This window comes from Thermostichus vulcanus str. 'Rupite', assembly GCF_022848905.1.
In the GTDB taxonomy this organism is placed as follows: Bacteria; Cyanobacteriota; Cyanobacteriia; order Thermostichales; family Thermostichaceae; genus Thermostichus; species Thermostichus vulcanus_A.
The window spans coordinates 1-48,862 of the sequence record NZ_JAFIRA010000028.1 but is presented as its reverse complement, the minus strand read 5'-3'; the positions used below and the strand labels follow the sequence as shown (position 1 = coordinate 48,862).

Annotated in this window: 41 protein-coding genes; 24 read left to right on the top strand and 17 right to left on the bottom strand. The window is 56.1% G+C overall.

The window, feature by feature from the left end:
- Positions 1-464: 464 nt before the first annotated feature.
- The 3 genes from JX360_RS11150 to JX360_RS11140 form a co-directional block, all read right to left on the bottom strand.
- On the bottom strand, positions 465-1,667 hold the full coding sequence (locus JX360_RS11150; protein WP_244350832.1) for a C45 family autoproteolytic acyltransferase/hydrolase: 1,203 nt from the start codon (positions 1,665-1,667) through the stop codon (positions 465-467).
- Between the two features lie 188 nt (positions 1,668-1,855).
- Positions 1,856-3,826, bottom strand: coding sequence for an ArsA family ATPase (locus JX360_RS11145; RefSeq protein WP_425244391.1), 1,971 nt, complete (start codon positions 3,824-3,826; stop codon positions 1,856-1,858).
- A gap of 99 nt (positions 3,827-3,925) precedes the next feature.
- Positions 3,926-5,725, bottom strand: coding sequence for a DUF1565 domain-containing protein (locus tag JX360_RS11140; RefSeq protein ID WP_244350829.1), 1,800 nt, complete (start codon positions 5,723-5,725; stop codon positions 3,926-3,928).
- Positions 5,726-5,907: 182 nt separating this feature from the next.
- On the opposite strand from JX360_RS11140, the gene JX360_RS11135 reads away from it, so the two are divergent.
- On the top strand, positions 5,908-7,101 hold the full coding sequence (locus JX360_RS11135; RefSeq protein WP_244350828.1) for a pentapeptide repeat-containing protein: 1,194 nt from the start codon (positions 5,908-5,910) through the stop codon (positions 7,099-7,101).
- A gap of 34 nt (positions 7,102-7,135) precedes the next feature.
- Positions 7,136-8,239, top strand: a complete 1,104-nt coding sequence (locus JX360_RS11130) for an LptF/LptG family permease (RefSeq protein WP_244350827.1) — start codon at positions 7,136-7,138, stop codon at positions 8,237-8,239.
- A 98-nt stretch (positions 8,240-8,337) separates the two neighbouring features.
- Here JX360_RS11130 and JX360_RS11125 read toward each other — a convergent pair whose 3' ends face one another.
- Genes JX360_RS11125 through petP form a run of 3 tightly spaced genes read right to left on the bottom strand, consistent with a single transcriptional unit; the run spans position 8,338 to position 10,399 of the window.
- A complete protein-coding gene (locus JX360_RS11125) occupies positions 8,338-9,813 on the bottom strand; it encodes a DASH family cryptochrome (protein ID WP_244350826.1) in 1,476 nt (491 codons plus the stop codon).
- A 9-nt stretch (positions 9,814-9,822) separates the two neighbouring features.
- Positions 9,823-10,167, bottom strand: coding sequence for an HU family DNA-binding protein (locus JX360_RS11120; RefSeq protein ID WP_244350825.1), 345 nt, complete (start codon positions 10,165-10,167; stop codon positions 9,823-9,825).
- A gap of 34 nt (positions 10,168-10,201) precedes the next feature.
- Positions 10,202-10,399: a cytochrome b6f subunit PetP gene (gene petP / locus JX360_RS11115; protein ID WP_244350824.1), complete on the bottom strand. Its 198-nt coding sequence runs from the start codon at positions 10,397-10,399 to the stop codon at positions 10,202-10,204.
- 154 nt (positions 10,400-10,553) lie between these two features.
- Here petP and JX360_RS11110 point away from each other — a divergent pair, with 154 nt between their 5' ends.
- Positions 10,554-10,997, top strand: coding sequence for an ATP-binding protein (locus tag JX360_RS11110; RefSeq protein WP_244350823.1), 444 nt, complete (start codon positions 10,554-10,556; stop codon positions 10,995-10,997).
- A gap of 111 nt (positions 10,998-11,108) precedes the next feature.
- On the opposite strand, the gene JX360_RS11105 is transcribed toward JX360_RS11110, so the two are convergent.
- The 4 genes from JX360_RS11105 to JX360_RS11095 form a co-directional block, all read right to left on the bottom strand.
- Positions 11,109-11,456, bottom strand: a complete 348-nt coding sequence (locus JX360_RS11105) for a DUF1815 family protein (RefSeq protein ID WP_244350822.1) — start codon at positions 11,454-11,456, stop codon at positions 11,109-11,111.
- A 625-nt stretch (positions 11,457-12,081) separates the two neighbouring features.
- Positions 12,082-12,303 carry a zinc ribbon domain-containing protein gene (locus tag JX360_RS17965; RefSeq protein ID WP_425244392.1) on the bottom strand — a complete coding sequence of 74 codons (222 nt, stop codon included), beginning with the start codon at positions 12,301-12,303 and terminating at the stop codon, positions 12,082-12,084.
- Positions 12,304-12,401: 98 nt separating this feature from the next.
- A complete protein-coding gene (locus tag JX360_RS11100) occupies positions 12,402-12,620 on the bottom strand; it encodes a transposase (protein ID WP_244350821.1) in 219 nt (72 codons plus the stop codon).
- Positions 12,621-12,814: 194 nt separating this feature from the next.
- Positions 12,815-13,099 carry a hypothetical protein gene (locus JX360_RS11095; protein ID WP_244350819.1) on the bottom strand — a complete coding sequence of 95 codons (285 nt, stop codon included), beginning with the start codon at positions 13,097-13,099 and terminating at the stop codon, positions 12,815-12,817.
- A 122-nt stretch (positions 13,100-13,221) separates the two neighbouring features.
- Between JX360_RS11095 and argC the strand changes: the two genes are divergently transcribed.
- From argC to JX360_RS11075, 4 genes are all read left to right on the top strand, one after another.
- The gene (gene argC / locus JX360_RS11090; RefSeq protein WP_244350817.1) at positions 13,222-14,334 is read left to right on the top strand and encodes an N-acetyl-gamma-glutamyl-phosphate reductase; all 1,113 of its coding nucleotides are present in this window, start codon (positions 13,222-13,224) and stop codon (positions 14,332-14,334) included.
- Between the two features lie 38 nt (positions 14,335-14,372).
- Positions 14,373-15,818: a hypothetical protein gene (locus JX360_RS11085; protein WP_244350815.1), complete on the top strand. Its 1,446-nt coding sequence runs from the start codon at positions 14,373-14,375 to the stop codon at positions 15,816-15,818.
- A gap of 53 nt (positions 15,819-15,871) precedes the next feature.
- On the top strand, positions 15,872-16,630 hold the full coding sequence (locus tag JX360_RS11080; protein ID WP_244350813.1) for a pentapeptide repeat-containing protein: 759 nt from the start codon (positions 15,872-15,874) through the stop codon (positions 16,628-16,630).
- 94 nt (positions 16,631-16,724) lie between these two features.
- Positions 16,725-17,597: a beta/gamma crystallin-related protein gene (locus JX360_RS11075; RefSeq protein ID WP_244350811.1), complete on the top strand. Its 873-nt coding sequence runs from the start codon at positions 16,725-16,727 to the stop codon at positions 17,595-17,597.
- Positions 17,598-17,605: 8 nt separating this feature from the next.
- Here JX360_RS11075 and JX360_RS11070 read toward each other — a convergent pair whose 3' ends face one another.
- Entirely contained in the window at positions 17,606-18,847 is a 1,242-nt protein-coding gene (locus tag JX360_RS11070; RefSeq protein ID WP_244350808.1) for an Era-like GTP-binding protein, read from the bottom strand.
- Positions 18,848-19,046: 199 nt separating this feature from the next.
- On the opposite strand from JX360_RS11070, the gene JX360_RS11065 reads away from it, so the two are divergent.
- The 6 genes from JX360_RS11065 to JX360_RS11040 all read left to right on the top strand — a co-directional run bounded on the left by JX360_RS11065 (position 19,047) and on the right by JX360_RS11040 (position 25,099).
- Positions 19,047-19,196, top strand: a complete 150-nt coding sequence (locus JX360_RS11065; RefSeq protein ID WP_244350807.1) for a hypothetical protein — start codon at positions 19,047-19,049, stop codon at positions 19,194-19,196.
- Positions 19,197-19,361: 165 nt separating this feature from the next.
- The gene (locus tag JX360_RS11060) at positions 19,362-21,281 is read left to right on the top strand and encodes an acetate--CoA ligase family protein (RefSeq protein WP_244350805.1); all 1,920 of its coding nucleotides are present in this window, start codon (positions 19,362-19,364) and stop codon (positions 21,279-21,281) included.
- 194 nt (positions 21,282-21,475) lie between these two features.
- Complete coding sequence (locus tag JX360_RS11055; RefSeq protein ID WP_244350803.1) at positions 21,476-21,613, top strand: hypothetical protein; 138 nt, start codon at positions 21,476-21,478, stop codon at positions 21,611-21,613.
- Positions 21,591-22,088, top strand: coding sequence for a type II 3-dehydroquinate dehydratase (aroQ, locus tag JX360_RS11050; RefSeq protein WP_244350801.1), 498 nt, complete (start codon positions 21,591-21,593; stop codon positions 22,086-22,088). Before JX360_RS11055 ends, aroQ begins: the two co-directional genes overlap by 23 nt.
- Before the next feature lie 64 nt (positions 22,089-22,152).
- Positions 22,153-22,602, top strand: coding sequence for a hypothetical protein (locus JX360_RS11045; protein ID WP_244350799.1), 450 nt, complete (start codon positions 22,153-22,155; stop codon positions 22,600-22,602).
- A 451-nt stretch (positions 22,603-23,053) separates the two neighbouring features.
- Positions 23,054-25,099, top strand: a complete 2,046-nt coding sequence (locus JX360_RS11040; RefSeq protein WP_244350797.1) for a PhoX family protein — start codon at positions 23,054-23,056, stop codon at positions 25,097-25,099.
- 145 nt (positions 25,100-25,244) lie between these two features.
- On the opposite strand, the gene ilvD is transcribed toward JX360_RS11040, so the two are convergent.
- Positions 25,245-26,945 (bottom strand): dihydroxy-acid dehydratase, encoded by a 1,701-nt coding sequence (gene ilvD / locus JX360_RS11035; protein ID WP_244350790.1) that lies wholly within the window; start codon positions 26,943-26,945, stop codon positions 25,245-25,247.
- 351 nt (positions 26,946-27,296) lie between these two features.
- On the opposite strand from ilvD, the gene fbp reads away from it, so the two are divergent.
- From fbp to JX360_RS11020, 3 genes are all read left to right on the top strand, one after another.
- A complete protein-coding gene (fbp, locus tag JX360_RS11030) occupies positions 27,297-28,301 on the top strand; it encodes a class 1 fructose-bisphosphatase (RefSeq protein WP_244350831.1) in 1,005 nt (334 codons plus the stop codon).
- A gap of 47 nt (positions 28,302-28,348) precedes the next feature.
- On the top strand, positions 28,349-29,902 hold the full coding sequence (gene zwf, locus JX360_RS11025; RefSeq protein WP_244350788.1) for a glucose-6-phosphate dehydrogenase: 1,554 nt from the start codon (positions 28,349-28,351) through the stop codon (positions 29,900-29,902).
- 121 nt (positions 29,903-30,023) lie between these two features.
- Complete coding sequence (locus tag JX360_RS11020) at positions 30,024-30,314, top strand: transposase (protein ID WP_279611433.1); 291 nt, start codon at positions 30,024-30,026, stop codon at positions 30,312-30,314.
- 212 nt (positions 30,315-30,526) lie between these two features.
- On the opposite strand, the gene JX360_RS11015 is transcribed toward JX360_RS11020, so the two are convergent.
- Positions 30,527-32,053: a family 10 glycosylhydrolase gene (locus JX360_RS11015; protein WP_244350783.1), complete on the bottom strand. Its 1,527-nt coding sequence runs from the start codon at positions 32,051-32,053 to the stop codon at positions 30,527-30,529.
- Positions 32,054-32,294: 241 nt separating this feature from the next.
- Between JX360_RS11015 and JX360_RS11010 the strand changes: the two genes are divergently transcribed.
- Positions 32,295-32,681: a hypothetical protein gene (locus JX360_RS11010; RefSeq protein ID WP_244350781.1), complete on the top strand. Its 387-nt coding sequence runs from the start codon at positions 32,295-32,297 to the stop codon at positions 32,679-32,681.
- An 18-nt stretch (positions 32,682-32,699) separates the two neighbouring features.
- Here the strand turns inward: JX360_RS11010 and glpK are convergent, their stop codons facing one another.
- Complete coding sequence (glpK, locus tag JX360_RS11005; protein ID WP_244350779.1) at positions 32,700-34,217, bottom strand: glycerol kinase GlpK; 1,518 nt, start codon at positions 34,215-34,217, stop codon at positions 32,700-32,702.
- A 97-nt stretch (positions 34,218-34,314) separates the two neighbouring features.
- Between glpK and glpD the strand changes: the two genes are divergently transcribed.
- From glpD to JX360_RS10990, 3 genes are all read left to right on the top strand, one after another.
- Positions 34,315-35,922 carry a glycerol-3-phosphate dehydrogenase gene (gene glpD / locus JX360_RS11000; RefSeq protein ID WP_244350777.1) on the top strand — a complete coding sequence of 536 codons (1,608 nt, stop codon included), beginning with the start codon at positions 34,315-34,317 and terminating at the stop codon, positions 35,920-35,922.
- A 30-nt stretch (positions 35,923-35,952) separates the two neighbouring features.
- Positions 35,953-36,222 (top strand): gas vesicle protein GvpG, encoded by a 270-nt coding sequence (locus JX360_RS10995; RefSeq protein ID WP_244350775.1) that lies wholly within the window; start codon positions 35,953-35,955, stop codon positions 36,220-36,222.
- 80 nt (positions 36,223-36,302) lie between these two features.
- The gene (locus JX360_RS10990) at positions 36,303-36,893 is read left to right on the top strand and encodes a DUF3727 domain-containing protein (RefSeq protein WP_244350773.1); all 591 of its coding nucleotides are present in this window, start codon (positions 36,303-36,305) and stop codon (positions 36,891-36,893) included.
- On the opposite strand, the gene JX360_RS10985 is transcribed toward JX360_RS10990, so the two are convergent.
- The 3 genes from JX360_RS10985 to JX360_RS10975 form a co-directional block, all read right to left on the bottom strand.
- On the bottom strand, positions 36,890-37,645 hold the full coding sequence (locus JX360_RS10985; RefSeq protein WP_244350771.1) for a WecB/TagA/CpsF family glycosyltransferase: 756 nt from the start codon (positions 37,643-37,645) through the stop codon (positions 36,890-36,892). The genes JX360_RS10990 and JX360_RS10985 overlap by 4 nt on opposite strands.
- 20 nt (positions 37,646-37,665) lie before the next feature.
- Positions 37,666-38,694, bottom strand: a complete 1,029-nt coding sequence (locus tag JX360_RS10980) for an NAD-dependent epimerase/dehydratase family protein (RefSeq protein WP_244350769.1) — start codon at positions 38,692-38,694, stop codon at positions 37,666-37,668.
- Between the two features lie 246 nt (positions 38,695-38,940).
- A complete protein-coding gene (locus JX360_RS10975) occupies positions 38,941-40,578 on the bottom strand; it encodes an isochorismate synthase (protein WP_244350767.1) in 1,638 nt (545 codons plus the stop codon).
- Between the two features lie 297 nt (positions 40,579-40,875).
- Here JX360_RS10975 and menA point away from each other — a divergent pair, with 297 nt between their 5' ends.
- The 4 genes from menA (at position 40,876) to JX360_RS10955 (ending at position 48,665) form a co-directional block, all read left to right on the top strand.
- Positions 40,876-41,817, top strand: coding sequence for a 2-carboxy-1,4-naphthoquinone phytyltransferase (menA, locus tag JX360_RS10970; protein WP_244350765.1), 942 nt, complete (start codon positions 40,876-40,878; stop codon positions 41,815-41,817).
- Positions 41,818-41,967: 150 nt separating this feature from the next.
- Positions 41,968-43,866, top strand: coding sequence for an LptA/OstA family protein (locus tag JX360_RS10965; RefSeq protein WP_244350763.1), 1,899 nt, complete (start codon positions 41,968-41,970; stop codon positions 43,864-43,866).
- A 39-nt stretch (positions 43,867-43,905) separates the two neighbouring features.
- Entirely contained in the window at positions 43,906-45,087 is a 1,182-nt protein-coding gene (locus JX360_RS10960) for an LptF/LptG family permease (RefSeq protein WP_244350761.1), read from the top strand.
- Positions 45,084-48,665: a hypothetical protein gene (locus JX360_RS10955; RefSeq protein WP_244350759.1), complete on the top strand. Its 3,582-nt coding sequence runs from the start codon at positions 45,084-45,086 to the stop codon at positions 48,663-48,665. The genes JX360_RS10960 and JX360_RS10955 overlap by 4 nt, the downstream gene beginning before the upstream one ends.
- The last annotated feature ends 197 nt before the right edge of the window (positions 48,666-48,862 follow it).

The following is a 48,862-nucleotide window of genomic DNA, read 5'->3' as shown; positions in this document are numbered from 1 at the left end:
AATAGGTAGGGTCGGCTCAGGGGATGGGGTATTTGGCAATCCCCTGAACTCCATGAATCCCTCACAGCTTCAAGCTGTGGGGAGCTAGAAGGGAGAATCCCCCGGTTTCTAACCGGGGGAGTGTCAATATTCATATAAGTTATACAAGTTACTCATATAAAGCCAATTCTGGATCTTTGATAAAAATGTTCGAGAAAGCAGCAAACCTGCTTTGACTAAGTGTGGTGAGGTGACAGCCATGAGTATTGTAGTCACATCAAGATCGCGTAGCCCTGTGATATGAGATCTCCCGCTAGCTGAGTTAGATTCATGGTTTTGAGCCGCTGCAAGACTCGCGAAAGAGTTAACGCTTAAGTGCATATATTCAAGTGCATCATATATTCAAGTGCATATATGTGTAGTATATATAATATAAGTGTATATATCTGTGTATTGTCTTGTCTTTAGCCATGTAGCTTGCAACTTCAGGGTTGGATGGGGATTGGCACAAACTCCACTTGATCGGGAAGGCCGGGAGCTAGGTGCAAAATCTGCTGATTCAGATCCATCACCACAGCCGCCACAGTTTCGGTGCGATCTACAGCAGGTAGATGGGGATCCGGATGGCGACAAATGCAGCGGGGAGCATTCGTCCGATCCCGCAAAATCTCTTGTAAGGCAACTGCGTTGAGGGATCCCCTTTGGGCGCTCTGATGCAGGAGATAACTGGCCCGTTCCAGCCGTTGTCTTGTGGAGGATCCCACGTAGGGGGGTAGCTCATGCACTTGCAGGGTGGGATCGAGAAAGTGGTTGGTATGCACCAGGAGGCCCCTTTGAGGGTGATGCAAACCGATTCCCTGGGGGCTGAGTTCAAAGCTGATCAACTGTCCGCTGGCACTGGCCAAACTGACACAAGAAGAAGCGGTATAGGGGTAGGATTTCACCCTTTCCAGTGCCTGCTGCCAAGTCTCACACTGTAACAGCAGCCGCAACAACAAGTGGACGGGCATTCCCCCAGACTGGGTTTGGCCATCCTGCTGGGAGCGCAACAGGTTGAGGGTTACCGCCAGCCCCGCTTGGTTGAGGCCGATTTTGGCGAGGATCCCGGCTTCGGTCAAGGTCAAACAGGGTGGATGATCTGGGGCATGAATCCGCAAAACCAAGCAAGCTGACCGTTGAGCCCCGACCCAATCCCAGGTTTGGGCCAGGTAGGTGTGCTGGGTAGCGGTGACCTGGGGCAGGGCGGCCAGGGTGGTACATTCTCCCCAATCTGGGTGGGCTTGAGAGGAATTGCTCTCATCAATCTCATCGATCTCCTTGAATTCCGGGACGGGATCCGGGGGGTGCTGAGGCACTCCGGCCTGACGATTGTGTTCCACTGCAGCAGCGTAATGGGGATGGGATCCCCCAGATACGGCTCGGGCTAAGATCTCAGTACGTAGGTTAAGGGCCAGAATCTCGGAGAAGGTGAAACCACTGCCAGTGGCAATGCCTTGGATCTCCTCCAGCAGCTGGGGAGTGTGGCGTTCTAGCCAAGGCAGGGATCCCTCGGCTAAAGTTTGGGACTGGTGCCAGGTGAGTCCACAACGGTAAGCGAACTGGCGGGCATAACTGGCGATGCTGTGGCGGATTTGCAGGGCCGCCTGGGCTCCGTATTGGTAACCCCGTTGCTGGGGATCTCCGTACACATTCAAAATGGGGAACATTGGGTTCTGGAACTGGCGCTCTTGAGGATCTCCTTGACGCCAAAATCTTTGCGAACGGAATTGAGGGTGAGTAGGGCCATGGGCAAAAGGGATGTGGGAAACAGCAGAAAGGGGTTGACAACGCGGATGGGGTTGGACTCACGCCTTGTGGGAGAAGGGCTACGGAACGCTCATCCGAGATCCTTACCGCAGGGGTAAGGGGTGTTTGTCCCTGCTGCCTCTAGAAGATAGGCGCCTATCGATTCCAGGCTGGGGGGATGCAGAAACGGGATCCGTACCAGCAGTTGCTGAGCTAGGTGTTCAGGGAGCTGGGCCAAAAGCGCTTGGTGCCTTTCGGCCACGGCTTGTCCGAAGGCATCGGAACGATCCACCCAAATCCGGTTTAACACGGCATAGGGATGTGGGATCCCCAGTCCATCCAGTTCGGTGAGCAATCGCTGCGTTTCCGCCAGTACCGCCTGTTCTGGGTTAAAAACCGGAATAAAAGTAACAAATTGGGGATCCTGAAGTTGTTGCCGCAGTTGCCGCACCTGAGCCAGTAACCCCCGCAAGCGCTGAGCCAATTCCGCTCTGCCCACCACATCCCGATACTTCAACCACAGTTTCAGGGCTAGGCTCACCCATCCTTCCAAAGCTTGGGGCATCTGCAGAAACCGCAGCAGATGACCGGTAGGGGCCGTATCCAGCACCACCAAATCAAATTGACCGGCTGAGCCTTGTTTCAAGACCGTCAACAGGGCCATCACCTCATCCAAGCCGGGTGGAGGCATTTGCAGCAGTTGCCGCCAGGCTTGGGGGTCGTATTGCACCTCCACGCCGGGGGTGGATTCTCCGGCCAAAATGGCGACAATGTCCTCCAAATAGTCCTGCCGGAATTGCTCCAGCACCACTGCGGCATCGATCTCCTGCCCCATCAGGTTTGGCAGCAGAGGGACAGGATCCTGCCCCAACTTCACCTCGAACAAATCTCCCAGCGAATGGGCCGGATCAATGGACACCAGCAACAGCTGCTTATCCGGATGTCGCTTCGCTAGGTTCCAGGCCAATGCCCCAGCCACCGTTGTTTTGCCCACCCCCCCCTTACCCCCTGTGAGGGCCAGTCGGATCCCATGGTTGAGGAGATCCGGGATGCGCACCTCGGTGCCTAGTTCGACAGGGATCCCTGGAGAACCAGCTGGAACTAAGTTGACTTCAGGCAAATCCTGCAGGGGCAATAACTGGGTGACCAAACGATCCAGGGCAGTTGCTCCAATCGGCTCCTGCAGTTGATAAGGCGCAATCCAAATCCGATAGCCAGGCAAGCCTTCTGTTAGGGCCTTGAGCAGACGATATTGTTCCTGCTGGCGAGCCAAGTAAAGGGGGGAGGGCTGCAGGGATCCCAGTAAAACCTGATTGACAAGGATGCCGCCGATGGGCAAGCGGCGATGCTGCAATTGCTGACAAAAACGCCGGGTTTCCTCCAGACTTAAATGCTCCGGTAGCATCACCAACCAGACCGAAGAACTGTCGGGATCCGTCAGTCGCGCTTTTCCCGCTTGCAGTTCCCCTTGCAGTTGGGCCAAAAAGGCATCCGCTTCATCCGCTCGGTAGGTGCCCGTCAGAGCTTGGGAGAGCTCTCGATGCTTGGCCTGAAAGGTAGCAAAAACCGCCAGCACATTATCCAAAAAGTCCGGTAACTCCAGCAGGCGCAAGGTATGCCCGGTGGGAGCAGTATCCAGAATAACCGTATCGATGGCTCCGCCCGCCAGCAACCGATTTACCTCCAAAATTGCCATCAATTCATCCACCCCCGGCCAGGCCAAATCCCAAACTGGCAGCAGATCCTCCCGACCAAACCAACTGCCGCGCTCGGCAATTAGTTCCAGCGCTGCCCCGTAGGTTTGCTTAAAGGCCGCCAGCAACACCTCAGCCTGTAGAGCGCGCACCTGCAAATTGGGGCAGTCGGGCAAAGGCTGAGCCCGATCCGTAACCGGCAGATCCAACACATCCCCCAGTGAGTGGGCCGGATCGGTAGAAATCAAAAGCAAGCGACGCTGGGGATCCGCTTGGGCCAGTTGGCGGGCCAAGGCACAGGTGAGGGTCGTTTTACCCACCCCTCCCTTGCCACTGAACAAGACAAGCTGGTGAGTGGTGGGTATCAAACGGCAATGAGGTTCCAAAGGGATCCCTTCCGTGGCGAATTACCCCTATTTTGGCTTGGATCCCGTTTGGGTCGCAGTGCAGGAAAAGATGAGCGGAGATTAGCGGAAGATCATCTCGGCAACGGCCTCAAAGCCCGCATCCAACAGCTGATCCAACACCGACTGGGCTTGGCTGCGGCTGTCATAAAGACCAGCCTGGAGCACATTTCTGCCGTTAAAAACCGTTTCCACAGCCCCAGGGATAAGTTGCTGCAAGCGGCTCAGATCCTCGCTGCTTCTGGGGGTGACCAGGACGCGGAACCGAGTGGCGGAATCGGCAGCAGCCACCGCAGGTGCTGGAGGAGCTGCAGGTGCTGGAGCTACTGGAGCAGCTTGAGATTGGCGCTGTGCGGGAGGAGGCAACAGGGTGGTGATATCTGTCAGAGGGGGCGAGCTAGGATTACTGCTGGCCGCAGGAGACTGGGCTACCGGTAGAGCAGGGGTGGTGGATCCATCCGGAGTAAAGGGAACAGCCGTAAACTCTTGGGCTTGGGGCTGTGGAGCAGTTTCACTGGCCGTTACGGGGGCTGCGGTTGCGGCTTCTGCCTCACCGGCAGGGGGTAAAATGCGCCCTCCGGATCCCTGGGCTAGGGTACCTTGCGCTCCATCCGTGGGGGGAATAGCAGTGGGGGAGGTGGTCTCTGGCACGGTCAGGGTCGGCAAGGTGGGCGTTGCTTCCGTAGGGGTAGTCGCCGCAGGCGCAGACGCCGCCGGTAAAGTGGGGGTGCTGGGCAAGGAAAGCGCGCCAGGGGAAATCGGGTTGGGAGCGGCGGTGGGGGCAGCCGCAACGGTGGTTTGGCCCGCCAGATCCAGATCCCCTTTGGTTTGGCCTCGCAACTGGTTGCCGTTGGCATTGATGCGCAGGCCGCGAGTGGAGTTGTTGATGTCGTATTGGCCGTTGCCTTCAAAGATGTTGTTGCCGGGATCCACAGCCGTACCCAAATCCGGTAGAGCTGTGGTGATGGCGGTGAGGCCGGTTTCCAGGTTCTGGGCGATCAAGTTGTTGCGCAGAATGGGCCGGGCGCTGCCCCCGACGATCACACCGGTGCGATTTTGCAGAATGCGGTTGTTGCGCACAATCGGGGTAGAGCGCTGATCGAGGGTAAGGCCGAAGCCGGTTTCTTGAAATAGGTTATTGACGATGGTGGGCTGAGAGGTACCCAAGACGGAAATGCCATTGGCCCCATTTTGGTAGAAGCGATTCCCTTCCACCCAAGGATTGGAAGCGCCGGTGATGAAAATACCATCGTGGATGCTGCCGACAAAGCTGTTGTTGAGCACACGCGGCGAAGCCGATTCAATCCAAAGGGCATAGCCCCGCCGCCCTTCATTGCGCATCGTGACGCCCCGTACTTCTGCCCCCGTTTCCGCCAGCATGGTGACGTTTTGTCGGGCCACGGTCGGGCTGATGTAGGTGCCGCCTCCCGTGATCAGGTAGCCTTCCCCCAAGGTGGATTCGTCGCCCCGCAGGGTGAGGCCAGCCTTGAGACGAATCGGGAAAATCTCACCGCTCTGCTCGCTATAAATCCCTGGGAAAAGCTGAATGACACTACCGGCAGGGGCTCGCTGAGTCGCATGGGTAATGGTTTGGAAGGGGTTGTTACGGGATCCATCACCACGGGTATCGCTGCCATTGGCCGCGTCCACAAAAATGGCGGGGCGGTTGTCGGGTAACGGCGGAGCACTGGGTAGGGTTTGATCGCCAGAAATGCCTGTATCCAAAGAGGTTTGTGCCCAGCCAGGATCAAAGCCTGCTGCCAGCAGTAAGGTGGTGCTGAGGAGCAATGAAGAGGTGAGACGCTGAACACGTAAGCTGGACTTGCCAGCCATCAACCGGACAGACAATAAAGAGATCATCATAGTTGTCACCCTCACACCGGGTTGGGCTAGAGAAGGAAGGTCGAAGTTATCCTAACAAACCTGGGGGACGGGATCCTGCCCTGGCACTCAGCCCCAGATACGGAGAAACGCAGGCTTTTTCCCCAACCTCAACACTAGCCCTAGAGTTTCCTGCCGCCAATCCAAACAACAGTAAAGATCCCATGACCGCCAAACCCTTTGCCCCCGAGTTTCTTGCTTTCGACTCTGTCTCTCCAGTGGCCGGTTCTGGGTTGGGGACGCTCTTGAACCTATTGTTGTTGGGGATCCCGACTGGGCTATTGGTGCTGGCCTTGCTGTGGGATCAGCAGGGAATGGGTTGGGTCGCGGTGCTGCTGCTACTGGGTCTGGCCGGGTGGTGGGGACGACCGTTTTGGATCAGGGTTGGGCGCGGCCTTTGGCATCAGGTGCGTACCTGGCCGGGTTCTCTGTGGATGGTTTTGGCCCTGAGCTTAGCCTTGATCGGGGGGATGAGCCTGAGTGGAGTCTTCTCCGGAGTGGGATCCCTGAGTTGGGAGGCGATTGGAGCGTTGGGGGAGGTGTTTGGGGCGGCAGGGCAAATCTTGATCGCCATTTTGGCCGCCTACATTGCCTGGAGGCAGTACATCATCTCGCGGGATCTGACGATTCAGCAGAATGTGATCACCCAACAGCAAACCATCGATGCTTACTTTGAGGGGATCTCCGGTTTGGTCTTGGCCCCGGATGGACAACTGGACGATTGGCCCTTAGAACGCGCCATTGCCGCTGGACGCACCGCCGCGCTGTTGAATGGGGTGGATCGCTTTGGCAAAGCCAAGATCCTGCGCTTTCTGTCTACAGCCAATTTGCTCAGCCCCCTACGGCGCGATGATCACTTGGGTCGCCCGATTTTGGATGGCAAGGGGGGCTACCAACGGGATCGCCTGCACGGGATCCGCGTCGTGAATCTGGAAACGATGTTGGAGGGGGCCGATTTGCACGGAACCCAACTGCGGGCCATTGACCTGAGTGAAGCCAGCCTAGAGGGGGCCGACCTGCGGGACTGTGACCTCAGCCATGCCAACTTGTGTGGGGCTAACCTACGCCATGCGGATTTGCGGGGAGCGGATTTGTATCGGGCTTTGTTGTTTGTCGGATCTTTGGAAACCGCTTCTCCTGCTCAACCGGGACAAAAGCCAGACTTCAAAAGCGGAGCCTATGCCGGAGCGGTCGTGGCAGGGGCCGATTTTCGTCAGGTGCGTCGTCTTTCCCCAGAACAACGGGCCTACCTAGCCACTTGGGGAGCCCAACTTAGTCCAGAACTGCCTCTGCAGGTGCTGCACAAGAATCCGGATCCTAACCCCAGTGCCTCAGAACCGCCAGGCCCCATAGGCTAGAGTGGGTGGCCGGTGCAGTTGGAGGATTGCCCCTTTGCTAACCAAGTTCTGGCTGTTGGAGCGCTATCTGTTTGGGCAGATGCTCACCCCAGTGCTGGCTGGTGTGGCGGGGGGCACCCTGCTGCTGCTGGTGGGCCGACTGTTTACCTTGGCCGAACGATTGGTAGAGGGATCCGTCCCGCCGTTGATGGTGTTGCGCCTTCTGGTTCTGGATATGCCGGAGATGGTGGTGCTGGGCATGCCAATCGCCGCTTTTTTTGCCACCATGCTCACGTTGGGCAAACTGAGCGGCAATAGCGAGATCACCGCTTTGCGGGCAGCCGGGATCCCGTTTACGCGGATTTTCAGGCCCCTGTTATTGGTGGGCTTGACCATGAGCCTGAGCGCCTTTGGTATCAGTAACGTGTTACTTCCGGCCAGCAAACAACAGATCCGCGAGATTGATCAGCAGGCTTTGCTCACCCAGGCCACTACACCTGTTCAATACGATGTTTTTTTTAAAACAGAAGACAACCTGTGGTTTTTCATCCGCCAAGTGGATCCGCGGCTGAATACGATGCAGGATGTGAGCGTGTTGCGAGTGAATCCATTGCCGGGGGGAAAATACCAGTTGGTGGAAGTGACGCTGGCGGCCCAAGCAGTGTGGAATGGGCTGGAGTGGAGCTTGATTGAAGGAGTTCACCACATTTATGGCCCTGCTGGCACCAGCATTGCGGAGCAACCCTTCGATCGCAAGCCATTGCAAGTGTCGGAGGATTTGGCCACCCTCATGCAACCACCGGTTCCCCCGAGCGAGTTGCGCTTACCGGAATTGGCAGAACGGATTGCTCGCCTAGCCCGCTCTAATCTGAATACCCAGGCTCTGCGCACGGAGTTTCATCTGCGCTTTTCCTTGCCCTTGGCCAGCTTTTTTGCGGTGTTGATTTCTCTGCCCCTGGGATCCAGTACAGCCCGCCGGGTAGGCCGCTATGGTGGCGTAGTTTTTGGCATTTTGTTGGTGTTTGGCTACTACGTGATTTTGAGTGTGTCCCGCAGTTTGGGGGAAGCCGGGGCATTGCCTCCTTGGGCGGCGGCCTGGAGCTTTAATATTCTGTTTGGAGGCATCGGTATGCTGCTGTTGGCCCGCTTTTTGCGGTGAATGAAGAATGAACAAATGAAGAATGAACAGTAGAGGATTGCCACAGCAATAGGACTAACCCTGGAGCAGGTACAGCATATACAGCAGCTTCAGCAAAATTAAACCTGAGAGCGGCAGCGCTCCAAAGCAGCTTCGTAGGCCCGCTGATTGACCTGTAGGGATTTCTGGAGATCCACCACAGGGCGCGGATAGGTTACTCCCAGGTGTACCCCAAACTGCCGCTGCTCAAAGGCATTAAGACGATAGGGCTCATGGATTTTATCCCCCGGAAGCCCGGCCAGTTCCGGTAGCCAGTGGCGTAGGTACTCCCCCTTGGGGTCATAATCACGGGATTGCTTGGGAATGTTGAAGTAGCGAAAACCCCGGGCATCGTTGCCCACGCCGGCGCTGTAGTTCCAATTGCCGTAGTTGCTGGCCACGTCGGAGTCGATCAACAGCGACTCAAACCATTCCGCCCCCATGCGCCAGTCAATCCCCAGGTTCTTGGTGAGAAAGCTGGCCACATTCTGCCGTCCCCGATTGGACATAAACCCTGTCGCCGCCAGCTCCCTCATGTTGGCATCCACCAGCGGGTAGCCGGTTTCTCCCCGACACCACAGCTGAAAGCGGGGCCAATCCTGTTGCCAAGGCATCGGGATCCCTTGCAAACCGGAAGGACGAAACAGCTTGCGCCCGTGTTTGGCCAAGATAAAGCGAAAATAATCCCGCCACAGCAGCTCGAAGACCAGCCAGTAGGTGGATTCGTTGCGCACCCGTTCCTGTTCGTACCGCTTTACCTCTGCGTACACCGTGCGGGGGGAGAGGCATCCTAAAGCCAACCAAGCGGAAAGCCGTGACCCAGCGTTGGGATCCAACATGCCGTTGCGAGTCTCTTTGTAGCAGCGCAGCCGATCCTGTTCCCAGAAGTAGCTGTGAAGGCGGGCCTGACCAGCTGTACTTCCCCCTCTATAGGTGAATTGCGCCCGTGGATCGGGGGGCGGCAACGACAAGCCCAAATCCTTCAGCGTTGGCAGCAAACCGGGATCCAAACCCCTAGGCAAAGGGGGTATCTTAGGGATGGGTAAGGGATCCCGGATGAGGGTAGGGGTCTCTTCCACCTGTTTGCGAAACCGGGTGAACAGCTCCGGCAATTGGGATAGGGGAAAGGGGAGATCCTCAGGGTGATAGAGGGTATGGCCCCAGTCAGTGTGTAGAGATACACCCAACGGTTGCAAAGCCTGTCTCACAGCTTGAGTCACCGCTGCTTCTTCCGTACCCACCTCCTCATGGGCATAGACCGCCTTGACCTGCCATGTCTTAACCAGGGCTGGGATCACCGCTTCTGGATAGCCCTGCCGGATCACCAGGTCGGATCCCTCCTTTTGCAGCGCCTGCCGCAGATCCGCCAAACATTCGAGCAAAAACTGGCTGCGAAATGGCCCGGTTTTGGGAAAGCCAAAGGAGGTCTGCCCCCATTGGCGCGGATCCAGGCAATACAACGGGATCAATGGGGATCCCTGTCCACAGGCCCGCCGCAAAGGCTCGTGATCCAGCAGACGCAAATCGGTGCGGAACCAAAGCAACGTGGCAATCATGTGGCCATCTTAGACGGGCTTGTTCGGCTCGGATTCCAGAACGGCAGCTACAGCCGGACGACCCAACTCCGGACTGGGGACAAAATGCGGCACATCCGCAGCCGGGATCCGGATCGGGGCCTTGGTGCGCGGGTGATAGGTTTGCCGAGCGGAGCGATGTCGCAAAGAAAACGTGCCAAAGCGAGCCAGCCGCACGGATCCCCCTTGAGCCAGACACCGGCTAATGCTTTCCAGCATCGCCTCTAGGGCCGCCGCCGCCATCTCTACCGTCAGGCCATCCACCTGTGCGGCCATCTGGCGGGCTAACAAACGGCGATTCAAATGGGGAGGAGGAGTAGCCAACAGATTATCCAAAGACTATCCAGGCAACGGCAACACAAGCAGGGGCTTAAATCCCTTCCAGTTCACTCTCAAAAAACCAATGCCGAGATCGGTCAGGAAACTCCAAAATGTAGCCGACGCCGCTGCCATCCACCACCCGCCGCGCTAGCACCACAGCCTCTTTGCCCACCAGCGCCTTCATGTCTTCCTGCCCGCGATCCTGAACCGAGCGAACCCTAACCTTATCCCCAATTTTGATCAACATAGCCGCGAAGAACTTCACCACTCAAGATGGTACGGCAAAAGGATGCCACCGCGCCCCGGTCGCGGCGTTGTCCTGGTCAACCCATCTAGGCTGACGCAACCTGGGATTTCGCTAGAATAGAAGAGAGCGTTGTGCCCCCGGGAAGACCGCCTCTGTGATTGCCCTCTCCCTCAGACCTGTCAACTGCTCCTGGAGCGTCATCAGCTTCCCCTCCACCCTCTACACGCAGCCTGTGCTTGACCTGCTGCTCTCAAAAGTGCCACCTGCCTGGAGAGCTGAGGTGCGCCTGGGCCTACAGGAGGCGATTATCAATGCCGTTCAGCACGGAAATGGTCTTGATCCCAGTAAGCACGTCATCATCGAGTACGCTAGCTCGGAGCCGTTCTACCAATGGTTGGTGCGAGATCAAGGGTCTGGGTTTCGTCCCCAACACGAGCTCCATCGCTGCCAGTGCGGTATCCCGGAAACGGAAGAAGCGGGGCGAGGCACCTTTCTGCTCACCCAAATTTTTGACTTTGTACAGTGGAATGAGACAGGTAATCAGGTGTACCTTGGCAAGTACATCCACACCGCCTGCCGGGAGCCCTGGATAGTCTGAAGCGGAGGCCAGATTCCCGTCCCACCCATTCCCATTCAAGTAAATCCCTTGGATCCCTGCCTCTGCCAAAACAGGTTCAGTGAGATCTGATGAAATCTACTCAGATTGGGCCTAAACACCGGCCACTAGGGCCTCTGGAGCTGTAGCAGCAACCACAAGCTCCTCTTTGATCAGCTCCGCCAGTTCCTGGAGTTGGCGGATTGCTTCGGCACCTTCCAATTTCATCAGCTCTCGGTCATCCCGCATTTCCGTCCAGCTAATCGAGCACTCGGAAACCAAGAAGCGGATCAGGTGTCCTTCTCGCAAACTGACCATGAACGAGGCACTCTCGAATGAAGTGCCACAGGTATAGCAGGAAGCCGGGTAGCCCCGCTTCTCTAAAACAATGGCCAGCGCCTGCAAACTCATCACCAAGTCTTGAACATAGCTGCGGTACTGTTCCGCCAACCGTGTGAACATCACACTCCTCCTAAGAAATCGCCCAGTAGGGGCCTAATCCAGCTGCAAACGAGCTACAACCCTTTCGCTGGCCCCTTCGCAGGTCTGTCAAGAGAGCATCCCTATGGCCCGACAAGAGTACAAGCATTGTTGTAGAAAATCCACGAAAGAGCTGCAATTAGTAATTTATGCTTAAGCACCAGAACCATATCTAGCATAGTGACCGACAAACACTCAAGAAAGTGATTAGGCTCACATAATAGGCAAAGCCTATCTCAACGGAGTGTAGTATTCAACACTCTTCCCAGGACAGACACCAAAATTTACCCCGATTCAAAACTTTTATTCATTATGGGATCCCCGCTGATCCCCAGTCGTAACTTTCTTCACAGTTGGCAGAAGGTGAACAACAGAATCTTCGGCTCAGCGCCTTGTCGGGTATGGCATTGAAGGATTGGCCATGCAAGCTAAGGGTAGGAGTTCTTCTGGCTTAGAGAAGGGCTTGCCCAGTGCTGGACAGAAGGGAATTTCTGGCCGTTGATTCTTATGGACGGGTGTGGATCAAGCTAGGTTCCCACGCAATTATGCTGAGGAAAGTGTCAAGTGCCTGACGCTGAGGCTCTGCATACAGCGCGGGTTTCTCTAATCAACCACGACAGCCTCGGAGAGAGTAGACTTGCGGCCTTCCTTCCTTTGGTCTTACATCGCCTCCTAGAGCAGAAACCCCACTTCCTGAGATCAGAATCCGCAAGCCTTCATATCTGATACCTTCATATCTGATATTTCTGATGTTGATCGCTGCATTGATGTCCCTATCATGCCGTTCTGAGCAGTGGGGACATACAAATGAGCCAACCGAAAGCTCCATCTTCTCTAGCGGTAGCAGGGGTTTGAGCAAAAGTCTTCTCTCACCCTGGCAGTCTTGCCGTGAACCTTAGCAACTCTGATGCGGGCCTTGTTCCGGTTCTAACTACCCTTCTTTTTTCTGGACAGTTTGCGCTGTTTTCGTTTCAAGTTGCGTTCATACTTCTTGAGGTGACGAGAATTGGCATACTTTGAACCATCCGATGTGACAGCCAAGTCAGTCAACCCCAAATCGATCCCAATTGCTTTGCCCTCACTGGAGGATTCAGGCTTCTCTATGGCATCTTCCACCAGCAGCAAAGCAAAGTACAGCCCTTTCATGCTCCGCAGTCGCGTGTCGCGTAGCATTAGCATTGCGTAGCAACAATGCCTACGGCAGGCTGCGCCACCCCAAAAGTGAGCGCGGGTTTGCGGCAACAGCGGTTGTGTCTATAACCGATTCAAAAGGGCTAGGGTGCTCCGCGCGGCTCTCACGCTGACCGTTCCGGTACAGCGCGGGGCTTCCCGCCGACTAGCTAACCTGCTTTTGCCTGATCGGGAGCAATGCTCAAAGCCTTCTGTTGTAGCCACACCTGCCAGTCACCGGGAATGATCTTGTTATGAAAGGCATCGCCAGAAACGAACACATCCCGCTGATTTTGCGCCAAGACAAAAATGGAGCGGCGGTCGAAGTGGGAGGTGAGCTTGTAGAGGGTGTAGGGGCCTTCGGCGTAAAGGGTGAGGGTCTCCTGATCCAGACCGTGACGACTGGTTTGGCCGTAGGCGCGCAAAACGATATTGATTAGTCGCTCATACTGCATAGCCTGTCAAAATCAGAGCTACTCCAAGTGGATTCAGCATAACAAACCCCACTTTTGAGCAAGACGGGATCCGGGCAAATGCGATAAAAGTAAGGCAACCTCTTTTGCGCAGGCACCCTATCATGTCCAACAGCGCCGCAGCGCCTCGTCCTTCTCACCCTAAAGAAGCCGTTCGTGTCGGGATTGTCGGTGCCTCCGGCTATGGGGGGGTACAACTGGTGCGCTTGCTGAGTGAACATCCCGGTGTCCAGATGACCTACCTAGCTGGGCAAGACAGCGCCGGTAAGCGGTATGGGGATCTCTATCCCCAATTGGCTCATGCGGTGGATCTGGTGATTCAGCCGGTGGATGTGGATCAGATCGCCGCTAGCAGCGAGGTGGTGTTTTTGTCCTTACCCAATGGATTGGCTGCGGATCTAGCCCCTCCCCTCTTGGCCAAAGGCTGCAAAGTTTTGGACCTCTCGGCGGACTATCGCTTCCGCAACCTGGCCACCTATCAGTCTTGGTATCGCATGGGCAAAACCGATCCCCACTGGCCCAGCCCCGACTATCGTCAAGCGAATGAGGGATCCGTCTACGGGTTGCCGGAACTGTATCGGGAGGCGATTGCGCAAGCGCAATTGGTGGGATGCCCCGGCTGCTATCCGACAGCCTCGCTGTTGGCGGTTGCGCCGCTGTTGCGGCAGGGATTGGTGGAGCTAGACAGCCTTATTTTCGATGCCAAATCCGGTGTTTCTGGGGCAGGACGAGCGGCCAAAGTGGGATCCCTGTTTGCGGAGGTGGATGGCTCGTTTGCCGCCTATGGTGTGGCCCAACACCGACATACTCCTGAGATCGAGCAAGCCTGTTCTGAGTTAGCCCATACCCCAATCACGGTGCAATTTACCCCCCATTTGGTGCCGATGGTGCGGGGCATTCATGTCACGCTGTATGCCACCCTGCGGGATCCCGGTCTGGTGGGGGAAGACCTGCTCACCATCTACAACGCCTTCTATCGCCAATCGGCTTGGGTGAGGGTGTTACCCCGAGGTATTTACCCACAAACCAAGTGGGTCTCAGGGACCAACAACTGCATGATTGGGGTGGAGGTGGATAGCCGCACCAACCGTGTTATTGTCCTCTCGGTGATCGACAACTTGATGAAAGGGCAAGCGGGACAAGCGGTACAGTGCCTGAACATAATGATGGGTTGGCCGGAAACCCTCGGGCTGCCCCGGCTGGCTTTTTACCCCTAGCTATAATGCCGATAGCCCCTCTGAGGCCAACTTTGCCCATGCCTGAGCCCCTGGATCCCCCCTCCGAGTCTTCCTCCACCGCAACCACTGCCGACCCGGCGGCATCGGCATCCGCCAAGGGTTCAGCCCCACCCCCTGCTGCTGGCTTGAACTGGGAGGAATTGCTGCGGCAACTGGAGGCGGGCTGGCAGGAACTCCCCAAACGCTCCGAAGAAACGGTGCAGCAAACCCTAGCCCGGTTGCAACTGGAGTGGGGCGGGTTATGTCGAGAAGCACGGGATCGTTTGCAACAAGCCTTGGAAACTGCCAGAGACGATACATCCCTGCAGCCGATTCAGGAGGAGATCCGGGCTTTGCTGCCGCTACTCAACCCCAGCCAATGGGAAGTGGTAATCGCCTCCTTGGCGCGAGCTTCCGACCGGGCGCTGGTGGCCAGCCTGCTCTTCCACTGGGGACAACAGCAACCCCATCCAGAGACCATAACCGACGGGATCCCTTCTCCAGCTCCTGCCCAACTTTCAGCTTTGGAAGCCATGAGTGCGCGGGCCTATGGCAACAGCCGTATGCCCCTGGTGATGGACAAGTCGGGCCAAATCCAGGTGAAAGCCTCTGCAGCGCTCCTGACCACCCTGATCGCCATCGAAATCGGCAGTGTCGGCTCGGCGGGAGCCTTGTCCTTGCTGGGCACCCCTGAGTTGCGCAAACTGTTGAGTGCCGATGGCAAATTGCGGCAAACGGGCCTGAAACAGGGGCGCACTGCTTTATCCGAAGAGGAATGGCAAACCCTGCGCCGTTGGTTGGATCCCAAGGGATCCCCTCCCGGCGAGGATTGGTATCTCAGCCTCACCCAAGTGGGGATCCAAACCACCCAAGTGGGCGATTATGTGGCGCGGCGGCTGCGGGAATTTTTCCAGAGCGAATGGATCAAGCTTCTTATCCCCCCGCTGTATCACCTGGTGATCGACGCGATGCGGTTGCTGACCGGGGAAGTGTTTCTCAGTGTGGGCACCACCCTCGAGTCTGCCTTAGAATCTGCCGAAGCAGGGCGCCGGTTGGAGTTGGTATTGCAGGCACTGCCCCAGGCGCGGAACATCCCGACCCCAGAGCGGATCCAGTCCGCTATTCCCGCCGTCACCGAAGCTGCCGAGAAAACCCTCAAGCCCCTCTTGGCGCGGCAGTTGATGGCGGTGGCCGATACCTTCGATCCACCGATTCGCAACGAAGGCTTGAACGAGTTGGGGCGGCAACTGAACCTTTGGAACCCCTTTCAGTTTTTGCTCACCTGGAGCAGTGCCGGTTGGTTGGAGGCGCTTCTGGATCAGATTCAGCAACTGCAAACCACCTACCCGGAAATGCCTCTATGGGAGAGCTATGGCCAGGGTGTTGAGGCCGCCGCAGAAGCCCCGCGGGTTATGGATCAGGCGGAAGCCCTGCGCCTTACCGCCAAGAGCTTGGATCCGAAATTGGAGCAACCGGAGGATTAAAGCCCTCTGGTATGCTGTTGAGGTTCACCGGAGTCTGTCGCTTGTGAGCCGTTATGATCACCGTTCGCACTGCTGCTGAACTGCTGGAGCACTATGCCGCCTGGGAGCGAGATTTTATCGGCATTTGCCTGCAGGGTGCCAGTTTGCCAGCGGCCTACTTGCGGGAGATTAACCTGAAGGGATCCCATCTGCCGGGAATTGATCTGCGAGGGGCAATGCTGTGTGGATCCCATCTGGAGGGGGTTCATCTGCAAGGGGCCAACCTCAGCCAAGCCAATTTGGAGGGATGTAGCCTCCAGGGTAGCCACCTGGAAGAGGCCGATCTGAGGGAGGCCAACTTGCGCGGTTCCAACCTGTACGGGGCTAATTTGCAGGGATCCTATCTGGAGGGAGCAGATTTGCGTATCACCCTCTTGCGGCGGGCCAACCTGCAACAGGCCCATCTCCAGAGAGCTCAACTGGTAGAGGCCGACCTAAATCTGGCGAATTTGCGCGGGGCCAACTTGTTTCAGGCCAACTTGAACGAAGCCAGCCTCGAACAAGCGGATCTGAGCGCCTGTACCCTCTGGCAGACTCACCTACAGGGGGCGAATTTGTGCGGGGCTCTCCTCCGCCTAGCCAATGGTCAGGCGGCTAACCTGCAAGGGGTCAATTTGAGCCAGGCGGTGCTGATCGGAGCCAATTTGCGGGGGGCCGATCTACGGGGGGCACAACTGACAGGAGCAGCCTTTGCCGGTGCCTATTTCGACAGCTTGACCCAATTTGATGCCGACTTTGATCCCGTAGCGCAGGGGATGCGGCGACTCCACTGACCCAAAAGGTGAAAGTGGATGAAGGAAATTGAGGCGGATCCCCACAACAGCAACGGAATGGGGGATAGTTGAGGCACCCTCACCTTTTCCAACCATGCTCAAGTGGCACAACCCTTTTGGCCTCTCCTCTATCCTGTTGCTGAGCAGCCTTCTAACGGCAACCCGCTCCCACGAACCCGCCGTGGCCCTAGAGGTGTTGCAACGGGGCATCACGGTTACTGTTCCAGCCGGGGAAGGGGCGATCACCCTTTACGAAGATGTCAATCTTTTGGGCCGCTCCCTGACCTTAGTGCGAGATAGCGACTTTCTCGGCCATCAAAACTTTAATGATCGTGCTTCCAGTCTGCAAGTTCATTCCGGCGAATGGCAACTTTGTCCCGATGCCCATTACGGAGGGCTATGTCGGCAGGTGGGGCCAGGGGTATATCCAAATATCGCCAGCCTCGGGATCCCCAACAATACCCTCAGTTCGGTGCGTTGGGTCAGTGGGGGTAGTGGTGGCTCCGTTTTGCCCCCCAGCAGCAGTATTCAACCTCTCCCGCAACCAATCGGATCCCTGATCCTCTACGAAAATGCCAATTACCAGGGTCGGTCTTTGGGGGTATCCGACAGCCTGCGCAACCTCAACAATCAAGGCTTCAATGATCTCACCACCAGCCTGCAAATCAACAGTGGTGTTTGGGATCTCTGTGAGGATGTCAACTTCCAGGGGTACTGTCGGCGACTGGGGCCAGGACGCTATCCAGATGTTCGGTTGGTGGGCATTAACAATGACACCATCAGCTCCGTCCGCTTGGTTTCAGCCGATGGCTCCGGCGGATCGGGGGGAACCCTTCTTCCGCCGCCTTCGGTTGTCTACCCCCCCTCTTTGCCGTATGTGCCGCCCCCGCGAGACAACTATGGCCGCGACAGCAGCGGTTGCTTGGATGGCTACTATCGTCAAGGGGCCTATTGTGTGCGGTATTGATTCGGGGCCTAAGGAGAATTGCTCGGCAAGGCGGTTGCAGCTCGCTTTGTTGCTAGCTTTTCTTCTCCGAGCAGAGCCTTGAGGCTTTCTTCCAACCCAAACCCTCGGGTTGTGAATTGGGTTAATACCGGCGGTGTCAGGGATCCAAGGCGATACAAACTGGCTCCTGCCACCAGCCCTGGGAAGAGGCCACTGCCCCAGCCTCCCCACAGCCAAGATCCCAACCCTTCCGCCAACAGCAGCAGGGCACTATTCACCAGCAGCGGTCGCCACAAGCCCTCCTGACGGGATCCCAGCGCCCCACGTAATACTCCCCAGGGCAGTCGCAGCCGCAGACAGAGACCCAGCAGCCAAAGACCATCCAGCAGCGGGGCCAGTAGCAGATCCAATCCCAGGGGAACCAGCCCGATCCCAAGTCCTTTGGCGAGGCTACAGACTTTGCTCCAGCGATCCAGGAAACCGGCATGGTGCTGCCATTGTTTTTGCAGGATTTGAGCCTGAATGCGATCCAGCCGCTTCAACACATTCAAAGCCAGCAGGGATCCCGCCTCTGTTTGCAAAATCTGCACAATTCGCCCCCGTAGCGCCTCCATTTGGGGCGCAGGACGTTCCCATTCAATGGTGATGCGGCCATCTGGCCAGTGGGTGCGCACCTTAACCGGTTTGGGGCAAGCCGCTACGGTTACAATCTCCAACCCTAGGCCCAACTGTGGGCGGCTAATCTGGGTGCGAATGGCTTGCAGATCAGCTTCAGAATACAGATCGCTCTTGTTCAAGACCAGCAGGATCGGTTTGTGCAGGGTGCGCAATTCTAGCAGAGCCTGATACTCCAACTGGGTCAGATCGGCGGCAAGCACAAAGAGAATCAAATCGGCTGAGCGGGCCACATCCCAGGCCAACTGCTCACGCGCTTCCCCTTCCACTTCGTTCAAACCAGGGGTATCGATTAACCTCACCCGCCACGGGATCCCTGGCCCAGGTTGCCATAGCACCGATTGCGGTTGTTGGGTCACCCCATTTAACGGCCCCACTTCCAGCCGAGCTTCTCCGGTCAAAGCATTCAAGACGGCTGACTTGCCGCGATTCACCAACCCAAACACAGCAATGGAAAACAGCCGCGATCCAAGCCGCTTGCGTAACCCCGCCAAAGCCCGTAGCTCCGGCTTCAGGTCGGCACGGTTGGCGACCACTTGCCAATGATCCCAGCAACGGTTCAAAACAGTTTCTGCTTCGGCTAAGGGAGTGATCATAGACACCCGCAACAGCTAACCCTCACTCTAGTGGGAATTGCCCCCCACAGCTAGCCATCCCCTTGCTTCTTTTCAGTCCCCCCAAGCGTGGGGAAATGCAGCCGGATCTGAATCTTAGAGAATAGGGCATGATTGCCTTAGACAGCGTTGCTACCCTCTCACCCTCCAAGCTCGATATCCTCACTCACCTGCTTCCGTCATGCTGTACCCTCTCCCTCAGTCTCTCAAGTGGCTTCGTCTAGGCGGATCCTATCGCTCTAAACGGGAGCGCATGATCGTGCGGAGTCTGCTGGCCTTTTCCGGGGCGTTGCTGATCATGGATATTGTGCTTTTGAGCGCTCTTTCCTAACTTTCCTAATTCGGTGTAGATTAGGCCGAACCATTCCCCAAGGGATCCCCTATCCACAGCAGTGGCTTTTCTGTCGATAGGGGAAGATCAAATAATAGAAGCGGCACAAGCGGATCTTTGGGATCCTGGGCTTGGGCTGTTTCATTCCATCGCTTGAGGTCGATTATGGTTTTGCACAAGGCGGCTGATACGCCCCGGATTAATGCGCGTGAGTTCGATGCCTTTGATATTTTCAACCTTAAGCACTACCTCGGCCCCAACCCCTACCTGAATACCGCTGCGCTCACCTTCGACTTCACCCTTACCTACTCTCTCAAGCCGTTACCTATCGAGAGCTATCTAGTCCAGGTGGGTCAGCATCTGCCGCAACTGCAGGGAGAAACCTATCTGTCCTATGCCCACTTGTTCGCCCACCTTGTGGCGGAGGTGAACCGATTGCAAATGGGTTTACACCTCTACCGGTGGAGCTTTCGCCTCTTTCCAGAGTATGTGCGCATTGCTGTGCAAACCTTGCATGGCCGCACTACCCGTGCGGCGGTGTATCTGGCCTGGGATTGGTTAGAGGCCATCACACAGGATCAAGAGTTTGATTTTGAAGGTGAGCTGCGCCGTCTGCAGCAATTGTTTCGGGATTCGGTCTATGGGGGGCCGACAGTGTATGCTCTGTTGCGAGCTGCTCACGAACGCGGGATCCCCACCTATTACCTGTGGGATGAGGGGGTGATGCAGTACGGCTATGGACGTAAGCAAGTGCGTGGAGTTGCCACCACCTTTCACTGCGACAGCCACCTCGACTCTGCCTTCACCACTCGCAAGGACGATTGCAAAGCCTTTTTGTCGGCTCAAGGGTTTCCGGTGCCGCCAGGGGAAGTGGTCACATCCTTGGCAGAAGCCCTAGAACAGGCCGAGGCGATCGGCTACCCTGTCGTACTCAAGCCGGTGGCCGGTCATAAGGGCATTGGTGTTACCGCCAATATTCAAACCCCAGAAGAATTAGAGTTTGCCTATGACGAAGCTGTGGATGCCATTCCCTATGAACAGCCGATCCAGCTGATTTTGGAGAAGCATTTGCAGGGCACCGATTTTCGTCTGTTGTGCGTGGGCGGGCGCTTTGTCGCAGCGACAGAGCGACGCCCGGCCTCGGTGACAGGAGATGGCCAGAGCACTATTGGTCAGCTCATCCACCAAGCCAATCAGGATCCCGCCCGTTGGGATACCCCCACTTCCCCTTTGGGACCAATCCAGTGGGATGACGCCATGGAGCGTTTTTTGGCGGAGCAGGGCCTGACGGTGGAAAGTGTGCTTGAGCCAGGACGAACCGTGTACCTGCGCAAGGTATCGAATCTTTCGGCGGGGGGGGTGAGTCGAGATGTCACCGCCAGTGTGCATCCCGACAATATTGTTTTGGCCCAAACCATTGCCCAACAGTTTTCGCTGGTGTGTTTGGGCATCGATGTGATTGCCACCAGCCTGGAATGCTCCTGGAAGGAGGGATCCCTGGGCATTATCGAGATCAACGCAGCACCGGGGGTACTGATGCACCAGAAACCCGCTATTGGTGATGGGGTCGATGTGCCGGGGGCGATCCTCAACTATCTCTTTCCAGCCAAGGGAACCGGTCGTATCCCGATTTTGACCTTCAATCGCTTGTCTCTAAGAGAGGTGCAGACCTTGGTGGAGCACATTTTGGCTGCGCACCCCCAGTGGTGTGTGGGATCCCTCTGTCGTGAAGGGGTTCTGCTCAACCGGACGGTGAGACCCAGACAAGGTAGCCATTTCCGGCAGGTAAAAACCCTGTTGCGCCATCCTCACTTAGATCTCCTATTAGTGGAAGTTGACGAAGATACCCTAGAGTACGAGGGCTTGGCCTATGAGGGCAGTGATCTGGTGGTGTTGCGGGATCCCTCTGAAAAAGAGCAGCAGGTGCTCAAGCGGGATCTCAACCCCGATGGCACCTTGATCCTGCAACAGGGATCCACCGTAACTCTGACAGTGGCAGGCCAGGTGGAACGGTTTGATTTGAGCGGGGCAGAACCGTTGCAGGGGATCCTGTTGCGTGCCGTGAGCCAACTGCTCCCAGCTTGATGTGATTTGGAATGAGTGGGAGAGTTTGGATTTTTTTCAGATTCTCAGCAAAGGCAGAAAGGATGGGGGATCCCTGCCGGGCACACGGCGGTGCTCACGGGTCAACTCTACACCAATCGAAAAGAAACGTTATTATAGAGGTCTACCGAATAACCCCCCTTGGTAGCTCTGTAAACTCTAAGAGGTAGATCGGAATGGATTGGGTGGAAAAAGTTCTGGAAAAGATCCGGGAATGGGTGGAACGTGTAATCGACACCCTGCTAGGGGATCCCCAGCCGCAGCCCCAACCCATTCCTATTCCGGTGGAAGATGGATCCCCTCGTCGTCGCTGATCCGACCGCCATTACACCGGGTCTGGATATCCTCAGTCTGCTAGTGTTACACGGCCCCAACCTGAACTTATTGGGGGTACGGGAGGTCGGTATTTACGGATCCCTGTCCTTGGAGCAGATTGATCAGGCCCTGCACCAGCAGGCTCACTCTCTCAAAGCCAAGCTGGAGATTCTGCAATCCAACCATGAAGGGGTGTTGATTGATGCCATTCACCGCGCCCGCCAGCAACACCAAGGCATTTTGATCAACCCTGGCGCCTATACCCATACCAGCATTGCCCTGCGAGATGCTATTGCCGGGGTAGGTTTGCCAACAGTAGAAGTCCACCTGAGCAACATTCATCGCCGCGAAGCGTTCCGCCAGCATTCCTACATTGCTGCCGTAGCGATTGGGCAAATCAGTGGCTTCGGGGCACAAAGCTACCTGTTGGGGTTACAGGCCCTGATCCAGCACCTGCGACTGCAAGCTTCCTAGTTCAAGCCTATCCAGACTGGGGTAGCATCTTGAGTGGCTGTTGCACCGATGGATGGGTTGTTTTATGGGATCCGATTACCGCAAAGCAGTGTTGATCCTGGCAGGTTTGTCCTTGAGCTTGGGCGTTCCAGTAGCCTGGGGTCAAACTGCCAACACTTTTCAGCCCGGTTTTTTTCAGCCGGTGGCTCGCTTTGATCCCAGCCGCCCGGTGCAAGTCGTGTTGATCAACCGTTCCGACGCAACTGTGGAATATGGAATTACCACCGATCTGGGCCCTGATCAAGAGCTGCTGCCGGACGAACAAGTTACCCTAACCATCCGTGAGTTGCCTGCCTACCTGTCTATTCATACCCCTAGCCGCCCTCCTTTTTCTGAAATGAGCCTGCGGTATGTGGTCTCAGACGATGTGGCCCAAAATCGGATCACGGTGAATGTGGCGGTGAATCTGCTGCAGGAAGGGGGAGGAGATCGCACCCTCGACTTTAACCCAGAAGGAGGAGTCTACATTTACTAAGGTTACTAGGGGTGAGGATCCCTAGCTCACTACGATTGATACCAAACCCCTAAAAGATCAAACCATGATGGGTAGAAGAACTCCTAATCTTGGAGTTCTAACCCAGTCGTTTCAATAATTTTTTGTTCTATTTTATCGGCCTTATCTCTAGTCATTTCTCACGAGGTCAGTTGAAATATCACTCTTAGCTGTCAGCCAAGATATACCCTGGTGTTGAGTTGTTCTTGTTAAGACAAATTTGTAACAGTACTTTCCTCGTCATATTTTGTTGCTTAAACCTGAAGAAATTCCTATTGAACCAAAGCTTAACCTTCTCTTGACCTTCCCTTAGTCTTGAGCCACTAGTCTTGTGTTGGCTGGTCGAGTGTGTAGCAAGCATTTCGCATGAGGCCGGTGCTTTTCTTTGGGAAACATCTAGGCTTCCAAGAACTTGACAAGAGGAGAACTCAACGTGAGCAATAATTCGCACAACCCCAAGCCTCGTCCTGGAGACGAGCCTATTTGTAACCACTCCAACAACCCCACCTTCAGCAGCATCCTGAGTAGTCGCCTTCAGCGGCGTCAGGTGCTCCAGGGCGGCATTGCTGCAGCCGTGGCTTCCTTTTTTGCTTCCCCAGCATTGAATTTGATCTCCGGATCCGCTAAAGCTGCCAGTGGCAGTGCTCTGCTGGGATTCAAGGCCATTCCCGTCAGCGAAGAAGACTTGATTGTTGTCCCAGAAGGCTACACCGCCCGTCCTCTGGTAGCTTGGGGTACCCCAATCAGTGGTAACTATCCTGAGTACAAGCTGGAAAACACCGGTGCCGACCAAGGGATGCAGGTGGGCAGCCACCATGACGGCATGCACTTTTTCCCAATTGAGGGTGAGGATCCCTACGAAGGGAGCTCCACCGAAGGCTTGCTGGTCATAAACCACGAGTATGTGGAGCCTCGCTACATGCATGCAGCGGCGGTAGGGCAAAAACTGGATGCGGATGGATACCCTGTTAATGCCGATGGCAAGCGGGATCCCGACCAAGTGCTGAAGGAGCTGAACGCCCACGGGGTGAGCATCGTCCACATTGCCCGCCAGGAAAATGGCACCTGGGAAGTGGTGCGGGATCGTCTCAACCGCCGGGTTACAGGCTTAACCCCGATGGAAATTCATGGCCCGCTACGGGGATCCGACTTTGTGAAGACCAAGTATAGCCCCGATGGCACGATGGTCCGCGGCACCCTGAACAACTGCGCCCATGGGGTGACCCCCTGGAATACCTATCTTACCTGCGAGGAGAACTGGGCTGGGTACTTCTCCAACCTCAAGACTGAAGATCAAAAGCCTAGCCTGCCTCGCGAACAATCTCGCTACGGGGTCAGCACCGGCACCTCCCGCTACGGTTGGGAACTGGCCAGTAACGGCGCAGATGAGTTTATCCGCTTCAACGCCACTCCCACGGCTGCCGATGCCACTCAGGACTATCGCAATGAGCCGAACGGCTTTGGTTGGGTGGTGGAAATTGACCCGTTTGATCCCAACAGCACGCCGAAAAAGCGCACTGCCTTGGGTCGGTTTGCCCATGAAGGGGTGGTGTTCCAGCCGCCGGTGGAAGGTCAGCCGGTAGTGGCTTACTCTGGGGACGATGCCCGCTTTGAGTACATCTACAAGTACGTGTCTGCCCAACCCTATGTGAAAGCTACCGCGGGTGGGCATCTTTTGGATAACGGCACCCTTTACGTGGCCAAATTCAACGAAGATGGCACCGGCGAGTGGTTGCCATTGGTGTTTGGGCAAAATGGCCTCACCCCTGAAAATGGCTTCAACAGCCAAGCGGATGTGTTGGTGAATACTCGTACAGCGGCGGATTTCGTCGGTGCCACCAAAATGGATCGTCCGGAGTGGGGTGCTGTCGATCCGAAAACTCGGATGGTTTACTTCACCCTGACCAACAACAGCCGCCGCGAAGAAGCCCAAATTGATGCAGCCAACCCACGAGCCAAAAACAATTGGGGACACATCATCCGCTGGAAGGAAGCCAACAACCAGCCCAATGCCAAGCAGTTTGAATGGGATATTTTTGTGTTGGCAGGCCCACCAGAGGACAGCCGCAAGTTGTCGGGCGAGGCCCTGAATGAAGACAATATCTTCAATTCTCCCGATGGCCTATGGTTTGATGCGGACAGTCGTCTCTGGATCCAAACCGACATCAGCGAAAGTTTGATGAATAAGGATGAGTTTGCCCAATTTGGCAACAACCAGATGTTGGCAGCCGATCCAGAAACCGGCGAAATTCGTCGTTTCCTGACGGGCCCGATCGGGCAGGAGATCACCGGTGTGATCACTACTCCCGACCAGCGCACCATGTTCATCAACGTGCAGCACCCCGGTGCCACGACAACAGATGAAGAGTTTGCCGCAGGCAATCAAAAATCCCGTTGGCCCGATTTTGACAACAACATCTATCCCCGCTCTGCCACGGTGGTGATCACCAAGAATGATGGCGGGATCATTGGCACTTGATTCCGTTCCATTCCGTTAGCAACAACCGTTAGCAATAACCGAAAGGAAAGTGGCAGGGATCCCGTATCTCTGCCATTTTTTTGATTTTGTTTGTTTAGATCACTTGAAATGGGATTTGGATGTCAGTCCCATCTCAATCACCATCTCAATCAAACAAGCCCAAATCCGTCACCGCCCCAAGGCTGCTGCTGGAGACCAACTTGGCATATTTGGCCAAGGTTCCCCGTTCGTAGCGGGGTTTGGGCGCAGACCACTTGGCCCGCCGTTGGGCCAGTTCTTCCTCGCTCACATTCAGTTGTAACAGCCGCGCATGGGCATCGATGGTGATGGAATCCCCCTCTTCCACCAAGGCAATTGTGCCCCCCACATAGGCCTCGGGAGCCACATGCCCCACCACCATGCCGTAGGTGCCACCGGAGAAGCGGCCATCGGTGATCAAGCCAACGCTATCTCCCAGGCCAGCCCCGATGATCGCCGAGGTGGGGGAGAGCATTTCCCGCATCCCTGGCCCACCTTTGGGGCCTTCGTAGCGCACGACCACCACATCTCCCGCCTGAATCTTGCCGGAAAGTATCGCCTGTAGGCAGGTTTCCTCGGAATCAAAGACCCGGGCTGGCCCAGTCATTTTCGGGTTTTTTACCCCCGTAATTTTGGCTACAGCTCCTTCACGGGCCAGGTTCCCTTTCAAGATGGCCAGGTGGCCTTGGGCATACATCGGGTTGTTCCAGGGGCGAATTACCTCCTGGTCAGGGCGGGGTTCATCCGGCACCTCTCGCAACACTTCTGCAATTGTCTGGCCGGAAATGGTCAGGCAATCACCGTGCAGGAGACCGTGATTGAGGAGCATTTTCATCACCTGCGGGATCCCACCCGCCCGATGCAGATCGGTCGCCACAAAACGACCGGAGGGTTTCAGATCGCAAAGCACCGGCACCCGGGCACGGATTGTCTCAAAATCATCCAGAGTGAGAGGCACCTCAGCTGCATGGGCAATTGCCAGAAAATGCAGCACCGCATTGGTGGATCCCCCTACCGCCATAATCACGGAAATGGCATTCTCGATGCTCTGACGGGTAATAATATCGCGGGGCCGGATCCCGGCTTTGATCGCTTCCGCCAAGACCTTAGCGGATTCGGCAGTGCTATCGGCTTTTTCCTCGTCTTCGGCAGCCATGGTAGAAGAATAGGGCAGACTCATGCCCATCGCCTCAAAGGCACTGGACATGGTGTTGGCCGTGAACATACCGCCACAGGATCCGGCCCCAGGACAAGCATGACGCTCGACGGCCAAAAGCTCTTCTTCCGAGATCCGCCCGGCACTGAACTGTCCCACTGCCTCAAAAGCGCTGACCACCGTCAGGTCGCGGCCATTGTAGTGCCCCGGTTTGATGGTGCCCCCATAAACAAAAATGGCCGGTACATTAACGCGGGCAATGGCAATCATCGCCCCTGGCATGTTTTTGTCGCAGCCGCCAATCGCCAACAAACCATCCATGCTTTGGCCATTCACGACGGTCTCGATGGCATCCGCGATCACTTCCCGCGAGACCAGCGAGTACTTCATCCCCTCGGTGCCCATGGAGATGCCATCGCTGATGGTGATGGTGCCAAACATCTGGGGCATGCAGCCGGAACTTCTCAGCGCAGCTTCGGCACGGTCGGCCAGGCGCTGGATCCCCATGTTGCAGGGGGTAATCGTACTGTGACTGTTGGCAATGCCGACAATGGGCTTGGAGAAATCTTCGTCTTGAAAGCCCACTGCCCTGAGCATGGCTCGGTTAGGGGAACGCTGCACCCCTTGGGTGACCACTTGGCTGCGAAGTGTGAAGGGAAGATTAGCCGTCATGGGAAGGTTTGAGCAAAGAAAAAAGATGAAAGGGGATCCCATTCTTGGGAGTGGGATTGATCCTATCTTGTTTCTTCCAGCCGGTAGTGCCCAAGTGCGCACCCAAAATCTGAAGCAACTCTGTAAGTTCCTTGGATGAGGAGGATCATCAGCCAGCCTACCTAGTGAAGGGATCCCTGAAGAACGGGTGCTGACCCGCTGCTGACGCAGCCCAAAACCAATGAATGTTCAGTAGATTTCGATGGGGATCCCTGACTTTGGCCTTTCCCCTTCGCACTGGCGAAGCCCCCTGTTATGGTTCTGAGTTCTCCCTCCTCTGCCACAATGTTGCCCAGCAGCACCGAACGAGAGATGTCGCGGGATGTGCTCACCCTCTCCCGCCATGTTCTGCAACAGTTTGAAAGTTTTACTGCCGAAGCCCAAGACTTTAGCGCCCTGCTTAACCGCATTGCTCTGGCCGGCAAGATGATCGCCCGCCGTTTGGGTCAGTCCGGGCTGATCGAAGATGCTCTTGGGATCACCGGCAGCATCAACGTCCAAGGGGAAGAACAAAAGCAGATGGATGACTATGCCAACCGAGCCTTCATCCGAGCTTTGGAACAAACGGGCTTGGTCTGTCGGCTGGTGTCCGAGGAAATGAAAACCCCGGCCCGCCTGCCGGAAAATTGCTCTCTGAGCCGTTTAGCCCTGTTGATCGACCCGCTAGATGGATCCTCCAATATCGATGCCAACCTCACCGTCGGTTCGATTTTCTCCGTCCTCCGCCCCCTAGAGAACCGTCCCGAAGCGGACAACCAAGACCTATTACAACCGGGGCGCAACCAACTGGCCGCGGGCTATATTTTGTATGGCCCCAGCACCCAACTGGTGTATTCCATCGGTAAGGGGGTTCACAGTTTTACGTTGGATCCCAGCCTCGGGGAATTCATCCTCTCCCAAAGCCCGATTCGCACTCCCGAACGGGGATCCGTTTATAGCCTCAATGAAGGGTATTTCTGTCAATGGAACGAAGGGATCCAGAACTTTGTCCGCTATGTCCACCGCCGCGATGGCTATACCTCTCGCTACAGCGGTGCTTTGGTGGCGGATTTTCACCGTATTCTTCTGCAGGGGGGGGTTTACCTCTATCCCGGCACCCAAAAGAAACCGGAAGGCAAGTTGCGCCTCATGTACGAAGCGGCCCCACTGGCCTTTTTGGCCGAACAGGCAGGGGGTGTGGCCACCACCGGCACGGAATCCATTTTGGACATCGTCCCTCAATCCCTGCACCAACGGGTGCCTTTGATTATTGGCAGCCGCGAGAATGTCATGGAAGTGCTGAACTGCCTTCAGGGTTCTCCCAGTCCCCATCCTTAGCGGTTGTTCCTTGAGTCGATCCTTTCTACCCCATCCGAGCTAACTCTATGGTCACCCTGGCTGAAAACCCCCTCCGCGTTGGTCTTAACCAAGAACGCACTCCGGATCCCTGTATTTTGGTGCAGTTTGGGGCCTCAGGAGACCTTGCCGCCCGTAAGCTGGTTCCGGCCTACTATCGGCTATTTGTGCAACGTCGTCTGCCGCCGGAGTTCACCCTAGTGGGCGTGGCTCGCCGCGAGTGGACGCACGAGGTTTACCGCGAAAAGATGCGGGCCGCGATGCAAGAATTTGCCGCCAAGGATCTCGGCCCCGATGCCCTTTGGGAAGAATTTGCCAGCCGATTGTTCTACTCCCGCCTGGATATCGGGGATCCAGACAGCTACACCCGGCTGAACCAACTGCTCAGCCAACTGGATTCAGAACGGGGTACCCGCGGCAACCGGATTTTCTACCTAGCCGTTTCGCCGGATTTTTATGCCCAAGCCATTCAGAATTTGGGGGCAGCCGGAATGGTGGCGGATCCCGTCAAAACGCGGGTGGTGATCGAGAAACCCTTTGGTCATGACCTCACCTCCGCCCAGGAGCTGAACCGGATTGTGCAACGGGTTTGCCATGAGGAGCAAATCTACCGCATCGATCACTACCTCGGCAAAGAAACAGTACAGAACCTGTTGGTGTTTCGCTTTGCCAATGCCATTTTTGAGCCCCTCTGGAACCGCAATTTCATTGATCATGTGCAGATCACCGTGGCAGAAACCGTTGGCGTTGAGGATCGAGCCGGTTACTACGACTCCTCGGGCGCACTGCGGGATATGGTGCAGAACCACTTGATGCAGGTCTACTGTTTGACTGCGATGGAACCGCCGGTTTCTCTGCGCAGTGATGGGGTACGCAACGAAAAAACCAAGGTGTTGCAGGCAACTCGTTTGGCGGACACCCGTAATGTGGCTGCTGCCGCTGTTCGGGGTCAGTATGGTCCGGGTTGGATGGCGGGCAAGCCTGTGGTGGGCTATTTGCAAGAGCCAAACGTGAATCCGGCTTCCACCACGCCCACCTATGTGGCCCTGAAACTGGAGTGCGATACTTGGCGTTGGAAGGGGGTGCCCTTCTACCTGCGCACTGGCAAACGATTGCCCAAAAAGATTTCGGAGGTTGCGATCCACTTCAAGCAGGTACCCCTATCCCTATTTCAGTCGGCAGCGCGGGAGGTGAGTCCCAATATTCTGGTGCTGCGGATCCAACCCAATGAAGGGATCTCACTGCGCTTCGAGGCCAAAATGCCAGGGCCAGAGATCCGCACCCGCTCTGTGGATATGGATTTTCGTTATGGGACAGCCTTTGGGGCAGGTACCCCGGATGCTTATGACCGCCTCCTGCTGGATTGTCTGCTTTCGGATCCGACGCTGTTTACCCGTGCAGATGAGGTAGAGGCGGCTTGGCGAGTGGTCACCCCGGTGTTATCGGCTTGGGAAGCGGAGCCCAGTAGTGGCAACGGCAGCAGTGCAGCACTGCCGGTCTTTACTTATGAGGCTGGCACTTGGGGGCCGAAGGCGGCGGAAGACTTGCTCGCGCAGTCGGGGCGGCGTTGGCGACGGCTTTGATCGGGTCTGAATCCTATGCCTCTTTCGTCAGTATGGGGAGGCTAGGCTTGAGGTAGAAGCTGAACTCCTTACCCGGCCATGACTCTAGCTCGTCAGGCGCTACCCACCCTTCAAGTCCTTGATGACTACTGTGAGGCCTACCGCCCCCACTTTCCTGAAGTACGAAGCTTTGAGTTTCATCCTTTTGGGTTTACTTTCCCCCATGAAGCGGAAGAGCTTGCCTGTCATTGCTCCCCATGTTGGGGTAGAAAGCCATCAATCCTTACATCATTTTTTGACGCAGTCGCCCTGGTTGGTCTCTGGTTTGCAAGCACACCGTTTGCAACGGACTTTAGAGTGGTTAGCAATCAGCCACAATACTATTCCTGACTATTCCTGTGCCCTTTACCGGGTGGATCCCAGTCGAGGGTAGGGGTAGGAACTATCCAGAGCCGACCAGTGCTCCAGCCTTCGCGTTGTCGCGCAAGCAGTCGCTTAGGCGGTGCGGAGCATTAGCGTTGCGTAGCAACAGTTGCGTAGCAACATATTAACAACATGTTAATTAAGAGGTTAAGGAGCAGGAAGTCTTTGGGGTGACCCAAGGAGTCTCTCTGCATATCTGCTCTGGGTTGCTGGGAGAGGATGTCAAAAACCCCGAGTTTGAGCTTGCAGTCGGAACTTGCGATCCCGATCGGAGTCTGGCTCCATCCAGGAGTAGACGAAATGGCTCACACACTCCAGTTGCGGATAGCGAGATTTTAGGGTTTCCATCTGAATTTCCAGGCTGGCATGGCCTCCGAAGGGTTGACCCCAGGTGCCGGCCAAAACCGGACAAATGGGAGTCCCCACGGGCGTTTTGCTGATCACTTCTCCCACCTGATCGGCGACACAAGTGGCATTGTTGTCTCCGCAAATGGCATAGCTCATCGGGTGCCGCTCAATCGGGGCCGGAAAACGATCCCAGGGTTGGAGCTTGGCATTATAAGCTCCCGCTTGAATGCGGTTACCACCGGGGAAAAACACAGCCGCCACTGGGATCCCTTCTGCTAGAACCGGCTCTGCAACGGCGGCCAAAAAATCGATCACCCCTTGCAGGGCATGGTCTACAGCCTGTTGCCAAAACTGAGCTTCGTACCGCTGGGCGCGGCGAGCGTGGGTGCGTAACCGATCCAGCACCGACGGCAGCGGTTCATCCGCGTACTGACTATCCACCTGGGCAACATCAGCGGCAGATAAAAACCCACTTTGCAGGTAGCGATGCATCAACTCCCGCTCTCGGCGACGGCCCATGCGATCCAAAAGGGCTGAGCGGCTGGCCTCAGCGTGGATCCACAGTTCATGGGGGTGGCTGACCCATTTGTCGGCTCCGACGGCGGTTGGGAAACGAATATAGTCCAGCAGGATCCCATCCGGTTGGCGGGCCAAAATGGCGGTAATAGCTGTGATCAAATCTTGTCGGGCTTGCGGATGATAGGGATCCACAAACAGGTGTTCCGTTTCGTAGGCATCTTCGTAAAAGGCTTGCCCATCGACGAGCAGACCCGGATCAAAGCGAGCTTGGGCAATGCTGGTTTCTCCCCAGCCATTGCGAGCCAACAGAGGAGCCCGATCCGCCCGTTCGCTGAAGCTGTAGCCAAAATTCATGGCGAACATCCAAGCGTGAACCTGTAGCCCTCTGGCATGACCCTTTTCAATCACCTCTGCCAACAGATCCGTATCGGCGGGGAGGATCCCGGCGGCCACCGCCTCCTGCAGCACCGAGCGCCAAGGGGTCGGATTATCAGCCTCTGGCAACAGCACCCGCCCGTCGTAAAAGGTTTCCACGAAGACCTGGTTGTAACCTCTGTTTACAATCCGATCCAAAACCTCATCTAGTACACCGGGTAGCGCATCGGTATCGTAGAGTCGCAACCACACCGCCTGAGTTTGCGGCCAGGTTTGAGCGCGACAAGCTTGTAGGTGCTGGGCATGGGATCCGATTAGGGCGCGGTACTGCTCTGCTGCCTCGGGATGGGTTGAACTGGCCTCTAGGAGCCGCTGTTTTTCAAGCCGCTCTGCCTCTGGCAGACCACAGCTGGGATCCCCCCAAACCGCCTCTGGCAAAGGCCCTGCCACGGCACTGCTGCACCCGAAGGCTACCACAGCTCCTAAGCCAACCCAAAATCGCCCCACAGCACACCTCCCCCTGCTGGGTACACAACACACCCCTTTGGGGCTAGTCCGTTATATCCCATGGACACCGGAGGCAACTAAGGAAGAAATGGACATGAAAGAGCCGTATATCAGACTTTCGTGTCTGGCATGCCAGCAGTGCAACTATCGCAATAATGACAATTCTGTTATTTTCCGTAGCTTTTGCTACAGAATTCACGGTACGATTGATCGTGTAGAGGTATTGATGTGGAGCATCTTAATGAATGCAGCCGCCGAAATGACTGGAGTTAATCTCCTTGCCCGCCATCAACAAAACATCGCTGCCTCTCTGGCTCGTCGTCTGGAAGCAGCCAGGGCCGCCAACAACACCCGCTTGGTGGAGTTGCTGGAACAAGAGCAACGGCAACTGGCTGCTGAGTATGGCACGGTTCACTCGTCTCCGGCGCTGTTGGAAGGATTGCGCCATGCTTGGGAACACCTAAAAGAGGTGTTGACAGCCCGCGATGAATTGCGAGTACGGCAATGGGTAGATGGCACCGGCGTTGTCTGGTGGTATGCCCAAGATCCCATTACGGGGGATCGGCTCTGCACCCACTCCGACTGGGAGCTGATGGACTGGATCGAGAAGCACCACTGGAACGATTAATCTCCTCCCTTCATCCTTTCATTCCGGCCACTGCTTAGCCCGAGCCACAGCCTCTTGCCAGGTACGAAAACAGGTTTGGGCTAGGTCGCTTTCGGGATCCGGCTGGAAAACCCGATCCACGGGTCGTGCGGCTACCAAGGCTAAGTAGTCCTCCCAAAAACCCACCGCCAAACCGGCAGCAAAGGCGGCCCCTTGAGCGGTTGCATCCAGCAGCTGGGGACGTTCCACCGGGATCCCGAGGACATTGGCTTGCCACTGCATCAGAAAGTCGTTGCGACAGGCCCCCCCGTCCACCTTCAGCCGTTGCAACGGGGATCCCAGATCTTCGGCCACAGCATCCACCACCTCCTTGACTTGGTAGGCGATCGATTCCAGCACCGCCCGCACCAGATGTTCCCGTCGGATCCCGCCGGTAATGCCAAAGAAGGCGCCCCGAGCGCTCATATCCCAGTGGGGAGCTCCCAAGCCACTGAGGGCGGGGACAAAATAAAGGCCACCGCTGTCGGGTAACTGTTGAGCCAAGGAGGCGGTTTCATCAGCAGAGTGGATGATCCCCAAGCCATCCCGCAACCATTGAATGCAGGCGCCACTGGTGAACATACTGCCCTCCAAGGCGTAGCCAGCCGGTTGGTTGGGGCTTGTCCAGGCCAGAGTGGAGAGCAGTCGGTGCTGGGAGCGAGCAATGGTTGAGCCGGTGTGGGCCACCAAAAAGGAGCCCGTGCCGTAGGTGCATTTCATCAACCCGGGTCGGTCACAGCCGTGGGCCAATAGAGCCGCCTGCTGATCCCCCAAGATGGCCGCAATAGGAATAGCTGCCCCGAACAGATCGGGAGCCGTGTAGCCGACCCTCCCGAGGCTGGGGCAGATGTCCGGTAGCCATTGCATCGGGATCCCAAACCGTTCGCACAAGGTTGGATCCCAGCGACGCTCCTGCAAGTTGTAAAGCAGGGTACGGCTGGCATTGCTGTCGTCAGTGATGTGTAGGGATCCGCCGCTGAGGTTCCAGATCACCCAACTATCGATCGTGCCCGCCAAGATTCGTCGAGAGAGAAGACCAGGATCTTGAGCAGACAGGTGCTCCCGTAGCCAGGCCAGCTTGGTTGCCGAAAAATAGGCATCCAAAACCAAGCCGGTGCGCTGCCGGATGTCGGGTTCCTGCCCCTGATCGATCAACTCCTGACACAGAGGCGCGGTGCGTCGATCCTGCCAGACAATGGCGTTGTGAAGCGGCTTTCCGGTAGTGGGATCCCAAAGTAGACAGGTTTCCCGCTGTACCGCCAAGCCGAGGGCTGCCACCTGTTCAGCCCGGATCCCGGCTTCCTGCATAACTGCCCGCATGACGGAGAGGGTATCTTGCCAAATGCGTTGCGGGTCGTGCTCCAGCCAGCCCGGTTGCGGATAAATCTGGGGGAGCTCGCGGTAGGCTTGGGCAAGCATTTGCCCGGATCGGTCAAAGAGAAGGGCGCGGTTACCGGTGGTGCCCAAATCGAGGGCCATGATGGTGAAGGGTGGGTCAGAGGAAGTGGAGCCAGTCATGCCAGCGGATACCGTATTGTGCTCACTAAAAGAGTCATCCCTACCGCCTGATCAGCCAAAGTCGAGCTCATCTTCCCTAGGGGATGGGCGGATCCCGGTGCACCGATCCTACGATCTGGTGGTCATTGGTGGGGGCATTAATGGAGCGGGGGTGGCGCGAGAGGCAGCCCTGAGGGGGTTGAGCACCCTCCTGTTGGACAAAGGAGATTTCGGTGGCGGCACCACCAGTTGGTCAACCCGCCTCATCCATGGGGGTCTGCGTTATTTGGAGACCTTCGAATTTGCTTTGGTGCGGGAATCCCTACGAGAGCGAGAAATTTTGCTGCGCACGGCTCCTCACTTGGTGCGGCCGTTGCAACTGACCATTCCCATCTATCGGCAAGGACAACGCCCCCCCTGGCAAATTCGGGCTGGCATGACCCTTTACGATCTGCTCAGCTTCGACAAAAGTTTGCCCAACCATCGCATGCTCTCGGCGGCGGCTTTTCGGCAACTGTTTCCCCAGGTGGATGCTCAGGATCTGCTGGGGGCGGCCCAATACTACGATGGGCAGGTGGTTTATGCGGAACGTCTGTGTCTAGAGACAGTGCTCTCGGCCCAGCAAGCCGGGGCAACCGTGGTGAACTATGCCCAAGTGACCCACCTGGAAGCTGGCCCCAACGGGATCCATACCCTACAGGGGCAGGATCACCTCAGTGGAGTTCCGTTTCGCCTGACCGGATTGGACAATGCAATTGTGGTGGCCATGGCCGGCCCCTGGTTGGATTCCCTGCTGGGATCCCTTCGGCCTGGATATCAACCCCTGATTGGGGGGACGAAGGGCAGCCATATTTTGGTGGAGCCGTTTCCGGGATCCCCGCGCAGTGCCTTATACGTGGAGGCCAAAAGCGATGGGCGCCCGTTATTTGTCGTGCCCTGGGGTTGGGAAACCCCACTCCTGCTGATTGGCACCACCGACATTCCCTACAAGGGGGATTTGGATGCCGTGCAAGCGACCCCGGAAGAAATAGACTACCTCCTGCAGGAGGCCAATCGGCTTTTCCCCCATGCGCAACTGACGCGAGCCCAAATTCGCTTCACCTATGCTGGTGTTCGCCCTCTCCCCTACAGCCAGGGTCTCAAACCCGGCCAAATTACCCGCAGCCACATCCTCAAAGATCATGCTTCCGAAGGGATCCCCAACTTGATCAGCTTGATTGGGGGTAAACTCACCACCTTTCGACAAGTGGGCCAAGACTGTGTGGATCAGGTACTCCGCAAATTGGGCAAACCCGTTTCTCCGTCTCCCACCCCGAACCAACCTTTCCCCGGCGCCATCACCCCCCAGGATCCACGTATTGCGGAAGCCCTACGCACCTATGCTCCCCTTCTCCCCGCCCGTACCCTGCATCACCTGTTTAACCTGTACGGATCCCGAGCCTTGCAAGTCTTGGAACTCGTGGCAACCAACCCCGATCTGGCACAACCCATTGCCCCACCCTGGCCCGATATTGCTGCGCAACTGATTTTTGCCCTGCAAGCGGAAATGGCCCAAACCCTGGTGGATCTATTGCTGCGGCGCACGACCGTGGGTATCCAGGCACATCCGTGTCAAGAGCCCATGCCCCATATTTTGGAGATTCTGCGCAATCATGCGGGCTGGGATGAGCATCGCTGCCAAATGGAGAGGGCAAACTACCAGGCTTATTTGGACTCCCACTGTTAGGATCAGCCCATCGGGGTTAGGATGCCTACCATGGTTTGGCAGTTGTTAACATGGCCTGCCCAAAGCTTGCTCTGGCTGGCGGGGCAAATTCAAGAACGCGCCGAGGCACAGCTGGACAACAAAGAAAACCTGCAGAAAGAACTCACCGCCCTGCAAATCCAACTGGATCTGGGGGAGATTGACGAAGCCACCTACACTGAGCGGGAAGAAGAAATTCTACGGGCCCTAGAGGCTCTGGCCGAGGCGGAACGGCAAGCGGAAGCAGAAAGCGCCGAGGATGAACCCGAAAGGGATCCCTGAATTTTGCAGTGGGGCAGAACATGGGAGAATGAACTTTTGTTGAACCCGTTCGTTTGCTTATCTACCCTGGGCTGTTTTCGATGAATGAATCCCATGAAACCTTGGTGCTCCGCGACGAGCAAGATCAGCTCCTCAAGTGCGAGATCTTGAGGCAGGTTGTAATCGAGGATCAAACCTATGCCCTAGTCACTCCTGTCGATGCCGTGATCAAGGTGTTGGTTTGGGAAGGGGAGGAAGAACCCGGCCAACCCGTGAACGGCGATGCCGATATGGAAGGGATCCTGGATGAACCGGATCCAGAAGAATTACAGGCGGCAATGCCCACAATCCAGGCGGTCTTGGGAGAATTAAACTTAACTTTGCAGCAAAATGGCTTTGATATCCTCACGGTTCAGGGGGAGTTGCCCGCCGTCGAAGATGAAGACGTGCTGGAAATTGGCGAAAGCGACGAAGATGCCCAAGAGTTTCAGCTGCTGGCCACTTTCTTCTACAAAGATCAGAAGTATGGCATTTTTACCCCTCTCGACCCCATTTTGATCTACGCGGCCCTGCCGGATGAAGGGGATCCCTATCTGTTAACCCCGGATGACCCACCGGAACTGTTCGACCAGCTTTATGCCCTACTGCTGGATCTGGATGAAGAAGAAGTGGATGACGAAGACGAAGATTAGGGGATCAAACGCCTCTGTTGCCTAAGGGTCTGATACTCCTGCCAAACCAACCGGGGTAGGAGGCAAAGAAAACGAATGTATCTGGGAATAGTCTTCCGGGGTTCTTCATAGGCTCGATACAGCCACTCTAGCCTCCACCTCAACATCCATTTAGGGGCGCGTTTTACGCTTCCGGTGTCGGCATTGAAGTTAAAGACCGCACCAAAACCGAACATTACCCCTTGCTCAAGATAAGGGAGAAGCTTGTGCATGAAGATTTCCTGCTTGGGAGCCCCAAGGGAAACCCAAATGATATCCGGTTGATCAGCATTGATGTCTTTGGCAATGGCAGGATAGTCAAACCTCTCCACATCTACAAAAGGCAACGGGCAAAATCTCATGGTTTGAATGGCAGGATCGATCTTGGCAAGATTCACTCGTAGGCTGTCCAAAATCTCTTGAGTATTTCCCAGGAAATATTGCTTGAAGGTTTTCATTTCAATGAAAGCGAGGAATAGATCTGCTCCTATGTACGAATCAAAATCCTGTTGGTGAATCCATGCAAGGATCTTAGCCAACACAGAGCCATCACATATATTGACTAAAGATCCGTTAATGATCGTATTGTATTCAGGATTGACATTGGCAATAGAGAGATTATTACTTTCAATAGAACAGACATAGCCTTTTTGCTTGTTCGAGATAGCGGAGAAAATGATTTCATTAACTTTATCTCGATTGAACTCAATGTTGACATCAAAGAATCTGCCCATACACCAAATCTCAGCTCCCCTCATGAAGCCAGTTTGCACATGAGAGGAATCATCCATTGTCGCCGTTTGATGTGTTCCTCAATCCATCGATATTGCTCCTCAAGCCCTTGCCGAAGAGGTATTTTTGGATCCCAGCCTAAAATGTCTCTGGCTTTGCAGTAGTCAGCTCTGCGCGACTTATCTCCCTCTGGTTGTGTAGTGTCGTAGATAATTTTAATGTCTTTGCCAGAAATGCTGACAATCATTTCAGCTAAGGCTTGAATGGTGGTGCAAGAGGATGGCCCGATTTGAATGGTGCCTCGCCCCAGTCCCTTTTCTAAGGTCAGCACAATCGCATCCACAACATCATCCACATGGACGAAGGCTCTGCCTTGGGATCCACTGCCCCAAACAATAAAGGGTTCTTTTGGAAACCGGATGGCTTTGGTGATTAAAGATGGAATGACCTGCCGACGAGGGCCAATATCACAGGGAGTTCCATAGACATTGTGTAGCATGAGGATCGCGCAGGGAATTTGGGTTTCTTTTTCCAAGAGCTCGGTCTCATAGTTGCCAATCAACTTGCTCCATCCATAAGCGGATTCGGGCTGGGCAGGATATAGGTCTTCTTCCCGTAGGGGCCTTGAGTCGATATCCTGTTGTAAAGACAATGGGAAGCTACAGGCTGTGCCGGTATAGATGAATCCTTTTATGGAGCTTCGATTCTTCCTGACTGAGTGAATCACGTTTGAGTTTATAACGATATTTTTTCTAAAAATTTCTCCCTGATGGGCAAAAACGTAATCTATGCCTGCCACAATATCAGCCAAATGAATGACGTACTCAACTTGACTGACAAGGTTATCGATTATTCCTGCGATGGCAAGATCCAGTAAGAAAAACCTTTCCTCTAAAGGAATTACGAAGTTCCCCACCTCATTTTTTAGATAATCTAGTTTGCCTCGCCAGAGGTTATCCACCACAAAAACATCGTGCCCTTCAGCCACCAACCGCTTGACAAGGTTAGAGCCAATCATTCCGGCACCACCAGTGACCAGAATTTTAGCCATTCGCAGCTTCCTCTCTTTGTAGGGGGATGGCAGGCAACAGATTCGTCAGGATATGACAAGACCCTTGACGTGAAGAACCCTAAGGAAAATTCGCATTGGAGCATCCACTCATGGAATCTACCCCTCTTCACGGAGGGATGACGTATCATAAATCGTCTCCAGAGGAAACACATCTGTAGGGGAAAAGTATAAGTTGTCAACCCCGGAGAACTGCCGCCTGACAAAAAACCGACTTTCAACAAACTTTCAACAAACAGAGAGGGTTGATTGGATGGCCAAAGCTTGTGCCAGAGATTGCAACTTCAGCTGAATCTCTGCTACCTCCTGCTCCGGACGAGAATCAACCACGATGCCGGCACCCGCGTACAAACGAGCCCGATCCCCACGAATGAGAGCGGATCGGATCGCCACCACAAACTCCCCATTCCCCTGCAAATCCACCCAGCCCAGGGGTGCCGCATAGCCGGAGCGGTCAAAGGGTTCTGCCGCTTCGATCCAATCCACTGCCGCCTGCTTGGGGTAGCCGCCGACAGCCGCTGTTGGGTGCAACCGGGCCAACAGGTCAAAAAGATGGAGGTCAGGCGGCATTTCCGCTTGGATCAAGGTTTGTAGGTGCTGGATATTGGCCAACTGCAACAAACGAGGCTGGGAGGGAATGTGCGGCTTTAACCCCACTTGGCGCAGGGCTTCTCCCACCGATTGCACCACCAACTGATGTTCCTGACGGTCTTTAGGACTCTGCAGTAGCTGCTGGGCTAGGGCTTGATCCTGGCTGACGGTTTCCCCCCGTGCTATGGACCCGGCCAAGGCATCGATCTGGATTTGCCCTTGCCAGACGGAGAGCAACCGTTCTGGGCTGGCTCCCAAAAAGACTCGCTCTGGAGAAGAGAAAGGTTGCCCTTGACCGGCAGCGGTGTCCAAAGCCCAAGCTTCCCTGCTGCCAATGCCCTCCGCAAAAGCAAACACGCTGCAATCGGCATAGCGCTGTTCCAGGTAGGCCAACACCGTTGGGATTGGGGGTGGGGTAGCCAAAGGCAGATCAACCGCTTCCGCCAGGACCACCTTTTCCAGGGATCCGGCTCGAATCGCTTGCAAAGCCCTGTCAATGCGGGCTAGGAGTTCCTCTCGATTGACCTCCACCTGCAGAGGCGTTTGCAATTCCCAGCGGGGCAACGGGTGTTGAGACAACCGCGACATGTGGGCAAAAAAGTGGTGGATACGAGTGCCCAAGACCGCCAAATCGCTCTCGGGCCTGACCTCCAAGTTCAACCGGGCTACCGTCCGGGATCCCTTTGAAACCGGTGCAACAACAGAGCTCCTTGGCCCCTGCTCCTGCCAGATCTGCCATTCCGGCAACACCAACAGGGCGGCTGGGCCATAGGTGCGCTCGGGGTTAAAGCTAAAGCGGCTAAAGCACAAAGGCCGTTCCTGTTCCTGCCCACTTGCCGGGGTTGAAGCTCGGGATCCCCAATCCACCGCTTCGGTATGCACATGGGGCTGTAGCTCCTGCAAAAAAGCCCGTGAGGCTTGAAAGCGCCCTTCCCCCAATAGGTAAACCCGCCGCAGGGCTCCCAGGCCGAGCACCCTAACGCTGCCGTAGCGGGCTGTGTGGGCAAGATAGCAATAGCTCGAATCCGCCAGTCCACTCCCACTGTTGGAGCCAAGGGATTGGGCCAGCACCACCAGAGGATCCAACCCTGAGAAAGAACGGGACAGACTGAGAATTTGGGGAATGCCCCGCGCCCGCGCCGTCTGTTGGCAGGCGGCTAATACGGGATCCCAGCGGTGGGGATCCCCCTCCTGAGCTGTCCAAGGAGAAGCCTGAACCGGGAGCGTTGGCCAAATTCTGGGCCATTCTGAACAGGGAGAAAGGGAGAAGGTCATGCGAGAAGAGGAGAGGACAAACCCGCCTGGGTGGGATTGGGGTCAGAAACGGGCTCTGCCCCGTGGGTAACCCAAAAGCCCAATCCGGATCAGGAGGAGTGCCTGGCGAAGATGGCTTTAAGATATGAGATTACGAGATGGTCTGGCCAGAACTCGCCTTTAACACCTGGATCTTCACGGGCTTCTTCACGATCCGCAAAATTTCTTAGCATCCTTAGGGATTCCACTTGAAGCACTCTACTTTACAGAGCAGGTACAGATTTGCTCACCCAGCCAGAACCGCCAAGGAGAACTCGCATGGAACTCGGTGCTAGCCCAGCGCAACCTTCTGAACAGGCTTCCTGGAACGGCCCCTCACGCAAACAACTGTGGATGGCCGCCATCAAGCCCCCCATGTACAGTGTGGCGATCATGCCCATTTGGGTGGGATCCGCCATTGCGTATGCTCAGGTGGGGGTAATGGATTGGCAGGTTTTGGCGGTGTTTCTCGGGGCTGCCATCTGCATTTTGGCCTGGACCAACATCAGCAATGATGTGTTCGATGCCCAGACTGGGATTGACAAAAACAAGCATCACTCGCTGGTCAATCTGACAGGCAAGCCGGAGCAGGTTTTCTGGGTGGGCAACGCCTTCTTGGCCCTTGGCCTATTGGGGATCCTGTGGTTGAGCTGGCGGCAATCGGATCCGACGGTGCTGGTCCTGGTGCTGATTGCCTGTGGACTGGGTTATGCCTATCAGGGACCACCATTGCGGCTGGGCTACCAAGGGATTGGGGAAATTCTCTGTTTTTTCAGTTTTGGGCCACTGGCGGTTTTGGCTGCCCACTACAGCCAAATTCAAACCTGGTCGCTGACGGGGTTGGCAGCTTCTTTGGTGGTGGGGATCGTCACCAGCTTGATTCTGTTTTGCTCCCATTTTCATCAGGTGCAGGATGATCTAGCCTGCGGTAAACGCTCACCTGTGGTGCGTCTGGGTACGTTGCGCTCGGCCCGCCTGATTCCCTGGATCTGTGGCAGCATTTTTGGGTTGACGGCGATCTTTGTCGGTTTGGGGATGTTTCCGGTTTGGACGTTGCTTAGCCTGGTAGGGATCCCTTTTGCGGTGCAGCTGTCCCGCTTGTTGGGCACCTATCACGACCAGCCGCCGCGAATTAGCCAGTCCAAGTTCATCGCCGTTGCTCTGCATTTTTGGGTGGGGCTATTTCTGGGGTTGGGGTTTATGCTGAGTCGCCTGGGTTAGAGAGGGTTAAGCCAGTCGGAAGGTGTGCGGGGGATCCCCCGGATGCTACCGGGAAATTGAGATAAGCTACAGCCTAGTGTGCTGGACTTGGGTGCGCTGAGCCTCAGTTCGGAGCGATTGGGGTGGCGACAGGAGAGCAACAAAAGCAGAATGCGGCGACTTTTTAATTCCAACCTGATCGTGGCTCTGGTGGGGAGCGGGGTGCTGGCCGGTTTGATTGGCTGGGCCTTGTTCATCGACATTGAAGAAGTGGTGGTAGAAGCTCCCCCCGCCGAGCAGCCGGCCTCCGTCAGCCGCAGAGTGGATATTCTTGGGCATCGGGGAGGCTATCAGCGTTGGCGGTTGATCGCCGAACAGGTGGACTCGCAAACCGGGCAGCAGGTATTTGAGCAGGGGGCACACGGGTACTTCTATGGGGAACCTGCCACCCAACGCCAGGGAGAGCCGGATCCCTTCTTTGACAGCAGCGAACAAATGACCTGGCGAGCGAACCAAGCCCGCTACAACGCCACCGCCGATGAGTTGTATCTAGAAGAAGAGGTACAGGTGGAAAGTGACGATGGCAGTCTGCTGTTGACGAATGCTCTCAAAGTAACCCCAGAAGAGCGCATTGAGGTGCCAGGAGAGTTCACCCTGAAGGGGCAAGAAATGCTGCTGCATGGCCGCTCTGGCTCCTTTAATTTTCAATTTGCCCTCCTCAGTGCTCAGCAGGGCAAGCTGATCGTGTTGCCCCCTGGTCGCGGCCTCAACCCCGCCAGAGACGGGGCGAGTATGCCAGAGGCGCATAGCCCTGCTGCCACCCAAATTGCTATGGCCGACAGTGCCAGCACCCCGCAATGGCTGGCCAGTGCCGCTGCCGATCCCGACTCCACTACGATTACTGCCGACCAGATCACCTATGACCGCACCAACCAAGTTGCTCAAGGGGAAGGCAACCTGCGGATTCAAGAAAGTGGCCTTGAAATTCGTGCCCCTCAGGGCACTTACCTGCGCCAGCAGGCCCAAAGTATTCTGTCTGGGGGGGTGGTTTTGCGGGAGTTGGCCAGTGATGGCAACCGGGATCCCTTGCTGGCGGATCTCACCCTGGCTCAGGCTTCCCCCGACCCCGAGTCTGGCCAAGATCAAGAAGTGACGATTATCGCCGACCGCCTTACCTACGACCGCAACACCCAAATTGCCCAAGGGGAAGGCAACCTGGAGATCCAACAGGGGGAAACTATTATTCAATCTGCACAAGGCACCTACCGCCGCCGCGAATCCCAGAGCATTCTCACGGGGGGCGTTACTCTGCGGGAGCCGGGCCGGGTGCTCACTTCCGTTCGCCTAGAGGGCAACCACCGTGACAAGATCTTCTTTTTTGAGGAAGACGTGCTCTACCGGCAGATGGCTGCCTCCACTCCCGCTCCAGAAGGGGGATCCCTGACGGATGAGCTGCGGCAGGCGGAAACCGAAGTGCGGGCTGCCCGGTTGGTCTACAATTCCCGCACCGGAACCTCAGAATTTAGCGATGCTGTGGAGTTTATCCAGCGGGGGCGGAAAGCTAGGGCGATGCGAGCCACCATTACCCCTGAGAGGGTGGAGCTGAGCGGGGATGTACTGATCGAGCAAATTGAAGGGGATTGGCTGGCGCAACGGTTGGCCAACCCAGAGACGCAGGCGGATGTGGATCAACCCACAGTGATTTATGCGGATCGGGTGGAGATTGACCAGGCCAGCAGCGATGCCCGCTTTTTTGGCAATGTGGTGATCGTGCAAGCCAATCGAGCTATTGAAGGGGATCGAGCCGATTACTTTGATCAGGAACAGATTTTCAAAATCACCGCCGAACGGGATCCCGTCGTCCTCTGTGACCGGGGTGAGATGAACCCAATCCAGCGCGGCAGTACCGAAACTTTGCCCGGTCGGGATGCGTTGGATCAAATGTGCCGGGGTGCCAACCGCCTCAGTGGTAAGTTAGTGACCCTCAATATGGATCGGGATGAATACACCGTCGAAGGAGATGAGACGCAACAGGGGATGTTTCAATTTCGCATCACCGATTCTCTCTAGGGGAAGGCTTTCCCCTGTTGTCTAACTTGTACCACCAGAATGACCACTGACTTTGTCGATAAGGCCCAACCGCGCACCTCCCCTTCTCCAAAAGGTGGGTTTTGGGGATCCCTGAGATTGGGGGCAGGCTTTTTGGAGCTGTACCTTTTCAAGGAGATGATCCGCCCCTTCTTTCTAGGGGTAGCAGGCGGCACGGTGATGATGCTGGGCAACCAGTTGTTCATTTATGCCGATCTGCTGGTGAAAAAGGGGGCTCCCCCCCTGACCATTTTGCACATTCTCATCTTGAATCTACCCGCTATTTTGGTGGTGACCTTCCCGATTGCTGGCCTATTTGCCACCCTGCTGACCCTGGGCAAAATGGGAGCCGATAGCGAGATCATCGCTCTGCGTGCCGCCGGGATCCCCTATCGCAAAGTGTTTATTCCTGTGCTGTGTATTGGCCTGTTGGTGAGCGGTTTGGCTCTGTTTACCAACGAGGTGATTGTGCCGGAAACCAACCAAAAAGTGAAAACCCTGAACAAGAATTTGATTTTGGCTCAGGATGCCATTTTGTTTAACCCGGAAGAAATCGTGCGGGTGGATGACGACCTTTGGTTTCATGTTGGCTCCATTGACCCCGAAACGGGCCTGATGCGAGATCTCATCATCCTGGATCGCAAAGCGGAAACGGGTCACCTGCGCTACCCACAAGTGATCTCCGCCCAAACAGCCCAGCAAGTGGGGCAATCTTGGCAACTCCGGGATGTCGTGGTACGTCGCTACGACCAACAGGGGCGTACCTACTACGAGGGCCAGGTGGGGGAAATGGAGTTGAATATCGTCAATAAGCTGGTGGGTCTGATCTACGCCGAAAAAGTGCCCCAAGAGCAACGGGCCGGGGAGCTGTGGGAGCAGTGCCAACGGCACCGACAGGAACAACGCCCCTCGGCTGATGTGGCCCGCTGCCTGACGGAATATCATCTCAAGTTCGCCATTCCTCTGGCCAGTTTCTTCGCCGTCTTGGTAGCTGCCCCCTTGGGCCTACAAACGGTGCGGCAAACCGGACGCTACGGAGGCGTGGCGCTAGCGATTGTTCTGGTGTTTATTTACTATGTACTGATGAGCCTAGGGCGAGCGATGGGTCGAGTTGAACATATCGATCCTTGGCTGGCGGCCTGGTTGCCGAATATGATTTTCGGTGGGGTAGGCTTTTCTTTACTGTGGCGGTTTTTACGGTGAAATCCTGCAACTTCCCGGACGGCTTTGGCCCTTGGGCGAGAACCGCCTGGTTGGCCTTGTGGTGTAGCGGATCCCTCTGGCTGGTGATGGGGGAGTCGGTTTTTGCACAACTGGAGCCCCTACCCACCGAGATGGAAGGCTACCAGCGGTTTTGGGCGATGCAAACCCCCGCCCAGCGCCTACAACTGGCCCGCCGGGATTCCCAGCCTGAACCCGAACTGCCCACAGGGGCAAGCCTACTGGGGGATCCCCTAACTTTGGCGGAGGCACAACAATCCCTCCAACCTGCTGCCCCTGCAGCTCCCGCTTCCCTTCCATTCGCTCCCGCGACGGTAGCGACAGCCCAGCCCCCGGATCCCTCCCCACAACCCCTAGCAGCCCAAACAGCAGCAGCAGCCCCTCCCTCCTCTTCTGCAGGACAAGACATCACTTCCGAAAAAGTCCTGACGCCAGTCGGCAGGAGCGGGACAGAGCCCTTAGATTTGAACCAGCAGCGGCTCCAACGTCTGTTGGCGGAAGGAGCGGCAGCCCATGCCCGCCGACAAGCACAACAGGCCCAAGCACAACAGGCGCAAGCGCAAGCGACACCCCAGTCCTCAGCCCCGATCCCAACCTCGACTCAGCCCCCACAACCCACGGCTTCCCAGGCTTCTGCCCTGCAAGTGGAAGAGCAACCCTGGCTGCGTGTAAGGGATGAGTTCAATGCGTTGGAGTTGCTCACCCCCGCCCAGACATCCCCCTCCGAGAGCTTGGCCTCAACCGCACCGCAAGAGAAGGCCAAGGCAGAAGGGGAGTTGAGTCGGATCCCGCCCTTCCCAGAAACGGCTCCGCTGTTGATTTCCCAAGCAGGTGGAGATTTAGGGCTGAGGGGTGTCCCCCCCCAGGGATCCCCCGTGGATCCGGAGCTGGCAGAAAATTTCCCTCTTCTACAGACGGGATCCCTGTCTCCTACCGAAGCAGATCCTGCAACAGAAGCTTTTACGCCCACTGCAGGTTTGCCTTTGGCCCCGGAACTGCTGGAGCGTTTCCCTCTGTTGAGTGACCCGGTTAGTGACCTGGACGCTGCAGTGGACACCCCCTCTTCAGATCTGCAACCAGACCTGCAAGCGGCACTTCCCCCCAGTCAGGGATCCCAAATTCGCCAGCAACTGTCGGCCACCGCCACTGCCCAACGGCAAATCCCCCTGGATCCGGATCAAATTAACATCAATGGGGATATCCTTAGCTACCTTGCTGAAGAAGACCTGGGCATTGCAGAGGGGAATGCCCTAATCCAGTTCTCTGATGGCAGCCGTATCACGGGTAACCGGCTGTTGTTTTACCGACGGGAACGGCGCTTGCGCAGCGATGGCCCCTTCCGTATGGAGCAACCCCCTGGCCCTCAAGGACGGGGTGTTCGGCAAATCCAAGGGGAAAATCTAGATCTGGACATTCCCAGCCGCACTGCCCAATTTGAAAACTCGTTGGTGATCCTGCCGGGGGAAGAACCGGGGACGAAGGTCTTTGTGCGCAGTGAAGAAACCACCGCCCTCTTGGGGGATCAGATCTTCTTCGAGAAGGCCACCATCACCACCTCGCCAGAGCCGCCCATTACCCACTATGTGCAGGGGGATCGGGTGGAGGTTTTCCCGGATGACCGGGTGATTGTTTATGACGCGCGTATGTTTGCCGGTGGGGAACTGACGGAGCAGGGTGATCTGCAGGCGGGCATCCAGATCGGCTACTTTCCTTTGTTCGTTTACAGCTTGCGGGATCACCAGTGGATTTTGCCTGGTCAAAGCGAGACGGAAGGCGTGTTCGTCAAGTCCAGCTGGGCCTATCGCTTCGATGAGTACAACTTCGGCGGCTTGCGGGTGGATGCCATCCAGAAAAAAGGCTTAGGGGTAGGCTTCCTACACGACTACATTCTGCCCATCCCTGACAGTGTCAACTATGGGCGGGCGCAATTTTATTTGGTAACGGAAGCAGATCAACAGCGGATGTCCAGTCGCTTCCGGGTGGATCACAACTTCGACTTTTATGCTGCCACCCTTTTCGGCCAAGAAGGTCAACTGCGCGGACAGCTCAACCTCAACCTCGACAACACCTATCGTCCTGCCGGTGGGCGTAACGATAACGCCGATCTGCGCCTCAACTCCACCTTCCAGGGGGATCTCTCCACCACCACCCTGAACATCAGCCGCACGGGATCCCAGGAGCGGGGCACCTACAGCTTCCCCCTTACCCTCAGCCACAACCAACGCTATGGGGGCGTGCACTGGCTGCAATCGGACTTGCGGCTGGACTACAACCAGCGGGTCAGCATCAAGGATGGGCCTGACTTTGCCGATGCTCGTCTAACTTTGGGTACACAACTCACCCCGCCAGGCTGGGGAGGCAGCTACCGCCTCAACTACCGCGCCTACAGCAGTTCCAACGGCGACAACGAGCCACGCCGCAACTTCGAGCTGGCCTTCAACCCTGACCTAATCCGCATCACCCCCGATATCTCCCTCACCAATGCCCTCACCCTCACCCAGGAGCAACAACCGGATCGAGAAGTGGGCTCCGGCCTCCATTTCTTTAATCGCTACGAATTGCGCTCCAGCCTACGGTTTAACGACATTCAGCCGGCCCGTTGGGTGACGATTATGCCCGGCTCGATTGATTACAGCCAGGTGCTTTACTCCACCCCTGACCAGGAATCCACCGTCAGCCTCAACCCTCGCCTCAGTTTGCGGCCTGCCGACTGGAATACGATTGACCTACGCTACAGCCGCACCTTTTACGGCAACAACTCCGTCCCCTTTCAAACCATTTCCACTAGCCCCAAAGATGTAGACCGCATCAACGCCAACATCAGCTTCTTTACCCCTCGCGATCTCTTGCCCAACGTTCCCCCTGGCTACATTGCCTTTGAAGATGACCTGCCCGGTGAGATGCCAATTGCCCTGACCTTCCCCGATGACACCCAGGAAGATTTGGAGGCGATTGCCAGCCGCAACTTGGAAGAGTTGCAGGCAGAGGTCAAAAATCTGCTGCGTCTCGACACCACTGCTGGCTACGACTTCATCAACCAAAAGTGGGATCTGGTCAACGCCAACTTCACCTGGAATACCACGCCAGATCTGTTTAACATTCAACTACAAACCGCCTATGACCTGAACGAAGGGGAACTGCGACCGGTACGCCTGCAATATCGGGGGCGCAGCAGCACCACGTTCAATCGGGATCAACGCTCGGGCCTGGATGTGTATGAGCCAGGGATCAGCTATTCCTTGCAAGCAATCTACGACCCCAAACTGGGTGAGATTTCCACCTACGGGGTGGATCTAGACGCCACCATCGGCACGCAATGGCAAAATCACTGGCGGTTCCGCTTGGGCCTAACGGAAGAAGGGATCCGCCGTGTGGAAGTACGCCGTGACCTACGGGATTTCGAGTTGCGCCTAGCTTACGATCCCACGGCGGAGATGCTGCGCTTGGAAGGGATCCTGGTGGCTTTCCCCAGTCGCCCAGTGGGTCTGACCCAAGAGCGGGGCGATTTTCTCCTGACCACTCCTGCTACTACCTTTAGTTTGGATGATTTGGGGCGATGAACTCTGATCAACACAACAAGTGTACTGAACTGAAGGGAGAATAAACGGGTTTAAACTAAGCTTTCTCTATATGGGAACTAGAATCCCCACGAAATTAAAACCCCCCACCTTTTTTTAGAGGCAGGGGGTTGGATGGGATAGGGACCTGGCACCGAGCTAGATTACCGGAGGGCCACCCCTCAAGTAGATTTGCCGCT

What these genes read in the sequence shown, in the direction of transcription:
- JX360_RS11140 (WP_244350829.1), bottom strand. Translation starts at nt 5,725, where the DNA reads ATGATGATCTCTTTATTGTCTGTCCGGTTGATGGCTGGCAAGTCCAGC.
- JX360_RS11135 (WP_244350828.1), top strand. Translation starts at nt 5,908, where the DNA reads ATGACCGCCAAACCCTTTGCCCCCGAGTTTCTTGCTTTCGACTCTGTC.
- JX360_RS11125 (WP_244350826.1), bottom strand. Translation starts at nt 9,813, where the DNA reads ATGATTGCCACGTTGCTTTGGTTCCGCACCGATTTGCGTCTGCTGGAT.
- petP (WP_244350824.1), bottom strand. Translation starts at nt 10,399, where the DNA reads ATGTTGATCAAAATTGGGGATAAGGTTAGGGTTCGCTCGGTTCAGGAT.
- JX360_RS11105 (WP_244350822.1), bottom strand. Translation starts at nt 11,456, where the DNA reads ATGTTCACACGGTTGGCGGAACAGTACCGCAGCTATGTTCAAGACTTG.
- JX360_RS17965 (WP_425244392.1), bottom strand. Translation starts at nt 12,303, where the DNA reads ATGGAGCTTTCGGTTGGCTCATTTGTATGTCCCCACTGCTCAGAACGG.
- JX360_RS11100 (WP_244350821.1), bottom strand. Translation starts at nt 12,620, where the DNA reads ATGAAAGGGCTGTACTTTGCTTTGCTGCTGGTGGAAGATGCCATAGAG.
- JX360_RS11095 (WP_244350819.1), bottom strand. Translation starts at nt 13,099, where the DNA reads ATGCAGTATGAGCGACTAATCAATATCGTTTTGCGCGCCTACGGCCAA.
- argC (WP_244350817.1), top strand. Translation starts at nt 13,222, where the DNA reads ATGTCCAACAGCGCCGCAGCGCCTCGTCCTTCTCACCCTAAAGAAGCC.
- JX360_RS11085 (WP_244350815.1), top strand. Translation starts at nt 14,373, where the DNA reads ATGCCTGAGCCCCTGGATCCCCCCTCCGAGTCTTCCTCCACCGCAACC.
- JX360_RS11080 (WP_244350813.1), top strand. Translation starts at nt 15,872, where the DNA reads ATGATCACCGTTCGCACTGCTGCTGAACTGCTGGAGCACTATGCCGCC.
- JX360_RS11075 (WP_244350811.1), top strand. Translation starts at nt 16,725, where the DNA reads ATGCTCAAGTGGCACAACCCTTTTGGCCTCTCCTCTATCCTGTTGCTG.
- JX360_RS11070 (WP_244350808.1), bottom strand. Translation starts at nt 18,847, where the DNA reads ATGATCACTCCCTTAGCCGAAGCAGAAACTGTTTTGAACCGTTGCTGG.
- JX360_RS11065 (WP_244350807.1), top strand. Translation starts at nt 19,047, where the DNA reads ATGCTGTACCCTCTCCCTCAGTCTCTCAAGTGGCTTCGTCTAGGCGGA.
- JX360_RS11060 (WP_244350805.1), top strand. Translation starts at nt 19,362, where the DNA reads ATGGTTTTGCACAAGGCGGCTGATACGCCCCGGATTAATGCGCGTGAG.
- JX360_RS11055 (WP_244350803.1), top strand. Translation starts at nt 21,476, where the DNA reads ATGGATTGGGTGGAAAAAGTTCTGGAAAAGATCCGGGAATGGGTGGAA.
- aroQ (WP_244350801.1), top strand. Translation starts at nt 21,591, where the DNA reads ATGGATCCCCTCGTCGTCGCTGATCCGACCGCCATTACACCGGGTCTG.
- JX360_RS11045 (WP_244350799.1), top strand. Translation starts at nt 22,153, where the DNA reads ATGGGATCCGATTACCGCAAAGCAGTGTTGATCCTGGCAGGTTTGTCC.
- ilvD (WP_244350790.1), bottom strand. Translation starts at nt 26,945, where the DNA reads ATGACGGCTAATCTTCCCTTCACACTTCGCAGCCAAGTGGTCACCCAA.
- fbp (WP_244350831.1), top strand. Translation starts at nt 27,297, where the DNA reads ATGTCGCGGGATGTGCTCACCCTCTCCCGCCATGTTCTGCAACAGTTT.
- zwf (WP_244350788.1), top strand. Translation starts at nt 28,349, where the DNA reads ATGGTCACCCTGGCTGAAAACCCCCTCCGCGTTGGTCTTAACCAAGAA.
- JX360_RS11020 (WP_279611433.1), top strand. Translation starts at nt 30,024, where the DNA reads ATGACTACTGTGAGGCCTACCGCCCCCACTTTCCTGAAGTACGAAGCT.
- JX360_RS11010 (WP_244350781.1), top strand. Translation starts at nt 32,295, where the DNA reads ATGAATGCAGCCGCCGAAATGACTGGAGTTAATCTCCTTGCCCGCCAT.
- glpK (WP_244350779.1), bottom strand. Translation starts at nt 34,217, where the DNA reads ATGACTGGCTCCACTTCCTCTGACCCACCCTTCACCATCATGGCCCTC.
- JX360_RS10995 (WP_244350775.1), top strand. Translation starts at nt 35,953, where the DNA reads ATGGTTTGGCAGTTGTTAACATGGCCTGCCCAAAGCTTGCTCTGGCTG.
- JX360_RS10990 (WP_244350773.1), top strand. Translation starts at nt 36,303, where the DNA reads ATGAATGAATCCCATGAAACCTTGGTGCTCCGCGACGAGCAAGATCAG.
- JX360_RS10985 (WP_244350771.1), bottom strand. Translation starts at nt 37,645, where the DNA reads ATGGGCAGATTCTTTGATGTCAACATTGAGTTCAATCGAGATAAAGTT.
- JX360_RS10980 (WP_244350769.1), bottom strand. Translation starts at nt 38,694, where the DNA reads ATGGCTAAAATTCTGGTCACTGGTGGTGCCGGAATGATTGGCTCTAAC.
- JX360_RS10975 (WP_244350767.1), bottom strand. Translation starts at nt 40,578, where the DNA reads ATGACCTTCTCCCTTTCTCCCTGTTCAGAATGGCCCAGAATTTGGCCA.
- menA (WP_244350765.1), top strand. Translation starts at nt 40,876, where the DNA reads ATGGAACTCGGTGCTAGCCCAGCGCAACCTTCTGAACAGGCTTCCTGG.
- JX360_RS10965 (WP_244350763.1), top strand. Translation starts at nt 41,968, where the DNA reads ATGCGGCGACTTTTTAATTCCAACCTGATCGTGGCTCTGGTGGGGAGC.
- JX360_RS10960 (WP_244350761.1), top strand. Translation starts at nt 43,906, where the DNA reads ATGACCACTGACTTTGTCGATAAGGCCCAACCGCGCACCTCCCCTTCT.